At 62.1% G+C, this 57671-nt stretch carries 40 protein-coding genes and 1 pseudogene (2 of these 41 running past the window's edge); 18 read left to right on the plus strand and 23 right to left on the minus strand.

The window, feature by feature from the left end; all coding sequences use genetic code 11:
• Positions 1–258, minus strand: the 5' portion of a protein-coding gene (locus tag SC318_RS11350) for a DUF6388 family protein (protein WP_320430863.1). The gene continues 72 nt to the left of window position 1, outside the view; 258 of the gene's 330 nt are visible here — the first part of the coding sequence; its start codon is at positions 256–258; its stop codon lies beyond the left edge, outside the window.
• A 10-nt stretch (positions 259–268) separates the two neighbouring features.
• Complete coding sequence (locus SC318_RS11355) at positions 269–547, minus strand: hypothetical protein (RefSeq protein ID WP_320430864.1); 279 nt, start codon at positions 545–547, stop codon at positions 269–271.
• 316 nt (positions 548–863) lie between these two features.
• On the opposite strand from SC318_RS11355, the gene SC318_RS11360 reads away from it, so the two are divergent.
• Positions 864–2933: an EAL domain-containing protein gene (locus SC318_RS11360; RefSeq protein WP_320430865.1), complete on the plus strand. Its 2070-nt coding sequence runs from the start codon at positions 864–866 to the stop codon at positions 2931–2933.
• Between the two features lie 64 nt (positions 2934–2997).
• Here SC318_RS11360 and SC318_RS11365 read toward each other — a convergent pair whose 3' ends face one another.
• The 3 genes from SC318_RS11365 to SC318_RS11375 are packed head-to-tail and all read right to left on the minus strand — an operon-like array spanning position 2998 to position 6281.
• A complete protein-coding gene (locus SC318_RS11365) occupies positions 2998–3840 on the minus strand; it encodes a metal-dependent hydrolase (protein WP_320430866.1) in 843 nt (280 codons plus the stop codon).
• Positions 3841–3855: 15 nt separating this feature from the next.
• Complete coding sequence (locus tag SC318_RS11370) at positions 3856–4746, minus strand: SDR family NAD(P)-dependent oxidoreductase (protein ID WP_320430867.1); 891 nt, start codon at positions 4744–4746, stop codon at positions 3856–3858.
• The gene (locus SC318_RS11375) at positions 4743–6281 is read right to left on the minus strand and encodes a flavin-containing monooxygenase (RefSeq protein ID WP_320430868.1); all 1539 of its coding nucleotides are present in this window, start codon (positions 6279–6281) and stop codon (positions 4743–4745) included. Before SC318_RS11375 ends, SC318_RS11370 begins: the two co-directional genes overlap by 4 nt.
• A gap of 266 nt (positions 6282–6547) precedes the next feature.
• Between SC318_RS11375 and SC318_RS11380 the strand changes: the two genes are divergently transcribed.
• From SC318_RS11380 to SC318_RS11425, 10 genes are all read left to right on the plus strand, one after another.
• The gene (locus SC318_RS11380; RefSeq protein ID WP_320430869.1) at positions 6548–7546 is read left to right on the plus strand and encodes an alpha/beta fold hydrolase; all 999 of its coding nucleotides are present in this window, start codon (positions 6548–6550) and stop codon (positions 7544–7546) included.
• Positions 7547–7846: 300 nt separating this feature from the next.
• Positions 7847–9127, plus strand: a complete 1281-nt coding sequence (locus SC318_RS11385; protein WP_320430870.1) for an alkane 1-monooxygenase — start codon at positions 7847–7849, stop codon at positions 9125–9127.
• Positions 9128–9250: 123 nt separating this feature from the next.
• Positions 9251–9745, plus strand: a complete 495-nt coding sequence (gene praA / locus SC318_RS11390; RefSeq protein WP_320430871.1) for an alkane oxidation protein activator PraA — start codon at positions 9251–9253, stop codon at positions 9743–9745.
• A gap of 118 nt (positions 9746–9863) precedes the next feature.
• On the plus strand, positions 9864–10367 hold the full coding sequence (praB, locus tag SC318_RS11395; RefSeq protein WP_306494895.1) for an alkane oxidation protein activator PraB: 504 nt from the start codon (positions 9864–9866) through the stop codon (positions 10365–10367).
• A gap of 126 nt (positions 10368–10493) precedes the next feature.
• The gene (locus SC318_RS11400; RefSeq protein ID WP_320430872.1) at positions 10494–11903 is read left to right on the plus strand and encodes an outer membrane protein transport protein; all 1410 of its coding nucleotides are present in this window, start codon (positions 10494–10496) and stop codon (positions 11901–11903) included.
• 249 nt (positions 11904–12152) lie between these two features.
• Entirely contained in the window at positions 12153–14678 is a 2526-nt protein-coding gene (locus tag SC318_RS11405) for an acyl-CoA dehydrogenase (protein ID WP_320430873.1), read from the plus strand.
• A 137-nt stretch (positions 14679–14815) separates the two neighbouring features.
• A complete protein-coding gene (locus SC318_RS11410) occupies positions 14816–16159 on the plus strand; it encodes a 3-oxoacyl-ACP reductase (RefSeq protein WP_320430874.1) in 1344 nt (447 codons plus the stop codon).
• Positions 16160–17068 carry a MaoC family dehydratase gene (locus SC318_RS11415; RefSeq protein WP_320430875.1) on the plus strand — a complete coding sequence of 303 codons (909 nt, stop codon included), beginning with the start codon at positions 16160–16162 and terminating at the stop codon, positions 17066–17068.
• On the plus strand, positions 17061–18359 hold the full coding sequence (locus tag SC318_RS11420) for an acetyl-CoA C-acetyltransferase (protein ID WP_320430876.1): 1299 nt from the start codon (positions 17061–17063) through the stop codon (positions 18357–18359). The genes SC318_RS11415 and SC318_RS11420 overlap by 8 nt, the downstream gene beginning before the upstream one ends.
• 31 nt (positions 18360–18390) lie before the next feature.
• Positions 18391–20094: an AMP-binding protein gene (locus tag SC318_RS11425; protein WP_320430877.1), complete on the plus strand. Its 1704-nt coding sequence runs from the start codon at positions 18391–18393 to the stop codon at positions 20092–20094.
• Positions 20095–20209: 115 nt separating this feature from the next.
• Here the strand turns inward: SC318_RS11425 and SC318_RS11430 are convergent, their stop codons facing one another.
• Positions 20210–21325, minus strand: coding sequence for a Gfo/Idh/MocA family protein (locus tag SC318_RS11430; RefSeq protein WP_320430878.1), 1116 nt, complete (start codon positions 21323–21325; stop codon positions 20210–20212).
• A 375-nt stretch (positions 21326–21700) separates the two neighbouring features.
• Here SC318_RS11430 and SC318_RS11435 point away from each other — a divergent pair, with 375 nt between their 5' ends.
• Complete coding sequence (locus tag SC318_RS11435) at positions 21701–22741, plus strand: WD40/YVTN/BNR-like repeat-containing protein (RefSeq protein ID WP_320431218.1); 1041 nt, start codon at positions 21701–21703, stop codon at positions 22739–22741.
• Positions 22742–22756: 15 nt separating this feature from the next.
• Positions 22757–25132 carry an efflux RND transporter permease subunit gene (locus SC318_RS11440; protein WP_320430879.1) on the plus strand — a complete coding sequence of 792 codons (2376 nt, stop codon included), beginning with the start codon at positions 22757–22759 and terminating at the stop codon, positions 25130–25132.
• 46 nt (positions 25133–25178) lie between these two features.
• Here SC318_RS11440 and SC318_RS11445 read toward each other — a convergent pair whose 3' ends face one another.
• Positions 25179–30095: a dermonecrotic toxin domain-containing protein gene (locus SC318_RS11445; protein WP_320430880.1), complete on the minus strand. Its 4917-nt coding sequence runs from the start codon at positions 30093–30095 to the stop codon at positions 25179–25181.
• 139 nt (positions 30096–30234) lie between these two features.
• On the opposite strand from SC318_RS11445, the gene SC318_RS11450 reads away from it, so the two are divergent.
• The 3 genes from SC318_RS11450 (at position 30235) to SC318_RS11460 (ending at position 32026) form a co-directional block, all read left to right on the plus strand.
• A complete protein-coding gene (locus SC318_RS11450) occupies positions 30235–30528 on the plus strand; it encodes a DUF5629 family protein (protein WP_320430881.1) in 294 nt (97 codons plus the stop codon).
• A complete protein-coding gene (locus SC318_RS11455; protein WP_320430882.1) occupies positions 30515–31690 on the plus strand; it encodes a lactonase family protein in 1176 nt (391 codons plus the stop codon). Before SC318_RS11450 ends, SC318_RS11455 begins: the two co-directional genes overlap by 14 nt.
• Positions 31691–31846: 156 nt before the next feature.
• On the plus strand, positions 31847–32026 hold the full coding sequence (locus SC318_RS11460) for a hypothetical protein (protein WP_124386352.1): 180 nt from the start codon (positions 31847–31849) through the stop codon (positions 32024–32026).
• A gap of 128 nt (positions 32027–32154) precedes the next feature.
• Here the strand turns inward: SC318_RS11460 and SC318_RS11465 are convergent.
• The 12 genes and pseudogenes from SC318_RS11465 to SC318_RS11520 all read right to left on the minus strand — a co-directional run bounded on the left by SC318_RS11465 (position 32155) and on the right by SC318_RS11520 (position 47992).
• Positions 32155–32749: pseudogene (locus SC318_RS11465) on the minus strand (glutathione S-transferase).
• Positions 32746–36384, minus strand: a complete 3639-nt coding sequence (locus SC318_RS11470) for an AAA family ATPase (protein ID WP_320430883.1) — start codon at positions 36382–36384, stop codon at positions 32746–32748. Before SC318_RS11470 ends, SC318_RS11465 begins: the two are co-directional and overlap by 4 nt.
• Positions 36381–37622 (minus strand): exonuclease SbcCD subunit D C-terminal domain-containing protein, encoded by a 1242-nt coding sequence (locus SC318_RS11475; protein WP_320430884.1) that lies wholly within the window; start codon positions 37620–37622, stop codon positions 36381–36383. The genes SC318_RS11470 and SC318_RS11475 overlap by 4 nt, the downstream gene beginning before the upstream one ends.
• A 295-nt stretch (positions 37623–37917) precedes the next feature.
• Positions 37918–38157, minus strand: coding sequence for a DUF6124 family protein (locus tag SC318_RS11480; RefSeq protein WP_320430885.1), 240 nt, complete (start codon positions 38155–38157; stop codon positions 37918–37920).
• Positions 38158–38602: 445 nt separating this feature from the next.
• Positions 38603–40243 (minus strand): BatD family protein, encoded by a 1641-nt coding sequence (locus SC318_RS11485; protein ID WP_320430886.1) that lies wholly within the window; start codon positions 40241–40243, stop codon positions 38603–38605.
• Positions 40240–41979, minus strand: a complete 1740-nt coding sequence (locus SC318_RS11490; RefSeq protein ID WP_320430887.1) for a VWA domain-containing protein — start codon at positions 41977–41979, stop codon at positions 40240–40242. Before SC318_RS11490 ends, SC318_RS11485 begins: the two co-directional genes overlap by 4 nt.
• Positions 41976–43064, minus strand: coding sequence for a vWA domain-containing protein (locus tag SC318_RS11495; protein ID WP_320430888.1), 1089 nt, complete (start codon positions 43062–43064; stop codon positions 41976–41978). Before SC318_RS11495 ends, SC318_RS11490 begins: the two co-directional genes overlap by 4 nt.
• Entirely contained in the window at positions 43057–43551 is a 495-nt protein-coding gene (locus tag SC318_RS11500) for a DUF4381 domain-containing protein (protein WP_124386359.1), read from the minus strand. Before SC318_RS11500 ends, SC318_RS11495 begins: the two co-directional genes overlap by 8 nt.
• Positions 43548–44480: a DUF58 domain-containing protein gene (locus SC318_RS11505; RefSeq protein WP_124386360.1), complete on the minus strand. Its 933-nt coding sequence runs from the start codon at positions 44478–44480 to the stop codon at positions 43548–43550. Before SC318_RS11505 ends, SC318_RS11500 begins: the two co-directional genes overlap by 4 nt.
• A gap of 5 nt (positions 44481–44485) precedes the next feature.
• Positions 44486–45445: an AAA family ATPase gene (locus SC318_RS11510; RefSeq protein WP_020301524.1), complete on the minus strand. Its 960-nt coding sequence runs from the start codon at positions 45443–45445 to the stop codon at positions 44486–44488.
• Positions 45446–45737: 292 nt separating this feature from the next.
• A complete protein-coding gene (locus SC318_RS11515) occupies positions 45738–46088 on the minus strand; it encodes a hypothetical protein (protein WP_320430889.1) in 351 nt (116 codons plus the stop codon).
• 116 nt (positions 46089–46204) lie between these two features.
• Entirely contained in the window at positions 46205–47992 is a 1788-nt protein-coding gene (locus tag SC318_RS11520) for a dermonecrotic toxin domain-containing protein (RefSeq protein ID WP_320430890.1), read from the minus strand.
• A gap of 466 nt (positions 47993–48458) precedes the next feature.
• On the opposite strand from SC318_RS11520, the gene SC318_RS11525 reads away from it, so the two are divergent.
• Complete coding sequence (locus SC318_RS11525) at positions 48459–53327, plus strand: NAD-glutamate dehydrogenase (protein WP_320430891.1); 4869 nt, start codon at positions 48459–48461, stop codon at positions 53325–53327.
• A gap of 145 nt (positions 53328–53472) precedes the next feature.
• On the opposite strand, the gene SC318_RS11530 is transcribed toward SC318_RS11525, so the two are convergent.
• From SC318_RS11530 to SC318_RS11540, 3 genes are all read right to left on the minus strand, one after another.
• Positions 53473–54159, minus strand: a complete 687-nt coding sequence (locus tag SC318_RS11530; protein ID WP_320430892.1) for a GntR family transcriptional regulator — start codon at positions 54157–54159, stop codon at positions 53473–53475.
• A 17-nt stretch (positions 54160–54176) separates the two neighbouring features.
• Complete coding sequence (locus SC318_RS11535) at positions 54177–54878, minus strand: FadR/GntR family transcriptional regulator (protein ID WP_320430893.1); 702 nt, start codon at positions 54876–54878, stop codon at positions 54177–54179.
• Positions 54879–55039: 161 nt separating this feature from the next.
• Positions 55040–56350, minus strand: a complete 1311-nt coding sequence (locus SC318_RS11540) for a C4-dicarboxylate transporter DctA (RefSeq protein WP_306492789.1) — start codon at positions 56348–56350, stop codon at positions 55040–55042.
• Positions 56351–56581: 231 nt separating this feature from the next.
• On the opposite strand from SC318_RS11540, the gene SC318_RS11545 reads away from it, so the two are divergent.
• On the plus strand, positions 56582–57211 hold the full coding sequence (locus SC318_RS11545; RefSeq protein ID WP_320430894.1) for a DNA-3-methyladenine glycosylase I: 630 nt from the start codon (positions 56582–56584) through the stop codon (positions 57209–57211).
• Positions 57212–57234: 23 nt separating this feature from the next.
• On the opposite strand, the gene SC318_RS11550 is transcribed toward SC318_RS11545, so the two are convergent.
• Positions 57235–57671: the 3' portion of an acetyltransferase domain-containing protein gene (locus SC318_RS11550; RefSeq protein WP_320430895.1), read on the minus strand. The gene runs 718 nt beyond the window's last position; 437 of the gene's 1155 nt are visible here — the last part of the coding sequence; the start codon falls outside the window, past its right edge; its stop codon occupies positions 57235–57237.

Raw genomic sequence — 57671 nt, forward strand, 5'->3', positions numbered from 1 at the left:
CACCTCCAAGCGCTGGGCTTCAAAGGCTTCGCTGGACTCGGCAGTCAGCTTGAGGGTCAGCTCCCAAGCGAACAGGCCCAGGCGCTCGGCCTGTGCCTCGAAGGCTTCATACAGACGCTCGGTACGATACTGCGCCACCGTTTCACCCCTGGCTTGGGCTGCCAGCGGGTTGAGATTGTTCAGCTCGGCGGCCACGTCGGGGTTATCGCGCAGGAACCGGTCCAGTGCGCGTTGGTAAATATCGCCAGGTGCTGACAATGGCCGGCCCTCAGTGAGAGGGGTGGGAGTCGACGTCGGGCGCGTGACTGCCCACGTGGCGCCGAGCGCGCTTGCGCGATCTGCGCTGGATCCAGCGTTGCAGGGGCGCCAGTAAAAAGAACATCAGGTAGGCGACGAGCACCAGCGTCAGGTCGATCCAGGTCTCTGCGACAGGCCCCGTGTACAGCTCGATGACATTCTTGATGATAAATAGCAGCGCCACGCTGCACAGCCACAACAGGATGGTGACAAACAGGGGGCGCATGGTGCTGGACCGCTTATCGTGCATGGTAAGACTCTCTCTCTCCTTTGTGCCTGCTTGTCGAGGCAAGATTCCCTGAGTAGGCACTTGGTGTTCACCAGGTCGTAACATCCTTTAACACACGGGCCAACCGCGGATAATACCGACTCAGACCGGTTTAGGGGTTAGATCACGTCGGAAAGTTCGATTTTTTATATAAGAAATTATCCCGCACCCCGGATTTTCTCCGAATAATCCCGGGGACATGGCGAAAAGCTTTCGCTCCGAGTATCAGGGCGTGTAGCGTTGACGCGTATTCCGGCGCTGATCTCCAGCCCTCGTGAATACGGGCGGAGGGCGGCTCATGAGGCAAACGCTGTTCAAACTTTTCCTTACCCGGCGCCTGGCGACCCTGGCCAGTATCGAATCGTTGCGTGCGATTCGGGAGGGATTGTTGTGGATCCTGCCCTGCCTGCTGGTGTCTGCCGGTTTTCTGATCCTGTCCGAGTGCGCCAGAGTGCTGGGTTTCAGCCCGCAGGCGGTGAGCTTTCTGGCGGGCCTTCATGACCGCATCAGTTCGGTGATTCCGCTGCTGGTCGCTGCCTCCATTGGTTATATGCTGGCCATCCAGCACCGCCTGCCACAGTTGCCGGTCGCTTTTTTGTGCCTTGCCCATGTCGTGGTCGCCACGTATCTGTTGCGCGACTATCCCCGGGCTTCGGCCACCTTCCTGCTGTTTATCGCCATTGCATCGCCGCTGATCAACGTGCCCGCCATCGCCTGGCTGCACCGTTTGCGCTGGACACGTCTGGTCCATGAAGACCTGATCGGGCACAACCTCAAGGGCACGATCAACATGGTGGTTCCCGGCGCGATCACCGCGCTGGTGTTGGTGGTGGTGCTGTCGTTGCTGCTGCAGATTCCCTATGTGGCGCAACTGCAAGGGCCGCAGGTGCTCAATGTGCTGCAGACGCCTTATGGCAGCGGTTTGTTTGTGACCTTGATGAACTCGCTGTTGTGGTTTTTCGGGGTTCACGGCGTGTACGCCATGCAGCCGCTGTTCGATGTGCTGGATCAGGCCGTGGTGCTCAATGGTGCCGCGTTGGCGGCGGGTGAGCCGGTCCAGTACCTGCTTAACAGCGGCCTGTTGGGCAGCTTCGCGTTTATCGGTGGATCGGGCGGCGCGTTGTGCCTGCTTCTGGCGATCCTGCTGTTTTCCAGGAGCACGTCCATGCGGTTGCTGGCGATGGCCAGCTTGCCGCTCTCGTTATTCAACGTCAGCGAAGTGTTGCTGTTCGGTCTGCCGATCATCCTCAACCCGCGGTTGTTCATACCGTTTCTGTTGGTGCCGGCATTGAACGCAACCCTGGCGTTGGCGGCGGTGCAGCTGGGCTGGGTGTCGCCGGCAGTGGCCAGTGTGCCGTTCACCGCACCGGTGTTGCTCAATGCTTACCTCAGTACCCAGGGCGACTTGGCCGCCGTGGTGCTGCAAGTTGGGCTGATGGGCCTGGGAACGCTGGTGTATGCGCCGTATGTACGTGCGATTCATCGCCAGTCCAGCGAAGGCGGCACGGTGTACCTCAAGTCGCTGGACATGACCTTTCGCGGCCTTGAGGAGAAAGGCCGGTTGCTGGAGTTCGACCCGGTCCTGGCTTCGCACCGCACCCTCGCTCGGCAGGCCACGCAATTGAACCGGATCCAGCAGATCAGCGACTACGAGTTCTATCTCGAGTTTCAACCGCAGATCTCCACCCGCACAGGGCTGTGCACCGGCTGCGAAGCCTTGATGCGCGCCCGGGACAGCCAGGGCAGGGTGCATTCGCCCTGGGAGTTCCTGCAATGGTTGGCGCAGGCCCGGTTGATGCCGGATGTGGACGTGTGGGTGGCGTCCCAGGCGGTACGCCAATACCAGAAGTGGAAGAAGGCCGGGTTTGAATTGCCCATGACCATCAATGTCTCCAGCGTCACGCTCAAGGACGCGGCGTACGGTGATCGCCTGGTGGAAATTCTCGCCCAGGCCCAGGGCTGGGTGTCGGTGGAAATCACCGAAGACGCGCTGGTCAGCGATATTCAGGCCACCCGCCAGACCATCCAGAAACTGCAGGCCTTGGGGGCAAAGGTGTACATCGATGACTTCGGCACCGGGTTTTCGGCGTTGAGTTATCTGCACCAGTTTCCGGTCGACTTCATCAAGATCGATCGCAGCTTTGTGGTTGCCCAGCACGACCCCAAGGGCGCTCAGGTGCTGACCGGCATGCTGCGTTTCTGTGAGGCACTGAACCTGGGCGTGGTGGTGGAAGGGGTCGAGACTGCCGAGCAATTGGCGTTTTTGAACACGGGGGCTGAGCTGTTCATTCAGGGGTGGTATTTCAGCAGGGCGTTGCCGGGGGATGAGGTGCCGCAGTTTGTACGCAAGCGGGCGGCGCTGGCGTGATCTGGCAGTCCTGGGGCCGACCCGTTTGGCAGCCGGCCCCGTTCAAACGCAGCAAGCCGCCTTGCTAGATCGCCTCGTAGCTGCGATTGGTCCGCTCAATTTCCTCAACCAGTCCGTCTATGGCGTTCAACCGTGCCCGATTGTCATGTCCCCAGGGATGAAAGCTCGGTTTGAAATAGTCCAGCCACGGCCGCAGCATACGTGGAAAGACCCCCCTGGGCCGATACAGAAACTTGAGCATGCGCCAGAAGCCTTTGAGATACCCACCGGATTTGCGGTCAGCAATCAACAGGCGCACGTGGAAGTCGAACACCACCAGCCAGAACAGCAGCGTGGTAAACAGCATGGTGCCGGTGCGCAGCAGGTAGCGCTTGGGCCCAGGCTTGATCACGGTGTTCCACACATCGAAGGCCACCGCTTTATGTTCGGTTTCTTCAAGGGCGTGCCAGTACCACATCTGTCGATAGCCCTTGAGTGAGTCGCCAAAACGCGATGGATCGCTCAGCAGGATTTCCGCGAGCATCGCCGTGTAGTGCTCAAGGGCGATGGTCACCGCGAGGTTGAAGGAAGGCGGCAGGTGTTTCTTTTGCAGGTCCAGGAAGAACTTCAAGCGACGGTCGAGGCTGTGGGCCGGCAGGCCCGCCGTGTGCAGCAGGTTGTTGTAGGCCACGTGTTCGCGGCTGTGCATTGCCTCCTGGCCGATAAAACCCTGGATCTCCTTTTTCAGAGCCGGATCGTCGATGCGCGACCGGTAGTGGCGCACGCTGTCCATGAAGAACAGCTCGCCCTGGGGAAACAGCAGCGACAGGGCATTGAAAAAATGCGTGATGAACGGGCCTTGTTCGTGCCAGTTGGTAATGCGCTCGGCGGGCAGGGCGAAGCGGATGTCACGGCGAATCGGCAACATAGTGAGTGCTCCTGTTCAGAGGCGAGGCTCGTCGTTGGTTTCAAACACGGGCGTGCGCGGTTTGGGGGCCATGCGCTTGCTGGCAAACACCACCAGCGCTTGATAGGCCGCCGGCAGGCAACGGGCGAGCAGGTCGAGGAAATACGCATCGCGGCCGATCAGCACGCGGCGTTTGTTTTTGCGCACACTTTGCAGAATCACCTTGGCGGCCTGATCGGCATCGGTGATAAACAGCTTTTCGAAATCGGCGCGCGCTTGCTGTTCGCTGTGAATCAAAAAGCCGGTCATGTTCGCGTCGATACGGCTGCTGCGGCAGATATCGGTACGAATCCCGCCGGGATGCACGCAGGTGGCGCTGACGCCGCAGCGCTGCAAGTCCAGCTCCTGGCGCAGCGCTTCGGTAAAACCGCGTACCGCGAACTTGCTGGCGTTATAGCCACTCATCCCGGGCTGGGCGAACAGGCCGAACACACTGGAGGTGTTGATGATATGCCCTTCGCCGCTGGCCTTGAGGTAAGGCAGGAACGCCTTGGTGCCGTGCACCACCCCCCAGAAATTGATGCCGACAATCCACTCCAGGTCGGCATAGTCCACGCCTTCCACGGTGCTCGACAGCGCCACCCCGGCATTATTGAAGATCAGGTTGACCTGGCCATGCTCGGCTGCGCACCGCGCCGCCCAGTCGAGCATGGCTTGGCGGTCGGCGACATCCAGTACCTGGGTGGTAACGCTCACCGGCGACAGGGTCGACGTCCTGATCAGGTCTCGTGTGTGCTCCAGTCCCTGGCTGTTCTTGTCGGCCAGGGCCAGGTGGCAGCCTTCCCGTGCCAGGGCCAGGGCCAGTGCACGGCCCATGCCGGAGGCCGCTCCCGTAATCGCCGCGACGCGGCCGCTGAATGACTTCATGACAGACTGCCTTCCGGGGCGCAATGAGGGGTTTGCACTGTGCGCGGGATGGACGCAACCGGTGCCCGGCTGACGTCATAATCCTTGAGCGCAAACTGCCGGGTGACCTGCTTGAAACGCCACGTCGAGGCGGGCCACAGCGTGGTGTTCTTGCCGGTGCGCGGGTCGAGGTACCAGCTCTGGCAACCGCCAGTATTCCAGATGGTGCGCTTGAGCTTGTCCTGCAGTTGCGCGTTGTAGGCCTGCTCCACGGCGGGTTTGACGTCCACCACGGCGATGCGCTGGCGCTGCATCTGTTGCAACGCATCCAGGATGTAAGTGACCTGGGCCTCGATCATCAGGATCATCGAGTTGTGCCCCAGGCCGGTATTGGGTCCGACGATGAGGAACAGGTTGGGATAGCCCGGCACCGTCGTGCCCTTGTAGGCATGGGCGCCGTCGCGCCAGGTGTCCATCAGGTCGACGCCGTTGCGCCCGATGATGCAATCACGGGGCAGGGGATCGGCGGCCTGGAACCCGGTGCCGAAAATCAGGCAATCGGCGGGGTGCTTGATGCCGTCGCGGGTGATCACGCCATCGGCTTCGATGCGCAGCACGGCGTCGGTCACTACCTCGACATTGCTGCGCGACAGCGCGGGGTAGTAGTCGTTGGAGATCAGCACGCGCTTGCAGCCGATGGTGTAGTCCGGTGTGAGGATCTTGCGCAGGGAAGGGCGGGCCACCTGTTTGCGCAAATGACGCAGGGCGATTTTCTGCACCATTTTCATCAGGCGTGGGTGCAGGGCAAAGCCCACCACGCGGCCTTCCAACGTCCAATAAAAGGCGCCGCGCACCAGTTTTTGGGTAAACGGCAGATGCTTGAACAGCCAGCGCTCGACCCTTGAGATCGGCCGGTCGGGCTTGGGCATGATCCAGGGCGGGGTGCGCTGGAACAGGTCAAGATGCGCCACGTGCGGCGCGATCTGCGGAACGAACTGTATCGCACTGGCGCCGGTGCCGATCACTGCCACGCGCTTGCCCTTGAGACTGTAGTCATGGTCCCACTGCTGCGAGTGAAAACGCTTGCCCCTGAAACTCTCCAAACCGGGAATATCCGGCAGTGCCGGGCGCGACAGGCCGCCCATGCCCGACACCAGGACTCGCGCACTGACCTGTCGACCATCGCTGAACGTCAGTTGCCAGCGCTGCTGCTGTTCATCGAACACCGCCCGTTGCAGGCCTGTACCGAAACGCAGGTACGGCGCCAGCTCGAAACGCTGGGCGCAGTGCTCCAGGTAAGCGCGAATCTCCGCTTGCGGGGCAAATTGGCGCGTCCAGTCGGGGTTGGGGGCGAAGGAAAACGAGTAGACATGGGACTGCACGTCGCAGGCACAGCCAGGGTAGTGGTTGTCCCGCCACGTACCGCCAAGCGTATCGGCCTGCTCGGCAACGAAGAAATCGGTCAATCCTGCCTGCTTGAGTTTGATCGCCATGCACAGGCCGGCGAAGCCTGAGCCGATGATGGCGATGTCGATGGTGTCGCTGTGGGCGTTCATAGGCTGTCCTTGGTGGGCATCGGATGCGCTCCGGTTTTTGTTTTGCGTTTTAGATAGAACACCATTGCAAAGGAAAATTGAATTAATTATTTTAAAAAAGATTTTAAATAATCTACCTGAAAATTTCGCCTACGCTAGGACCTTGTTCGATCTGTGGGACTTGTCCGACAGACGACACTGAAGTTGAGTCCAGGGTGTGGACGAAGGCTGAGGCCATGATCAATCCCGATCAGGTCGTCAGCGGCAGGGAAGCAGAGGACCGAACTATGGCTGTCGAGTGGGTTGTCGCTGCGGGTGTGGTGGTAGCTGCGAGCGCTGTGTTGTGGGCGTTCAGCGCCTGGATGACAGGGCGCATTGAAGCGGCCGTTCCGATCAACGGGCGCTTGGTCGAAGTGAATGGCGAGCGCTTTCATTATGTAGAAGAAGGCCAGGGCCCGGCGCTGGTGATGATTCACGGGCTGATGGGCAGCAGCCGCAATCTGACCTACGCGTTATCCGCTCAGTTACGCGGGCAATTTCGCGTGATCAGCGTGGACCGCCCAGGGTCGGGCTATTCCAGTCGGCGCAGTGGCACGGCGGCAGACCTTCCCGCCCAGGCACGCCAGATGGCCGCCTTTATCAAGACCCTCGACCTGGACCAACCGCTGGTGCTCGGGCACTCCCTGGGCGGTGCGATTGCCCTGGCATTGGCCCTCGATCATCCCCACGCGGTGTCCGGCCTGATCCTGGTGGCGCCGCTGACCCATCCCCAGCGCATGTTGCCGTTGGTGTTCCTGGCATTGGCGGTGCGCCCCGCCTGGTTGCGACGCTGGATGTCGCGCACCGTGACGATGCCCGTCGGCCTGCTGACCCAGGGCTCGGTGGTCAAGGGCGTATTCGCCCCCGATGCCGCCCCGCCAGACTTCGCCACCCGTGGTGGTGGTTTGCTGGGTATGCGTCCCGACAATTTCTACGCAGCGTCCACTGAGATCAACCGGGTGAACGATCACTTGCCCGGCATGCTCAAGCGCTACCCGCAACTGACGCTGCCGATCGGCCTTATCTACGGCGCCAGGGACAACGTGCTCGACTTCCAGAAACACGGTCAGGGCTTGGCCAGCACGGTGCCAGGGCTGAAGCTGCAAGTGGTAGAGAACCGCGGGCACATGTTGCCGATTACCGCCCCGGAACGCGTGGCGGCGTTGGTTGAACAGGTTGCCAAACGGGTTCGACCTGCGCCAGGCGCCACCGTATTGCAGGCGCCGTTTGCCATGGCGAGCAAATAAACATGCCATCCGATCCGCGGTTCCAACCCGTCAACGCCTGCCCTAGACACCTGACCGCAGCACTTGAAAAGAGACTGTCCGGTCACGGGAAAAAGGCGTGGATAAACCTGTTGACGACCTAACGATTCCGCGCTATTTATTTAAAAAAATTATTTCAATTTCTATTTTGAAACAGTTTTTGAAATGCCTAAGAGCGAATAAAATAATGAAAAAAACGCCTTTTATCGCATGTATGACTTCTCGCAGTGTTCAGCGCTGCGTAACCCTCTCGGCCGCCTTCGTACGCGTTCGGAGGTTGCCATGAACGCCACCCTCGCTGCGCCAAATGTGTGGGCCGACGGCAAGCGTCACCTCTGGTGGCTCGGCATCATGCCCCTGGCGACCCCACTGCTCTCAGGTGCCCTGGCCATCGGCACCGGTATTCAGCAACTGTGGTGGGTCGGTGTACTGGTGATCTTCGGCTTGATCCCTCTGATCGACGGCCTGTTGGGTGAAGACATCAGCAACCCGCCTGAATCCGCCGTCAGCCACCTTGAATCCCAAAGCTACTACCGCTGGATCGTCTACACCGGCGTGCTGTTTGTGATCGCCTCGGTGGTGGTCACCGGTTGGCTCGCCGCCGGCGGCATCGACTGGATTATCGGCGGCGGGCTCATGCACGCGACCGCCTCGCTCGACCCGTCGAGTTGGGCGGCAAAAGCCGCTGCTTTCATCACCGCACGCACTGAGCTGCACGGTGAAGTCGGCGTGTTTACCTATCTGGGCATGGCGATGTCCACCGGCGCCGCTACCGGCATCGCCATCAATACTGCCCATGAACTGGGGCACAAACCCAAGCCGCTGGAAGTGTTCCTGGCCAAGGTCACCCTGGCACCGACGTTCTACGGGCACTTCTACACCGAACACAATCGGGGCCATCACGTACGCGTTGCCACACCGGAAGACCCCGCCAGTTCGCGCCTGGGTGAAAGCTTCTGGGCCTTCCTGCCGCGTTCGGTATGGTTCAGCGCACGCTCGGCCTGGAACCTGGAGCGCGAACGCCTGCGCAAACTCGGCCTGCCAGCCTGGCACTGGAAGAACGCCGTGCTCAGCGCCTGGATGTACAGCGTGCTGCTGTGGGGCGCGATGATTGCCTGGCTTGGCGTGGCCGTGATTCCGTTCCTGATCATCCAGGGCATCTACGGTTTCTCCTTGCTGGAAGTGGTGAACTATGTCGAGCATTACGGCCTCAAGCGCCAGAAGTTACCCAATGGTCGTTATGAGCGCTGTTCGCCGCGGCACTCCTGGAACAGTAATCGGATTGTCACCAACATCTTTTTATTTCAATTGCAGCGGCATTCCGATCACCATGCCAATCCAACCCGTAGTTATCAGTCGTTGCGCCACTTTGATGAGTCGCCGCAACTTCCCTATGGTTATGCAAGCATGATTGTCTGGGCCTATGTTCCGTACTTGTGGCGGCGGCGCATGGATCATCGAGTGTTAAATCATTATGCCGGTGATATCAGCCTGGCCAATCTGCAGCCGTCGCAGCGCTTGAAGTATCTGGAGAAGTACAGCGGCAGCGCCACACCGTTCTGATTTGAAATAAGACGCCCCATCGGCCATAGGTCGAGATGGACGCTTTCGCCCACTGTTTTCTGATTCAGACGCAAGAAAGTTGTTTAACCCGAACAAAAATAATTTCAAGGGAAGGGCGCACAGATGCAAGTAACTGCCAGGTTCACCACCCACATCGTATTGGCCGCGCTGGGCCTGATTGCCTATCAGCAGGCGCAGGCTGCGCGCATTGAGCCGGCCGGCAGCGCCTTCACCGCGCAGGGCCCCATCAGCTTTTCCAAGGGCAAGCTGATCAGCGCGGACTGCACCATCAAGGTGGCCGGCAAGGTGGCGGCCGATGGCGCATCGGTGAATGTCGACAAGGTTGAATTCGAGGGTGGGCTCAAATGCAGCCGAGTTGAAGCCATCAACTTGCCCTGGGTATTAGTTGCAAAAAACACCAAGAGCGGCTCGATGTCGAACATCAGCGTAGATGTGCATGCCTTTGGCCTGGGCGGCAAGTGTGGTCCTTCTACGGCAGAGGGGACTTGGGATAATGCCACCGGAAAGTTGGAAGCCGCGAATGTACCCATTGGTGATGACTGTCAGATAAAAACGGTGTCGATCAAGATGCCGCCCAGCTTCAAGGTCGTCGAATAAATCAATCGAATTGAAATGAATTTGGCTGGTGTGCGTCGTTCTGCAGTTTCACCGTAACTTCGTGCTCATGGCCATTACCCAGGCGAAATCATTCGCCATTCACTGTGAGGCAAAAATAATGAAAAGTTTGAAAACCCTCGTTTGTGCTACTTCGTTCGCCCTGTGCTTTGGTGCAGTTTCGGTGGCCAATGCAGCCACCATCGCGCCTGCCGGTACCGCATTCACCACCGCCGGTTCCATCACGGTAACGTCGCCCGCTTCGTTGAACCTGCCAGTCACTTGCAACATCGTCTTCACCGGTTCCGTAGCTGCCAATGGGGCGAGTGCCGCGATTACCGGTGCACAGGTCAGCGGTTCCAACGCGCTGTGTGGTGTCCCTCAGTTGCTGGGCCTGCCATGGACCTTGAATGTGGCCAGTGGCGGTCCTGACGCCTTCAACGGTACGGTTTCGGGTGTGAATTTCAAAATTCTCAACAACTGCTCGGCGTCGCCGGTGACCATCAACGTCGGCTTCAAAAACTCCACCAACACGCTGTCCGTACCCAGCGCACAAACGGTTGGTTCCTGCAAGATTACGGCTCTGACCGCTACACCAAGCCCGGCCTTTACCGTAACCCCGTAAGTGCAGTGAGTATTTGACGTGATGATCACACGTTGAAAGACGCCAGTGCCTCGCAAGAGGCACTGGCTGCGGGAAGCCAGGTCGGGACAACCGATCTCGGAGGATAAAAACAATAAGGAGTGGAGCATGAATAATAAGAAGCAACAGGCACGTACGTTATTGAGCCTGGCAATTCTCGGCGGTCTGATCACGGCAACCGGGTACGCACACGCCGGCGGTTTTTCCACGCCGACCTTCGGCGCTCCGGGATGGGGACGTGCCTTCGGTGGTGGCTCACTGTTCCAGAACGATCCTTCTTCGGCCTACAACAACCCGGCCGGCATGGCTTTCATCGACCGCACGATTTCGCAATTCACCGTCGATTACGCGCGTATCAATGTTAAATACAAGGGCACGGCCACGGACTATGCCGGCAACGCACCGGTGGCAGTCGACCCCACGGATCTGAGTTCCACGCCCCGCACGGGCGATGGCGGACAAGGCGGCTTTACCGCCTGGTTGCCAACCGGCTTCATGGTGATACCGATCAACGACCGTTTTGCGTTCGGGCTCAGCCAGGTGGTACCACTGGGTGCGCGCACCACCTGGGATGAGGACTGGATCGGGCGCGATTTTGCCGTCGACACACGCATTGAAACGGTAGGGGTCACAGGCTCCCTGTCGTTCAAGGTCAATGACCAGTTTTCGGTGGGTGCCGGTGCAATTGTCCAGCACACCAAAGGCTTCGTCAGTCAGAACCTCGACCTGTATTCTGCGGCGGCGTTGTCGCCTGAAATCGGCATTGCATTCCCGTCCGGCGTAGGCTCGTCACTGATGCGGGTCAAGGTGGACAACACCTCGGTCGGCTGGTTTGCCGGTGTGGTCTGGAAGCCGACCGAGTTCGATACCCTGGGCCTGAACTACCACGCCAAGATCAAAAACAAACTGGAAGGCAAGTACAGCATCTATGCCGACGAGGCCAACAAGTCGCTCATCGAAGGCGGCTTGCCAGCGCTTGCGTACCCCGGGCTGGACCTCAACGTCAACGGCGCCAAGGCCTCGACGCAACTGGACGTTCCCGCCAACGCGTCCATCGACTGGGTGCACCAGTTCAATGACCGCCTCACGCTGGGCGCCAGCGTCACCTGGACGCAATGGTCGTCGTTCAAGGCGCTGACCTTGAAGTCCGAGGGCACGCAGATTGTGTCGATTCCCTATAACTACAAGGACGCCTGGATGGTGTCGCTGGGTGGCGACTACAAATTTACCGACGACTTCACCTTCCGCGCGGGTGTGGCGACCGACCAGACGCCCACTCGCAACTCGACGCGTGACCCGCGTATCCCGGACGGTGATCGTATTTTTGCCTCCCTGGGGTTTGGCTACAACATCCGTGCCGTTCCTGGTCTGAGCATCGACGGTGCCTACTCGCGGCAATTCGTCGAGAAGGCCAAGCTCAGGACGCACAACCAGGATCGTCTGGGCGGCGCAACGCTTGATGGTAAAGCAGACGCCAAGGGTGAGGTTGTCAGCCTTTCAGCGACCTACGCATTTTGATCTGCCACAGGCGAAGTGCTTGAAACACGCCTGTGATCAACGGGTCGCATAGGCGACCCGTGTTGATGCAATCGGATTTGAGTGGAGAAGGCTGGCCTGTTCAGCCGATATTTTTTCGTCCAATCATTAAATAAAAATTTCAAAACAAAATTTGAATTTGTCTTTCCGAGTTTGTAGTGTGGCGCTACGCCGTCGCTCAATCGGAGCGACCCACGCGGGTGTCACGCCCTGAATCAAGTGAGGTATCCCATGGTTATCTGGTTATTGGTGGGTTTCGCCGCGGCGACGGCCCTGGCGTATCGACAAGCCGCTGCCACCTCGTGGCTGGTCGCCGGCCTGGCATGGTTGGCGGCTGGCTATCTGTTCAACGCAGTCGGCGCATTCGGCGCCGGCGTTGCGGCGGTGCTGGTGGTGCTACCGGCCTTGCTGCTGGCGATCAAACCCCTGCGCCGGGCGCTGTTGACCAGCAAGGCCCTGGGGCTGTTTCGGACGATCATGCCGGCAATGTCCGACACCGAACGGGCGGCCATCGAGTCCGGCACCGTGTGGTGGGACGCCGAGCTGTTCAGCGGCACGCCCAACTGGCAGCGCCTGCTGCAAGCCGCACCGGCCAGCCTGAGTGCCGAAGAGCAGGCGTTCCTCGACAACGAAGTCGAAACCCTGTGCGACATCGCCAATGACTGGGAAACCACCCAGGTATGGCAAGACATGTCCCCCGAGGGCTGGCAGTACACCAAGGACGCCGGCTTTCTCGGCATGATCATTCCCAAGCAATACGGCGGCAAGGGCTTCTCCCACTACGCCCACTCCCAGGTGGTGATGAAGCTGTCGACGCGTTGCTCGGCGGCGGCTATTTCGGTGATGGTGCCCAATTCCCTGGGCCCCGCCGAACTGTTGCTGCATTACGGCACCGATGCCCAGCGCAACTACTACCTCCCGCGTCTGGCCCGAGGTGAGGACATCCCGTGCTTTGCCTTGACCAGCCCCTACGCCGGCTCCGACGCCGGGGCCATCCCCGACGTAGGCGTTGTGTGCAAGGGCTTGCACGAAGGCGAGGAGGTGCTGGGCTTCAGCGTGACCTGGGACAAGCGCTACATCACCCTCGGTCCGATTGCCACGGTGCTGGGCCTGGCCTTCCGTGCCGAAGACCCGGACGGCTTGCTCGGCGTTGCAGGCTCACTGGGTATTACCTGCGCGCTGATTCCCACCTCACATCCGGGCGTGAACAGCGGCCGGCGTCATTGGCCGCTGAACGCGGTATTCCAGAACGGCCCCACCACCGGCAAGGATGTGTTCATCCCGCTGGAGTGGGTGATCGGCGGCCGCGAACAAGTCGGCAACGGCTGGCGCATGCTGATGGAATGCCTGGCGGCGGGGCGGGCGATTTCGCTGCCGTCGGCCAACGTCGGCCTGGGCAAAGTCGCGGTACGTGGCACCACCGCCTACGCCGCGATGCGTAAACAGTTCGGCCTGCCCATCGGCAAGTTCGAAGGCGTGCAGGCGCCACTGGCGCGCATGGCCGGGCACCTGTATGCCTGTGATGCGGTGCGCAAGGTGTCGGTGGCGTCCCTGGATGCCGGCGAGAAACCTTCGGTCATCTCCGCCATCGCCAAGTACCACGTCACCGAGCGCGCGCGCATGATCGTCAACGACGGCATGGACATTGTCGCGGGCAAGGGCATCTGCATGGGGCCCAACAACTTCCTGGCCCGTGCCTACCAGCAAAGCCCCATCGCCATCACGGTGGAAGGCGCGAACATCATGACCCGCTGCCTGATCATCTACGGCCAGGGCCTGATCCGCTGCCATCCCTATGTGTTCCGCGAAATGGAAGCGGCGCGCAACCCGGATCGGCGCAAGGCCCTGGAGGCGTTCGACAGCGCGATGTTCGGCCATGTGAGTTTCGTGCTGGCCAATACCGTGCGCGCGGCGGTGCATGCGCTGACCGGCGGTCGACTGCTGGCTGCCCCGGCCAAGACCGACCCGGCGCTGGCGTCCTACTACCGCCAGGCCAATCGTCTGTCGGTGGTGCTGGCGTTGGTCTCGGACGTGTCCATGGGCGTGCTGGGAGGCGCCCTCAAGCGCAAGGAAAGTATCACCGGGCGCCTGGGCGATGTGCTGTCGCAGTTGTACATCCTCTCCTGCGTGCTCAAGCGCTTTGAGGACGATGGCCGGCCCCAGGCCGATTTGCCGCTGGTGCATTGGGCGGCTCAGGATGCCTTGCTGCGTGCCCATGAGGCGCTGGCCGAGGTACTCGACAATTACCCCTCCAAAGCCGCTGCGGCAGTGCTGCGTACCTTGAGTTTTCCGTTTGGCATACCGCTGCGCAAACCGTCGGATCAGCTGTTGGCGCAAGTCGCCGAGGTGGTGCAGACCCCCGGCGAAACCCGCGACCGTCTGCTGGCCAATTCCTACATCCCCCGTCCGGAAATCGACAAGCTGGCGTATGGCGAACTGGGTTTTCGCTTGTTACCCCAGGTGGAGTTGATCGAGGCGCGGCTCAAGCCCGCCGTCAAGCAAGGCCTGCTCGCGCCGATGCCGATCTCGTCTGCGGCCTTTACCGGCTGGCGCGTCAAGGCGCGGGCGCTGGACCTGATCAGCGACGACGAAGACGCGTTGCTTGCACGCTATGTGGAATACGCCGACCACGGCATCCAGGTCGACGATTTCCCTCAGGACTTCGGGTTGCTGGAGGCCCTGCAGCAGCGCAAACAAGCGTTGGAACCGGTCACCAAGCGTCGTACCAGCCAAAGCGAAAACGCCTCGGTGAACTAAAGGGATACACGGGGCAGTGTGGGAGGGGGCTTGCCCCCGATAGCCGTGTGTCAGCCCAAGCAGATGTGCCTGATAGACCGCCATCGGGGGCAAGCCCCCTCCCACATTCGATTGGGTTTTCAACGCAGGAGGGTGATATGAGTGACCGCTACCTTACTTTCGTCAATTCCCCTTGGGGGCGCCGTGTGGCCCAGGCCGTCGGCTTGCCGCAACCCTTGGCACTGCAACGCCATCGCAGCGGCCAGCCAGGGCTGGTCAACCCGGTGATTCTCGCCGGGGCAGGGCGCCTGGCTGAGTCTGTACAGCGCCTTTTCAGCGCCACTGACACCGTCGCGGCCACCCCGGCAACCCTGCGGGCGCCGTCCACGGTCAAGGTACAGGGCGCGGTGTTCGATGCCACGAACGTGGCCGACCTGGCGCATCTGGACGAGCTCTATGCCTTCTTTCACAGCAACGCCAAACGCCTTGGCCAACACGCCCGCGTGGTGGTGCTCGGCACCGCGCCGGAACACTGCCAGGACCTGCCCCAAGTCGTTGCCCAGCGTGCGCTCGAAGGCCTGGTGCGCTCATTGGCCAAGGAGTTGCGCCGGGCGATCACCGTGCAGCTGATCTACGTGGCGCCCGGCGCCGAAGACGCGCTGGACAGCAGCCTGCGCTTCTTTCTGTCACGTCGTTCGGCCTATGTGTCGGGGCAAGTGATCCGCCTGGAGCCGCCTGTCGACAGCACTACCGCCATCCACTGGGACACGCCGCTGGCCGGCCGTCGCGCCCTGGTGACCGGCGCGTCCCGTGGTATTGGCCTGGCCATCGCCCAGGTGCTGGCGCGCGACGGTGCCCACGTGGTGTGCGTCGACGTGCCCCAAGCGCAGCAGGCGCTGCAACAGGCCGCCGACAGCGTGAACGGCTCGGCGTTGCCCCTGGACATCACCGCGCCGGATGCCGCCGCGTTACTGCAGGCGCATGTCAGCCAATACGGCGCCTTCGATGTGGTGGTGCACAACGCCGGCATTACCCGCGACAAGACCATCGCCAAGATGACCGACGCCGCCTGGCGCAGTGTGCTGGCGGTGAACCTTCAAGCACCGTTGCAGCTCAGCCAGGCGCTGCTGGACCACCAGGGCCTGAACCCCGGCGGGCGCATCGTGTGCGTCTCGTCGATTTCCGGGATCGCCGGCAACCTTGGGCAAAGCAACTACGCCACGTCCAAGGCCGGGGTGATCGGCCTGGTGCAAGGCCTGGCCCCGCGCGCGGCGGTGCGGCAAGTGACGGTGAATGCCGTGGCGCCGGGCTTTATCGAGACGCAGATGACCGCGAAAATCCCGCTGCTGATCCGTGAGGCCGGGCGGCGCATGAATTCCCTGTCCCAGGGCGGCCAACCGGTGGACGTGGCCGAGACCATCGCCTGGCTGGCGCATCCGGCGTCCGGTGGGGTCAATGGCCAGGTGGTGCGGGTGTGCGGGCAAAGCCTGCTGGGGGCCTGAATGGACTACGTGACGCAGATCATCGACCCGCCGCCTTCGCGCGCCCAACTGTTGCTCGCCGGTGCGCGCGGCGTGCGCAAGCCCAAGCCAGATGCCGCGCCGGTATTGCCCAGGGAGCGTCTGGTACGCCCGGCGGTGGAGGTGTCGGGCGGCGCAATCGCCGCCTATGGCCGTGCCTGTGGTTTTCGCCCCGAGCAGGGCGTGCCGCTGTCCTATCCCCATGTGCTGGCGTTCCCGTTGCACTTGATGCTGCTGATCCGGCCCAGCTTCCCGTACCCGGCCAGCGGCATGGTGCACCTGGCCAATCGTATTCGTCAGCACCAGCGCCTGCATGAAGGCCAGGCGCTGCGCCTGGAAGTGTTCTGCGAGCGCTGGGTCGCCCACCCCAAAGGGCAGGCGTTGAGCATCGCGACCCGTGCCTACGGCGCCGAGACCCTGGTGTGGGAAAGTGACAGCCTGTACCTGCGCCGTGGCGTGAAAGATCCGCTGGGAGAGCAGTGGGTCAATGCACTGCCGTTGCAGGAAGATGGCTTGCTGCGCACCCAGCGCTGGGTATTGCCCGCCGATCTGGGGCGCCGATTTGCCAAGGTCTCGGGGGATTTCAATCCGATCCATACCTCGGTGATGGGCGCGAAGCTCTTCGGCTTTCGCCGCGCCATCGCCCACGGCATGTGGACCCTGGGCCGCGCACTGGCGGCACAGCAGCCACCGGGCGGCCTGGACCGCGCCGAGGCCCACTGCGATTTCAAGGTGCCGATCTTCCTGCCCGGCCAGGTCGCCCTGTGGAGTCGCCCGGTGACGGGCCCGCTCCGTGAGTTCGAAGTGCGCAATGCCGCTGGCGACACACCGCATATGCGCGGGTTGTTGCTGTGGGATCAAACGCCTGGAATGAGAGCCTTACATGAGTGAATACAGCTTCAATCCGCCGCCGACTCGACGCGTGGCGATCATCGGCGGCAACCGCCTGCCGTTTGCGCGATCCAACACCGTCTATGCCCAGGACAGCAATCAGGACTTGCTGGTGGCCGCGCTGCAAGGCCTGGTGGATCGCTACAACCTGCACGGCCAGTGCCTGGGTGAATTCGTCGCTGGCGCGGTGATCAAGCATTCGCGCGATTTCAACCTGGCCCGTGAGTCACTGCTGTCCACCACATTGTCGGCGCAGACGCCGGCCTACGATGTGCAGCAAGCCTGCGGCACGGGCCTGGAAGCGGCGTTGCTGGTGGCCAATAAAATCGCCCTTGGCCAGATCGAGGTGGGCATTGCAGGCGGCGCGGACACCACCTCCGATGCGCCGATTGGCATCAACGAGTCCCTGCGCCACACCTTGCTCGCGGCCAATCGGGCCAAGGGCATGGGCGACACGCTGAAAAGCCTGCTGAAGGTGCGCCCGTCGATGTTCTTCAAGCCGCTGCTGCCGCGCAATGGCGAACCCCGCACCGGCCTGTCGATGGGTGAGCACTGCGAAGAAATGGCCAAGCGCTGGCAGATCAAGCGCCTGGCCCAGGATGAATTGACCCTGTGCAGTCATCAACGCCTCGACGCGGCGTACCAGCGCGGCTTTTTCGATGACCTGATCAGCCCTCATCGCGGCCTGGCCCGTGATAACAACCTGCGCCGCGATATCAGCCTGGAAAAACTCGCCAGCCTGGCGCCGGCATTCGACCGCCAGAGCGGCACCCTCACCGCCGGCAACTCAACGCCCCTGACCGACGGCGCGTCGGTGGTGCTGCTGGCCAGCGAAGCCTGGGCCGCTGCAAATGGCTGGCCCGTGCTGGCCTACCTGCGCACTGGCGAAACGGCGGCGGTGAATTTTGTCGACGGCACCGAAGGCCTGTTGATGGCCCCGGCCTACGCCGTACCGCGCATGCTCAAGCGCGAAGGCCTGGGGCTGGCAGACTTTGATTTTTTCGAGATTCACGAAGCCTTCGCCGCCCAGGTGCTGTGCACGCTCAAGGCCTGGGAAGACCCCGACTACTGCCGCGAGCGGCTTGGCCTGGATGCACCGCTGGGCGTCATTGACCGCACCAAGATGAACGTCAACGGTGGCTCGCTTGGCTGCGGTCATCCGTTTGCCGCCACGGGTGGGCGGCAACTGGCGGCATTGGCCAAGGCCATCCATGAGCGCGGCGGCGGACGCGGCTTGATCTCGATCTGTGCGGCGGGCGGGCTGGGTATTACCGCCATCGTCGAAAAGTAGCCCAACCCACAACAACAATAAGGACACTGCCATGAACGCCATCAGCCTGGAACACACCGAACGTATCTGGTTGAACGCCTACCTGCCCGGCGTGCCGGCGGACATCGATGCGGCTATCGAGGAATATCCCTCATTGCGCGAAGTGTTCCTGGAACATCTGGAAAAATTCAGTGAGCGGGTGGCGTATGTCAGCATTGGCACGCCCATGACCTACGCCGACTGGCACCTGCAGGGCAACGCCGTTGCCGCCTGGCTGCAGGGCCAGGGGGTGAAGAAGGGCGACCGCGTCGCGCTGATGATGCCTAATTGCTTGCAGTACCCCATCTGCCTGTTGGGCACCATTCTGGCCGGCGCGGTGGTGGTCAATGTCAACCCGCTGTACACCTCCCATGAGCTCAAGCACCTGCTCAAGGACAGCGGCGCCGAGACCGTGGTGATCTTCGAAAACTTCGCCCACACCCTGGAAAAAGTCATCGCCGGCAGCAGCGTCAAGCGCGTGGTGGTGGCGGCCATCGGCGACTTGCTCGGCACCTTCAAGGGCGCGGCGATGAACTTCATCCTGCGCAGCGTGCAGAAGCAGGTGCCGGCCTTCAGGCTGCCCGGCGCGGTACGCTTCAACCAGGTGCTCAAGCAGGGGCGGGCGCTCACTTATCTGCCCGTCAGCCTGAACCGCGATGAACTGGCTTTCCTTCAATACACCGGCGGCACCACCGGCGATGCCAAGGGCGTGATGCTCAGCCATCGCAATATCATTGCCAACCTGTTGCAAGCCAAGGCCTGGGTCGGTGACCAACTGGACCAGGACCAGCAGGAGACCAACGTCACCTTGCTGCCGCTGTACCACATCTTTTCCCTCACGGTGAACTGCCTGATGTTCATGTGCCTGGGCGGGCGCAATATCCTGATCGCCAACCCACGGGACGTGAAGCGGGTGCAGATGATCCTGCGCAAGGAGCGCTTCAACGGCATTGCCGGGGTCAACACGCTGTTCAACGGTTTGCTGGAGAACAAGGAGTTCTGCGCGCGGGACTTTTCCGACCTGCGCATGGTGATCGCCGGCGGCATGGCCACGCACACGGCGGTGGCCAAGCGCTGGAAGGAAGTCACCGGGTTGCCGATCATCGAGGGCTACGGGCTGACCGAGTGTTCACCGGTGGTGAGCATCAGCCCCATCGACATCAGCCGCATGCGCGAAATGGAATTCACCGGCAGCATCGGCGTGCCATTGCCGTCGACCTGGGTGCGCTTTGTGCGTGAAGACGGCGAGTTGGCCGAGGTCGGCGAGCAGGGCGAACTGCAGGTGCGCGGCCCGCAAGTGATGCAGGGGTACTGGAAACGCCCCAGGGAAACCGCCGAGGTGCTGGATGCTGAGGGCTGGTTGTCCACCGGTGACATCGGGGTGATGGATGAGCGCGGCTACATCCGGCTGGTGGACCGCAAGAAGGACATGATCCTGGTCTCGGGCTTCAACGTGTACCCGAACGAAATCGAGGACGTGGTGGCGATGCACCCCGGTGTGGCGGAAGTGGCGGCGATTGGCGTGGAAGATGGCGTGACCGGCGAGAAGGTCAAGATCATCGTGGTGCGCAAGGACCCGAGCCTGACCCAGGCGCAGATCCTCGCCCATTGCCGGGAGTATCTGACCGGCTACAAGGTGCCGCGCTACGTGGAATTTCGCACCACCGAACTGCCCAAAACCACGGTAGGCAAAGTGCTGCGCCGCGCCTTGCGCTAACGTGAGGCCACTGGTGCTCTAAGTGTGGGAGGGGGCTTGCCCCCGATAGCGGTACACCAGTCACCACATCCAGTGAATGACCCACCGCCATCGGGGGCAAGCCCCCTCCCACAGTTCAGACGGTGTTCACATTGACCCAGCGATCTTGCTGAGCGGCGTGGCGAATCGCCGTCGCCAGCCGCTCCACCGCCCACGCCGCCTCGAAATCAGTGCCGTGGGCTCCTTGCCCCGCCAGCGCCATGATCAATTCCTGAACCTCCAGCGTCTTCAACTCGTTGTACCCAAGCTGATGGCCCGCCGCCGGGCTGAACGCGGCGTAACCGGGCAGGGCTGGGCCGGCAAGCAGGCGCTGGAAGCCGTCCTGGCCGACGCGGCACAGGCGCAGTTCGTTCAGGCGCTCCTGATCGAACGCCAGCGTGCCCAGGGTGCCGCTGATTTCAAAACTCAGGTGGTTCTTGTAGCCATGCTTGAGCCAACTGCTGCTCACCGTGCCGCGCGCGCCGTTGGCAAAACGCAAGAGGGCATGGACCTGATCATCCACGGCGATGGCCTTCAGCTCGTGGCTGCCTTTGAGGGCCGGCCGTTGCCCGTGGACGGTCTGGGTGTCGGCGCACACGCTGACCACATCGCCCACCAGGTAGTGGGCCATCGACAGCAAATGACTGCCCAGGTCGGCCAGCGCGCCGCCAGCGTGTTCCACCTCGCAGCGCCACGACCAGGGCGAGGTCGGGTCGGCCATGAAGTCTTCGCTGAACTCGCCCTGGAAACTGATGATCTGGCCAAGCTCGCCGCTGGCGATCATCTGACGCGCCAGCACGATCATCGGGTTGTGCTGGTAGTTGTAGCCTACCCGCGTCACCACCCCGGCCGCGCTGGCGGCGCGACGCATGGCATCGGCCTGTTCCAGGCTGACGGCCAGCGGCTTCTCGCAATACACCGCCTTGCCCGCCGCGATCGCTGCCATGGCCATGGGGTAGTGCAGATGATTAGGCGTGGTGATGGCCACGACATCGACCTTGGGATCGTCGATCAATGCCTGCCAGTCCGCATGGGCCTGGGCAAAGCCCCAAGCGCTGGCGCAACGTTGCGCCCGCTCGGTGTCGGCATCGGCCAGCGCAGCCAGCTTGAGCGTGACGGGCAGTTCGAACACCGCCCTGGCATTGTTGAACGCCAGCGCGTGGGCGCGCCCCATGAAGCCTGTGCCGATCAAGCCGATTCCGAGTTCACGCATCGCCGTGGTCCTTTGGATTATTATTGTCAGGAGGCGTATTAATGGAATAAATATTCCCAAAACTCAATAGATGGAATAAAAATTCACCTTTCTCGCGACGACCCGATCGTTCCCACACTCCGCGTGGTAACGCCGCATGAGACGCTCCGCGTCCTGTAGCACCATCATTTCCACTGATGCAGCTATATTCAGCGAGTGGCCAAACGCCGCCAGTTAACAAAAGATAACGTAGCGCCGATTGTCAGACGATTCCAAAGCCCGATAGGATGGCCCGAGCTTGCTTGCGGCGCTCTAGATTGCAGGTTTCAGAGCCCCGCGCAAAGCACCGCGACCTAACAATAATAAATGGGAGAAAGGTCTATGAGTGAGCCTGTCATGGGTTGGGTTGTTTGCCGCCCACGCGCCGCACGCACGCTTGCGTTGCTGGCCACAGCGCTCTCGCTGTTTGGAGCCGTTGCGTTACCCGGCGTCGTCCAGGCCGCCAGCGATACCCCCGCCGCGGCGGTGTTTGCGATTGAATCCCCCAAGGCCGCCAAAGGCCTGATGATTGACGTGGTCCACGCCGGCCAGCGCCTGGTGGCGGTGGGTGATCGCGGCCACATCCTCTATTCCGATGACCAGGGCAGCACCTGGACCCAAGCCAAAGTGCCCACCCGGCAACTGCTCACGGCGGTGTTTTTCGTCGATGCCAAGCACGGCTGGGCGGTCGGCCATGATGCGCAGATCCTTGCCAGCAGCGACGGCGGCGCCAACTGGACCCAGCAATACCAGGACCTCAAGCGCGAAGCGCCGTTGCTCGACCTGTGGTTCAACGACGCCAATCACGGCCTGGCCGTGGGCGCCTACGGTGCGCTGGTCGAGACCAACGACGGCGGCAAGACCTGGGAAGACGTCAGCGAGCGCCTCGACAACGAAGACCAGTTCCACCTCAATGCCATCGCCTCCATCAAGGACGCCGGCCTGTTTATCGTCGGCGAGCAGGGCAGCATGTTCCGCTCCAGCGATGACGGCCAGACCTGGGAAAAGCTCGAAGGCCCCTACGAGGGCTCGCTGTTTGGCGTGATCGGCACCGCTCAACCGCACACCCTGTTGGCCTACGGCCTGCGCGGCAACCTTTACCGCTCCACCGACTTCGGCAGCACTTGGGAGCAGGTTGAGTTGAATGCGGCCCGTGGCGCCCTCGAATTCGGCCTGTCGGGCGCCACCTTGTTGGACGACGGTTCCATCGTGGTGGTGGGCAATGGCGGCAGCGTGGTAGTCAGCCACGACGACGGCCAGAGCTTCAGCGTATTCAACCGCCCGGACCGCATTTCGCTGTCGGCGGTGACGGCGGCGGGTAACGGTAATTTGATTCTGGCCGGACAGGGTGGTGTTCGCGTCGCAATGCCCACTGGCGCAGAACCGATAAAACAATAAGAAGGCGGGGCAAGCATGAGCAGTCATCACAACGATAAAGCGACCTTCCTTGAGCGCCTGATCTTCAACAACCGCCCGGCAGTGATCGTTATCTGCCTGCTGGTGAGCATTTTCCTGTTCTGGCAGGCGACCTTGATTCGCCCGTCCACCAGCTTTGAAAAAATGATCCCCCTCAAGCACCCCTTCATCGAAAAGATGATGGAGCACCGCAACGACCTGGCCAACCTGGGCAACACGGTGCGTATTTCGGTAGAAGCCAGGGACGGTGACATCTTTACCCAGGCGTACATGGAGACCCTGAGGCAGATCAACGACGAGGTGTTCTACATCTCCGGCGTCGACCGCTCGGGCCTCAAGTCGCTGTGGAGCCCCAGCGTGCGCTGGACCGAAGTGACCGAGGAAGGCTTTGCCGGCGGGGAAGTGATCCCGCAGAGCTACAACGGCTCGCCGCAAAGCCTCGACCAGTTGCGAAACAACGTGCTCAAGTCCGGCCAGGTCGGCCGCCTGGTGTCCAACGATTTCAAGTCGAGCATCGTCGATATCCCGCTGCTGGAGTCCTATCCGGACCCGCAGGACCAGGGCAAGTTGCTGGCCCTGGACTACCGCAAGTTCTCCCATGAACTGGAAGAGAAGATCCGCGACAAGTTCGAAGCGCAGAACCCCAACGTCAAGATTCACATCGTCGGCTTCGCCAAAAAGGTGGGTGACCTGATCGATGGCCTGGTGATGGTGGTGATGTTCTTCGGCATCGCCTTCGTCATCACCCTGATCCTGCTGCTGTGGTTCACCAACTGCCTGCGCAGCACCATCGCGGTGCTGAGCACCACGCTGGTGGCGGTGGTCTGGCAGCTCGGCCTGATGCACTTCTTCGGCTTCGGGCTCGATCCGTATTCGATGCTGGTGCCGTTTCTGATCTTCGCCATCGGTATCTCCCACGGGGTCCAGAAGATCAACGGCATCGCCCTGCAGTCCAGCGAGGCGGACAACGCCCTGACCGCCGCGCGGCGCACCTTCCGCCAACTGTTCCTGCCGGGCATGATCGCGATCCTCGCCGACGCGGTCGGCTTTATCACCTTGCTGATCATCGACATCGGCGTGATCCGCGAACTGGCCATCGGTGCGTCCATCGGCGTGGCGGTGATCGTGTTCACCAACCTGATCCTGCTGCCGGTGGCGATTTCCTATGTGGGCATCAGCCCGCGGGCCATCGCCAAAAGCAAGAAAGACGCGAACCGCGAACACCCGTTCTGGCGCCTGCTGTCGAACTTCGCCAGCCCGAAAGTCGCGCCGATTTCCATCGCGCTGGCGCTGGTCGCCTTTGGCGGCGGCCTCTGGTACAGCCAGAACCTCAAGATCGGCGACCTGGACCAGGGCGCGCCGGAACTGCGCCCGGATTCGCGCTACAACAAGGACAACAACTTCATCATCAGCAACTACTCCACCAGCTCCGACGTGCTGGTGGTGATGGTCAAGACGAAAGCCGAAGGCTGCTCGCGCTATGAAGCCATGGCGCCGATCGACCAGTTGATGTGGAAAATGCAGAACACCGAGGGCGTGCAGTCGGCGATCTCGCTGGTGACCGTGTCCAAGCAGATGATCAAGGGCATGAACGAGGGCAACCTGAAATGGGAAACCCTGTCGCGCAACCCTGACGTGCTGAACAACTCCATCGCCCGCGCCGATGGCCTGTACAACAACAACTGCTCCCTGGCCCCGGTGCTGGTGTTCCTCAACGATCACAAGGCTGAGACCCTCGACCGCGCGGTGCATGCGGTGCAGGACTTCGCCAAGGAGAACAACAAGGAAGGCCTGGAATTCATCCTCGCCGCCGGTAACGCCGGGATCGAGGCGGCCACCAACGAGGTGATCAAGGAATCGGAGCTGATCATCCTGATCCTGGTGTACCTGTGCGTGGCCACCATGTGCATGATCACCTTCCGCTCCTGGGCGGCCACCCTGTGCATCGTGCTGCCGTTGGTGCTGACCTCGGTGCTGGGCAACGCGCTGATGGCGTTCATGGGCATCGGCGTCAAGGTTGCGACCCTGCCGGTGGTGGCGTTGGGCGTGGGCATCGGCGTGGACTACGGCATCTACATCTACAGCCGCCTGGAAAGCTTCCTGCGTGCGGGCTTGCCGTTGCAGGAAGCCTATTACCAGACGCTGAAGTCCACCGGCAAAGCCGTGCTGTTCACCGGCCTGTGCCTGGCCATCGGCGTGTGCACCTGGATCTTCTCGGCCATCAAGTTCCAGGCCGACATGGGCCTGATGCTCACCTTCATGCTGCTGTGGAACATGTTCGGTGCGCTATGGCTGCTGCCGGCGCTGGCGCGGTTTTTGATCAAGCCCGAGAAGCTGGCCGGGCAGAAAGGCAACTCGCTGTTCGCCCATTGACCCGCCGGCAGGCGCGATACCTCTTCGCGCCTGCCGGTGTGCCGTCTCAGGGGTTGGCAGGTTGCGGGGCGATCTCGAGAAACAGCTGATCCAGCGGCGGCTTGATCAGCACGTACACGATCTGCTTGACCGGTTCCTCGCTTGACGACGCGCCGCTCAATTGTTCCTGCACGTGCTGCTTGAGCAAATCCTTCTGCGTGAATTTGCGCTGCTCGCGCAGCTTGAGGTGCGCCCGGCTGTAGTTGGCCGGCGCGGTGGTGGCCGACGGGTAGTGGAAGTGCGCGTACCACAGCACCTGCGGCGGCCGGGTAGCTTTGTCGTATACCGCGTATTCGGTGAAGAAGTCGCCGCTGAGGGTAGGGCGCTCCGGGTCCGCCGCGCTGGTCAGGTTGATGTCGATCTGCTGGTGATCCCAGAGGTACGTCACGCTTTGCGGCGTCGGCCACTGCTGCTTGTACGCGGCGCTGCAGTCGCGCTCGGCCTGGCGCGCCAGTTCTCTGGCCTGGGCGCGATACTCAGCGATCAGCCCCTGGGCGTTCGGGCTGTTGCCATGATCACGCTGCAGGCGGTCGGCGAGATCAATGAACTTGCGCGCATGGCCGGTGAGCAAGGTGTCCCAATCAGCCGGGTCGACCTGTTGCCGAGTGAGAGGCGAGTCGAGCTGGCGCTTCTGGGCGTTGATCTGCTGTTCTATGCCCGTTCGCTGGCTGATCAACTCCTGACCCCGCGTGCGTAGCTCCACCACTGTCTGAAGCGGCGGCGCGGCTGGCGGTTCGGCCTCGGCCTTTGGCGCCGAATCGACCCACTCGCCATCGAGCTGCTGGAACGAGGCGACGGCTTCTCCGGTGAGCGGATCGCTGATGGTCATCTGTTCGTGGCTGACCGGCCCGGCAGGCGCACGCACGTCACCGATCAGGTAGCCCCGCCGACGGGATTTGAACACTCGCCGTGTGGACGCCTTGGGACGCAGGGTTTTCGATACCGGCAGCGCAACGTCCAATTGTTCCTGTTTGCTGACCACTGTTTCCAGCTCGCTTTCGGCCAGGGCCTGGGCGTTTGCGAGCGCCTTCAGCAGGCGTTCCGCAGCTGGGTACAGGTGCTTGGAATTCAGCGTTTTCAAGGCCTGGAGGGCGTTTGCATAGCTGCGGTACTTGTCGATGATGGATTCGTAAACATTACGTTGGTCCTCAAGGGCGTAGTCGTTGCTGCTGCGCACCTCTATGTGCGTGTACACGGTTTGCGTCAGACCAAGGCCCCGCAGGCGGTCGTAATACAGCTTTTCATGGGGAGACAGGATGACGTTCGATACATCCACGCTCGCGCGCGCCAGCGGCACCAGGGCATTGAGTTTCAGGTTCGCCGAAAAGAACAGCCGCACGTCGGTGATTCTCTGCAGCCAGGCCAGTCGTTTGGCGGCGCCGCCGAGAGAGAACTGCGCCAGTTCTTCAAACGTGGTTTCCATCCTGGCGGTGGCATTCGCCATGCGCTGCCAGGTGTCCGCCGACTCGTCCGACTTGGCGATGTACTCATCGTAGGTGGTCCGATCATCGAGCAAGATATCCAGGAACATGCGCTGGACCAGATCGCTCATGGCCTGGCCGGTGCGGGAGGTCTGCAGGCCTTGTAACCATTCACGTTCATATTCATAGACGGCAAAGGCGTCATCCACCGACTGCTCGAGGATTTTTTCCATGTCCCTGATATCGGCGCCGGCGAGGGTGACCTTTTTCAGTTCCTGTGCCAGGGGCAAGAGCGACTGACGCGTCTCGATCAACGGCGTCACACGCTCCGTGAGAATGTCCAGTAACCTGCGGTAGAGGGCGCTGCGGGTGGCGTAGTCCTTGATTTCCCTCTGATGACTGGCCTCCAGCGCGGGTCGCTGCGCGGGGGTGGCCCGTTGCACTGCGTCCCAGGCCAGTACCAGCGCGTCGCGCTGGGCCCTGAGGGTGTCGCGCATTTTATGCATCTGAGTGAAAGACTGCCTGACAGGGGGTTCCAGGGTCCCGACCAGTTCAGCGTTGATCTGCCCGATACGGGTGAGCAGCTGGGTTTTTTGTTCAAGCTTCTGCTCGCGCAGTTCGGCCATGCGCTTGGGGCCCGAGCCGAGCAGGCGCAGGCCGCGATCCAGGCGCCAGTGGCCGCTGCCGTCGGTCCTGATCGGGATGCCGGGGTGGTCGATCTTTTCGGGGTGAACGATGAATACCTCGCCAAAACCCGGCACGACATTGACACGGAACAGCAGGCTGCCCACCGAGGCATGCAACTTGCCGTCGATCTGGTACAGGCCTTTGTAAAGGCCGGTGTCGATGGGCGCCGGTACCGGGTCCGGCCAGCGCACGTTGTAGGCCAGCAATTTTTCCAGCATGCGCGCTACCGCGCTGTCGCCGGCAACGCTGAGGTCAAAGTCCAGCAAGGTGCGACCGCCTCCCGGGGGTTCGCTGGGCAGGCCCACCGCGCCTCGTCGGATCTGCGTGGCCGGTGTGCTCGAGGGTGCATCCAACGGACGCCGAAAGGGCAGCCTGGCCAGGGCCTGTTCGGTACCAGATTCCTCGCGCGGCGCAATCACGGCCGGCTCATCGGGCGCACGCTGATGCAGCAACAGCATGGCGATGTTCATCAGCACATCCACCCAGGCCAGTTCCCGGGTGGTGGGGTCTGTGCTTTCCAGGGCAGGCAGGTCCTGTTTCAGGCTTTGCATCACCTGAACCAGCCAACCCACCACCGCAAGCGGCCCGCGCACGGCCATCAGCAGCGTGTTGAAACCCAGTTGCATGCCTTCCACGATCAGCTCCCAGCGGCTCTCGGTATTGGAGGTGGATTCTCCCTCGGCCTGGTCCAGCAGTTGATGCGCTTCGCACTCGAACAGGTATTCCAGCAGCGTGCCGGTGTTCAATGCAAGCAGCACCTGCGCAGCACTTTCGTCGTCGGCGCCGGCCAATGCTGCCGGTGCCGGCACCCTGGGCAGCAGGTCGAATTCCGAACCGATGCCGACCCGAACATAATGGGGTTCGAGGAACCCGCCATTGCTGTAGATCGCGCTGGCGTGCTCCGGCAACCAGGCCAGCACGCTGGCCTGCAGCTCGCCGGTCTGGACAATCGCGGCGAGCAGGTCGGCACGGCTGCTGAACTCGCGCAACGCCTGGGCACAGGCGGGGCGGTACAAAACATGAGGCCCGGCCTGCGGGTCCCGGGCCTCGATGATGAACATGTTTTGCACCACATCGGCGTTCGCACCGGGTTTGCGCAGGAATCCCAGGGGGCGCATGACGATTTCCGTTTCGCCGACCCAGCGACCAGCGCGCTGCTCATTGAGCACCGCCGCCACATAACGCGCACCGCGTGCGGTCAGCCCGTTAAGCCCCTGAAGTTTGTATTGCAGCGCCTGCATCTTGAGTTGCAACGGGCGTTGCTGCTTGAACAGGCGCTGGCGTTTTTGCGCCGCCGTAATGTTGTCGATCAGTTCCTGGCGGATGTAGTTGGGGTAGTTCAGGCCGATGTTCAGCCGCTGGACCAGTTGGAAAATGTACTCCGGCGTCAACCAGGCTTCCAGCGCTCGACCTTTGCGGTGGCTCAGGGTCATGGAGCCCTTGGGGCGTCCGGATAAGTTTTTCAGGGCCAGTTCCACCAGGCTCATCATCACCGGCTCCAGGTAGCCGCTGCCCAGGCTGCCGACCGGCACGTGGAACGTCAGTTGCAGATCGTCGGCATCGTAGCTGTCGGCGAGTGCCGTTTGCGTGCAGGTACGCTCGCCATGCAAGGCTTGGTTGCGGTCCAGGCACAGCTGGTTGTTCAGGTGAGAGGTGGTATAGGCACCGATGCTGTCCAGTTCAGCCAGTTGCGGATCGCCCAGGGCTTCGCGCTTGATGATGGCCTGTTCGAGTACGTATTGATGGTAAGTAAACTGATCGGCGGGCGAAGCGCGTTGCAGCCAGCCGGGCAACGCAGCCTTGAGTGAGGACTGCGGCTGTGCGCGGGCTCCGGGCAGGGCGGTCAGCAGGCGCGCCGGATCGGTGGCGGCGGCGAAAAGTCGCTCCAGTTCCTCAACGCTGCCATTGGCGGGCAGGCTGATAGCGGCCAGGTCGTCCAGTTGCTGGTTAAGCACAAGGGCCGCTTGCACCTCGAAAATATTGCCGTCCGGCTCGTATTGACTCCAGGTAATCCGGTCGGCAACAAACTGCCTGGCCATGCGCTCGCCCCAGGCTTCGCCAAAGTCATCCAGGCTGTCGAAGGGCTCGATTTGACCGGACAGGCCACACAGCAACACCTGCGTGCCGCTGACCAGCAAGAGGTCGGCCGACTGCACGCTCAGGCGCTTTTTGCCCTGTTTCAGGCGGGTTTCCAGGGTATAGGCGTGCACGGCTTTATCGGGCCATGGTTGGCGTACGCGGTCTTCCCGGTCGGGGCAGCGGGCCAGAGCGCTGAGCACGTTGAGGGGCTCGGCGTCGTTGCCCAACTGGTCCACGGCCATGCGGCGCAGCCGAGCCTGGAGCATGTCCGCCAGCCATTTCCAGCGGCTGTCGCTGGCGCCGCCGGCCTGGCCCCAGTACGCCGTCACGGCGTCCTGAAAACCAATGAACAGAACCTGGGCCAACTCACGGATCACTGCCTCAATGACGCTCAGATCATAATTTTTTGGGCCGTCGGTTTGATACGTGAGCCGGGTGCCGGTGGCGTCGCTCAGGTAGCCGTCCAGACCGCCACGCGTCGACATATCCGGGTAGCTGTCAGTGGCCAGATACTCCAGGGCCACGGTCAACAGCGGGAGCAAGGCCCGTCCGCCGCCGTCACGCGGCTGCGCCAGGCGCAGGTCGGCGGGCGGCTGGGTCAGCAGCGGGAATTTTTCCTTGAGCAGCTCCGACAGCATGTGCGCGGCGACGTCGCGCAGGGTCGGGCGTGTGGCGAACTGTGCGGCAACCGCCTGTTGCAGCAGGTCGGCTGGGGTGTCGCGGGTTGAATCAGGCATTGGCGTTCCTTTACGTGGGTGGGAAGTCATCACCAAAGGTAGTGTCGGCCTGCTGCGCGAGGTGGTAGCCGGTTAGGGCTTTAGGTGCGAGGCGCAAACTGGCCTATGATGGGCGTTTTGAACCTGATGAAAGATGGTTATGACCGATAGCTTGCTCAGCGCCCTGCAAACCTGTGACATGGTGGAAATCGACGGGCTGTACACTTTTGACTTCCAACTGAACGCGCAAACGTTGCGCATTACTTGCCTGGACGGGCGGGCGCCCAAGCACTGGGTGTTCAGCCTGGCGCAACTGCAGGCGGCAACGCGCGATGACGCCACAGGGTCCTGGACACTGAGCAGCGATGCCGGCGAGCACCGGTTGCTCTGCATGCACGGTTCTACCGGTGACAATGACAATAACGACGAGGACCAAACGGATGAACATGCGTAAATTCTGGCCCCTGCTGATGGCGGGCAGCGTCGGCGCGATGTCGGTGCAAGCCGCGCCCGCCGCCACCTATGAACTGCTGGTGGGCAGCTACACCGCCGGCACCAGCGAAGGCATCTACCGGTTGCAGTTCAACAGCAGCACCGGGCAGTTCCAGGGCCAGCCGGCGCTGGCGGCGAAGGCGCAAAACCCGTCGTGGCTGACGGTCTCCAGGGACCAGAAGCACTTGTTCGTGGTCAACGAAAATGGCCCCGGCCAGAAGGACCCGGTCGGCCGCGTCAGCAGCTACAGCATTGACGCCGGCACCCATCAGCTGACCTTGATCAACCAGGTCCAGAGCCTGGGCAACGAGCCGACCCATTCGAGCCTGGCCGGTGATGGGCGTTACCTGTTCGTGGCCAACTATTCGGTGCTGCAGGATCCGGGCGGTAGCCTGGCGATTCTGCCGGTCGATGCCCAGGGCAAACTGTCGGCACCGGTGCAGATGAGCGGGCACCCGGCCAGCGGCGTCAACCCGGAGCGCCAGGCGTCCAACCATGTGCATTCGGTGGTGTCGTCACCCGATGGCAAGTATGTGTTCGTCCAGGACCTGGGGGCCGACAAGGTGTTCGCCTACCGCTACGACCCCAAGGCCAACCATGAGCTGCCGTTGACTCCAGCCGACCCGGCCGCTGTGCAACTGCCGCCCGGCAGCGGCCCGCGTCACCTGCTGTTCAGTGCCGACGGCAAGCACGCCTGGCTCACCACCGAAATGAGCGCGCAAGTGGCGGTGTTCGATTACCACGACGGCAAGCTGAGCCAGACCCAGCTGGTGGACTTCGCCGCCGGCCAGCCGGTGTCCGACAAGGCTGGAGCGGCCTTGCACGCCTCAAGCGACGGCAAGTTCCTGTACGTCAGCAACCGTGGCACCACCAATCAGATGCTGGTGTTCAGCATCGACCCGGCCACCGCGCACCTGAAGGAACTGCAGCGGCGCTCTGTTGAAGGCGATCACCCGCGCGAGTTCAGCCTGGACCCGAGCGGCAAGTTCCTGCTGGTGGCCAATCAGAAAAGCAACGAAATCGTGGTGATCGAACGCGACCCCAAGACCGGTCTGCTGGGTAAAACCGTGCAGAAACAGCCGATCGATGCGCCCAGCGACCTTAAGTTTCTGGTGCGTCAATAAGCCACAGGCCCCGCTGAGCGGGGCCTGAGCCGTTGTATTAATTGTATTGATAGCGGCTAATGTTTCAAAGCATTTCAAAGGTTCAACCCTCGGGCGTAAGTTGGGTTCCAAGGCCTCCACCGGCCATCCAACCAAACGAACACGAGGGTTACCATCATGAACTTCAATCTCTTCTCGATCATCGCCGCTTCCGCTGTTTCCGCGACCGTTGCACTGCCTGCCGCCGCCAGCGTGGAAGTCACCGGTAAAAAATCCAGCACCAGCGCCTACACCCAGAAATACTTGCAGCAAAGCGCCAATTTCTACGCCGCACTGGATCACAAAATTCAGCACTGAGCAGCAGGCTACAGAGGCCCTATGTGAGAGGGGGCTTGTTGCCGATAGCGGTATATCAGTCACACCTGCAGTGCCTGACAAACTGCTATCGGGAGCAAGCCCCCTCCCACATGGGACCGAGTCGCGATTCAGGGTTTTGCCATTACCGCTGTAAACAATGGAGACTCCAGAAACCGCTGCAGCCACGCCTGTAGCCGTGGATAGGGGGGTGCCCGCAAACCACTCGCGATCGACATGGGCAAACTGGCGCACGAACGGCGCGACGGCCGCATCCGCCAGGCTCATGTGCGCGGCGAGCAAGTAGTCACGGTCCGCGAGCAACGCCTCCAGCCTCTGCAAGAACTGCTCGCCCTCGGCCCGATAATGCGCCATCGGGTGTTGCGGGTAGCGCTCGGCGTACTTGTATCGATTCAAGTGATGTTTGAACCCCTGATCATTCTCGGCAATCAACGCCAGTACGGCGGGGTCGCCTTGCAGCAGCCAATCGTCGGGATCGTTTTGCGCCAACGCCCACTGCATGATGTCCAGGCTCTCCTCAATCACCCGACCCTCCACGCTCAACACCGGTACCGTACCCTTGGGCGACAGTGCCAGCATTTCGGCCGGCTTGGCCTTGAGGCTCACCTCGACGATGTCTACCGCTATGCCTGCATAGCGCAACGCCAACCTTGCGCGCATCGCGTAGGGACAGCGCCGGAACGAATACAGCAGTACCTGGCTCATTTGACCTCCAGGGTGCTCAAGCCGTTGCCCTGGCGTTTGACCTGGATCTGCACCGGGATGCGCTCGTGCATTTCCTGCACGTGGGAAATCACCGCCACCTTGCGGCCCTGGGCCTGCAGGCCGTCGAGGGCGTCCATCGCCAGTTGCAGCGACTCGGGGTCCAGGCTGCCGAACCCTTCGTCGATAAACAGCGACTCGATCTTCAGTGTGCTCGACGCCATCGACGCCAGGCCCAGGGCCAGCGCCAGCGAAACCAGGAACGTCTCGCCACCGGACAGCGAATGCACCGAGCGCAGTTCATCGCCCATTTCCGTGTCCATCACCAGCAACCCGAGCATGCTGCCGCCGCGCTTGAGGCGATAGCGGCGCACCAGTTGGCGCAGTTGCACATTGGCGTGGTGCACCAGCAGGTCCAGGTTGTAGGCCTGGGCAATTTTGCGGAAGGCGTCGCCGGTGGCCGAACCGATCAGCGCACTCAGGCGCGCCCAGCGCTGCCATTCGTCATAGGCCCTGGCGATCTGCTCGGCGAGGGCGTGGTTGGCGTCCTGGCGACGCTGGTCTTCGGCCTGGCGCGCGCGCAGTTCGGCGCAGTGTTTCTCGCTGTCGGCCAGCTGTTGATTGAGGGCGGCCAGGGCGGCGTCCAACTGCTCGGCGTCGAGGTTGCCATTGTGTAAGGCCTGGTGCCCGGCGAGGCGTTCCTCGCGCTCGCGCAACAGGACGCTGGCTTGTTCCACGGCCTTTTCGCTGTGTTGCAGCTGTTGGCGCAGTTGGTTGACCTGTGCCTCATCAAAGGCCAGCAGGTGGCTCAGGCCGTCGTCGTCCAGTTCCGGGTGCTGGGCGCGCCATTCGCCCAGGCGCACGTCGAGGCTTTGCTGTTCGGCGGCCAATGCCTGTTGGTGCTCCTGCTGGGCTTTGAGGTCGGCGGCCAGCTGGATCAGGGCGTTGCGCAATGCCTGCAACTGCTGGTTGGCGTCGGCTTCGCTTTGGCGTGCCTGTACCACTGCCTGGTCCAGTTGCAGTTGCCACTGTTCGGCACTGGCGTGGTCGCCCAGCAGGGTACTGAGCGTTTGCTGGGCGGCCTGTTGCTGCTGGGTCAGATCGGTTACTTGCTGCACCGCAGCAGCCAGTTGTTGCTGGCGATGCTGCTGATGGGTCTGTTCTTTCTCGATGGCCTGCTGGCGCTCGTGCTGCTCAGCCAATTCATCGCGCTGATGGCCCACGTGCTCAAGGCGCTGGGAGACCTGCTGGTCCAGTTGCATGAAAGTCGCCGCCGGTTCACTGCGTAAACCCTCCAGCGTTTCGGCCGGCAACAGGCCGGCAAAGGCGTTGAGTTCGGCGTCGAGGCGTTCGCGGTCGCTGGCCAGTTCGCGCTGCTGGTCCACCAGCTGCTGACGGGCTTGCTGGCTCGCGTCCTGCGCAGCTTGCAACTGTTGCTGCAAACGTCCGGCGTTTTGCTGCAGGTTGAGCAGGGCGCCCTGGCGTTGTTCATCCTGGGTGATGCTTTGCGTGAGCTGATCGAGCTGCTGAGCCAACCAGGCGCTGCGTTTGGCGCCCTCCTGGTTGAACAGCGCGGCGCCCAGCGGATGCGCGTGCAGGCTGGGCGTGAGGCCCTGTTGTTGCGTCGCCAGTTGCTCCTGTTGTTGCAGAAACTCCTTTTGCTGGGCGATCAACCCACCCACTTCGCCACGCAGCTCGGTGAGCCTTTCCTTGAGGCTGTCCACGGCTTTCTGCGCCGTGGCTTCTTCGTTCTCGTCATGCCGGCCGAGGCTCTGCAACAACGCTTCAGGCTGGTGGTAGGGGTGCTCATGGCTGCCGCACACCGGGCACGGCTGGTCATCCTGCAACTGCTCGCGCAGCTCCTCGACGCTGGCACTGCGGGCCAGGCGCTGGCGTTCCAGCAGTTGCTTGGTCACCGTCAGGGTTTGCTCGGCCACGGCCAGTTCGGCCTTGGTGTGCAGGCCGGTCTGGTTCAATTGTTCGCGTTGCTGCTGCGCGTGGGCCAGTTTCTGCGTGAGGTTGGCCGCCTGTTGATCCAACTGCTGCTGGCTGTCCCATAGCCGGGTGAGGTCTTCGAAGGCGCGTTGCTGCTTGCGATTGTCTTGCAACAGGCTGGCGAGCAGTTGGATCTGCTCGGCGACGGCCTGCGGTTCGGCGCCGGCTTCCTGATACAGCAGGTTCAGCGCGTCACGTTGCTGGGCGAACTGCTCGGTGGCGCTGGTGGCACGCGCCTCGAGCTGCGCCAGCTCGGCCTGGCCTTTGTTCAGGCGATTGCCGATCAGCACCAACTGTTGCAGGCGGTCGCGGTAGGCGCTCCAGGCATCGCTTAACGGGGCGAGGGCGGCGCTGCGTTCAAGCTCGGTGGCCAGCCGTTGCAGGCGCTCGGCGACTTCGGCCTGCTTGGCTTGCAGGCCCGTGAGCAAGGCTTGGCCTTCACTGCAGGCGCTGTCGTGCTGCTGCTTGTCCTCGGTGCGCTTGGCCAATTCCTTGGTCAAGTGGGCGAGGGTGGTCTGTGCTTCGAAGGCCTGGCGCAACAAGGGCGCGGCGTTCGCCTGGTCGTGCTGGGCTTGGGCGAGTGCCGACTGGGCGCTGGCCTGCTGCTGTTGCGCCTGTTCCTGGTGGCTGTGCAGCGCGGTTTGCTGGTCAAGGTGCTGTCGAATCTGCTCGGCAAGTGGGGCCAGCAATGCGTCGAGTTCCGCGCGGCGCACGAAGTGATGGCGCTGCGGGGCGAGCTGGTCCAGGCGCGTCAAATCCTGGCGTTGCTGGCCTTGGCTGTCCCAGTGTTGTTGGGCTTGCTGCAACTGCTCGGCGGCGCTTTGCTGGCGCTCCTGCCACTCGCCCAGCTCCTTGAGCCAGGTGTGTTGCAGCTCCAGTTGCTTGAGCTGGGCCTGTTGGGTCTTGAGCTGGTGTTGCGCCTGGGCCAGTTGCTGGTCGAGTTCGGCGCGGGCTTCGGGCGCCAGGGGCACCACGCCGGTGGCCTGGTCCTGCAACTGCTTGTGGGCGTCTCTGGCGTCCTTGGCCTTGTCGAAGGCGCGGCGCCCAAGCTGGGTGTAGAGCGCGGTGTCGGTGAGCTTTTCCAGCAGTTCGCTGCGCTCGTTGTCGTTGGCCTTGAGAAAGGCGCTGAACTCGCTCTGCGCCAGCAGCACGGCCCGGGTGAACTGCTCGAAGTTCAGGCCCAGGGCCAGTTCCAGCTGGGTCTTGTATTCGGTTTTCTGGCTGGCCAGCAGTTGCTCGCTGTCCAGGTCGATCAGGCTCTGGCGGCTGGCCTGCAACTTGCCGCTGGCCTTGTCGCGGGCGCGGTTGGCTTCCCAGCGCGCGCGGTAACGGCGGCCGCTGACGCCGACGAAATCCACCTCGGCATAGCCGCCGCCGGTACCGCGACGCAGCAGGGTACGCGCATCGCCAATGGAAATATCGCTGTCGGCGTCCGGCATCTTCGCCTGGCCGGTATCGCCCAGGCGTGGCACCGCGCCAAACAGAGCCAGGCACAAGGCATCGAGCAGGGTGCTTTTACCGGCGCCCGTGGGCCCGGTGATGGCAAACAGACCGGCGCTGGCCAGCGGCTCGGCGGTGAAGTCAATCTCGAACGGCCCGGCCAGGGAGGCGAGGTTTTTCAGGCGGATGGCGAGGATCTTCATGGCTGTTCGCCCTCCTGTTGCACTTCCTGGAGCAGCACGGCGAAGTCCTTCAGGGTCTGTTCATCCACTTCGCTGCCGTAGCTGTCCTGCCAGGCGCGGCTGAACAGCTCCTGGGGCGTGAGCTGGTCGAGTTCGACCAGGCGGTCTTCGTCGCCGTCTTCGCGCGGGCCATTGCCTGCGTATTCGGCAGCGATGCGCACCAGGCGCACGGCCTTGCCGTGCAGGGCGGTTTCGATCTGCTGGCGCAGGTCTGGCTGGGGTTCGTCGAGCAGCACCCGCACTTCCAGCCAGGGGTGACGCTGGGTTTCAGCGAGCAGGTCGACATCGGGCAATTCGGCCAGGGCCTTGAGAATATCCGCCAGCGGCGCCGCCTCCAGGCGTTGCAGGTTGACCGAGCGCGGAATCAGCAGCGGTTCTACGCTGACCAGCCTTTCGCCCTGAAACATCACGTCGAGAATTTGGTGCTTGTAGCCGATTTCGGAAAACGACAGCGGAATTGGCGAGCCGCTGTAGCGAATGCGTTCTTCGCCGTTCACCTTTTGCGGCTTGTGCAAATGGCCCAGGGCAACATAGCCGACACTTCGATCGAACAGGGTGGCCGGCAGCGCCTCGGCGTTGCCGATGATCAGGCTGCGCTCGGAATCTTGCGACACCGAACCCCCGGCCATGTGTGCATGGCTGATGGCAATCAGCGCCTGGCCTTTGTTGCGCTTGGCGTTGGCGGCGGCAATCAGCCATTCATGCACCTGGCCGATACCGCGCAGGTAATCGTCACCCAGGTGTGCGCCGGTGACTTCCGCCGGGCGCAGGAAGGGCAGCGCCAGGCACCAGGCGGCGATCTTGCCTTTGGCGTTCGGCAACGGGATCAACAGGCGTTCGGCATCCAATTGGCCATCATCCAGCCACAGCACGCGGCCCAACGCATGGGTGCGCAGACGGCGCATCAGCGGGGCGGGCAGTTCGATGCGCGAGCCGGAGTCATGATTGCCGGCAATCATCACAATCGTCAGGTTCGGGTTTTGTTCATGGGCGCCGATGATGAAGTCATACAGCCGCTCCTGGGCCTTGAGCGGCGGGTTGACTGTATCGAATATATCGCCGGCGATCAGCAGCGCATCCGGGCGCTCGGCTTTTAACTGGCCGAGCAGCCATTCGAGGAAACAGGCATGTTCGAAGTCGCGTTCCTGGCCGTGCAGGTTTTGCCCAAGGTGCCAGTCGGAGGTATGAAACAGACGCAAGGCGAACTCCGTGGAGAAGATGAAAAGGAGGGGAGTTTACCTGTTATGCGAACACGCTGCTCCAGGTGACGCAGGTCAACTGTGGGAGGGGGCAAGCCCTAATGCCAGTCAGTTAAGGCGAACCCGTACCTGTGGCGAGGGAGCTTGCTCCCGCTGGGCCGCGAAGCGGCCCCAAACAATGGGCCTGCTGCGCAGTCCAGCGGGAGCAAGCTCCCTCGCCACAGGTTACTTCTCGCTTGTGCTGCTTCTTAACTGACTGGCATTAGGGCGAGCCCCCTCCCACAGGGGTTGTGCGTTATGCCTGGGGCTGCAGGCACTCCAAGGCCCGGTCCGCCAGGGTGCGGGCCATGTCGATCAGGTGGGCGGTGGAACAGGCCATGTCGCGTTGGGCGCCGTTGAGGTTTTCGGCGGTTTGCGTTGCGGTGGTGGCAGCGCAGCGTAATAGCGAGGCAATGCTGGCGATGGCGTCTTCGAAGCTCAGGTCTTCGTGGGCGATAAAAACGGGAAAGGGGGGATCGGGGACGAGTTTGTTCATGCGTGAAGCTCCTGCTTGGGTTGGGAGCCACTCTTTTGCCGATCTCACACGTCAAAAGGTGGCAGCTATGTGCGGGGTGAGATACCGGAAAGCAGGATCCGGCCAGACCAAAGCCTGCCCGCACATAGCCGCCATAGACGGTCGTAGCGCATGGCGCCTGCTAATACACGGGATCTCACACCCGATCGCTGATATGCAGCGACGAAGCGAAGGCTATCCAGCGAAATGAGCAGGCGCAAGGCCGAAGGATTGTCTAGGAAACGTCCTGCAAATTAAAGGGATAGGGATTGCTGGCCTTTAACAATGCATGTCCAGCAGGCGATGCAGGTCAACTGTGGGAGGGGGCTTGCTCCCGATAGCGGTGTGTCAGTGATAGGTGTGTTGACTGACACACCGCTATCGGGAGCAAGCCCCCTCCCACAATTGGTTCGCGTGGTGTTCGGGGTTATTTGGGGTACAGCGGCGGCAAGCTGGTGGTGTCGGTGGCCGGGTCTTGTTGGCGCTCGGCCACGGGGATGGCCTTGATCGCCCGCCACAGGTCTTCACCCAGCCAGTACTGGCCGCTCTCGCTGTACAACGCGCCGTTCAAGCCGTCCAGTGCATCCGACAATGGCACGAACCGCGCGGCCATGTCGGCCAGGGTTTCCGGTTGCTGGCGGGCCCAGGCATCCAGGGCCTGGCGGGTGGCCTGGGGGTCGTTGGCCTGGGTCGCGCGCTTGAGGTCGTCGAGCAAGGTGCGTGGGCTCGGGCCGGTTTGCGCGGCGCGTTGCACGGCGGGTTGGCGGCGGGCGCGCCACCACAGGCCGAAGCCCAGCAAGGTGGTGCAGGCCAGCAGCAGGGTGCTGAGCTGCCACAGCCACAGGCGCTCCTCATCCGGCGCGGTGATGACGGTCGGCGTGGCGGGCGTGTCCACCACCAGGCTCGGGTTGACCGCAACCTGCAGGGTGCGAGCGGGCAGGGTGGTGCGTTCAAGGTGATCTTCATGGGTGTTCCACCACACCACTTCGACGGCGGGCAGTTCCAGCGCGCCGGCACGAGTTGGCACCAGGGCCTCACGGTCTTCACGGCTGCCGATCAGGCCGCGCTCGCTGGTCTGGTTGCCCAGTACCGGCTGATCCGGGTAGCGCCGCAGGCCGTTAACCTCGGTACTGGGCAGCGCCGGCAGTTGCGCACTGGACAGGCCCTCGACCTTGACCGTGAGGCTGCGCGTCAACGAGTCACCGACCTGTACATGCTCGGGCGTGGGGTTCCAGGTTTCATCCAGGCTCAGGCTGCGCGCCGGCAGCCACGGCGTGTCAGCGGGGTAGAACTCGGGCTTGGGCTTGACCGTCAACGCCAGGGGCGCCGAGCTTGCGTGGATCAGCTTGCCCGGTTTGGTGCCCTGCAGCGTGTTCTCCTGAGGCGGTCGTGATTCCACCAGAGTGGCGCTGAAGGTCTGCGCTGCAATCGTCAACGTGCCGCTGTGCTGCGGATAGATTGCATAGCGGGTTTCGATCACGCCATGGCGGATGCTGTTGATGACTTTTTCATAGGTGCGCGACTCGCCCAGTTGCTCCACCCGTGCATCCGGGAGCTGCAGTGGCGTGAGGCTGCTGTCGTCGTACAGCGACACCGAGTGGTACACGCGTACCGTCAACAGGGCCTGGGCCTGCACGTAGACGCTGGTCTGGTCGAGGTTGGCTTCGACAAACACCGGTGCCAGTTCGGCGCTGGTGTTCTGGCTGGCGGTCTCCAGCACCTGCAAGGTGATCGGCTGGGTCTTGAGTTCGCCCACTTGCAGCGGCGGGATCACCACGGTGCCGTTTTCCCTGGGCAGCAGGGTGATGATCCAGCGTGTGGTGGCGTGGTTATCGCCGCCCAGGGTGGTGAGCTGGTTGATCTGGCGCGTGCCGCTGACTTCGAACTGCGCGTCCAGCGGCGACAGGTCGGGCTTGCCGAACTGGGTCACGTCGCTGGATTCCACCGTCAGTTCCACCGTTTCCCCGGAATTGAGGCGGCTGCGGTCGACGCTGGCCACCAGGTTCGCCGCCTGGGCGTGGCCTGCCGACAAGGCGAGCAAGAGCAGAAGGGTGGTGCGGCGGCTCATCGAGTCTTGTCCTGTTGTTGTTGCTGTTCGTACCAGAATTTACGTCGCAGCAGTTCACCGGGGTTGTCCGGGATCTGCTGCAGCCATTGCTCCAGCGCCTGGCGCTGCTCGCCTTGGAGGCCGGCATCGGCCGGACGTAGCGGCGGTGTGGTGGTTTGCTCGTCGCCCAGTTCGCTGCCGGGTACTTCGTTACTGGCGGTTGGCGGCGTGACCGCGCCGTCGGTGGTGCCGTTTCCGGCTTCGCCCTGGCCCTGGGTGGACTGCTCGCCACCCTTGGCCTCTTGCCCATCCGCACCCGGTTGCGCAGTTTGGCCGGGTTGAGTGGTTTCGTCATCCTGGTTTTTTTCGGGTTCGTCGGGCTGCGATTGCGCTTGTTCCTCAAGCAGACTTTCCACCAATGCCTTGTTTTTCAGGGCTGGCTGCAGGTCGGGTTGGGCTTCGAGGGCCTGTTCGTAGGCATCGATCGCCGCTTCCAGTGCACCGGACCTGGCCAGGGCATTCCCCCGATTGTAGTGGGCGTAGGCGTCGTCACCTTCGGCAAAGCGCTTGATCGCCTCGGCATAGTTGCCGGCCTGGTAGAGGGCCACGCCTTGCCATTGCCGGTCCTGAAAGCGTTCGGCGGCCTCGGCGGGGCGCTTTTTCTTGAGCAGGTATTGGCCTTGCTGGTCGGGGCGCAGCCACAGGTCCTGGAATTCGAAGGCGTAGCTGGGCTGCGGTGCGGCCATCAACAGCAGCGGCAGGCAAAACAGCCAACCGCGGCGCCCGGCGCAAGCGGCCAACAGCAGCAGCGGCAGGAGCAGCCAGTAGCCCTGATCGGCCCAGGTGTCCAGGCGCAGCAGTTGGCCGTCGTCGCGCAGGGCTTGCGGCGGATCGAGTACGCCCAGTTGCCGCAGGTCTTTCTCGTCCAGGCGCGCGGCTCGGTAGCGGCCGCCCATTTCGCTGGCGAAGGCCTTCAAAGTCGGGCTGTCGAGGCGTGGGATCAGGATCGCGCCCTGTTCGTCCTTGAGAAATTCGCCGCTTTCCTGGGTCACTGGCGTGCCTTCACGGCTGCCGATGCCGAGGATCGACAAGCTCGGCGCCTGGTTACCTTGCAGCAGCAGGCGAATACCCTGGCGCTCCTGCTTGGACAGCGACGAGCCGATCAGCAGCAGACGCCCCTGGCCGAGGCCTGCGTGCTTGAGCAGGGCCAGGGCTTTTTCCACCGCCAGGTCGGCGCGGTGGCCCGGCTCGGGCATGATCGAGGGCCGTAGCGCTTCGAGCAGGTTACGGCTGGTGGCCAGGTCATCTGACAGCGGCACCAGGGTGTGGGCGCTGCCGGCATACACGACGATGGCCGTTTGCGCATCGGTGCGCGCTTGCAGCAAGTCATACAGCTTGCGCCGCGCCTGTTCGAGGCGGTTGGGCGGGCTGTCGGTGGCGAGCATCTCCGGCGTGAGTTCCAGCAGCACCACCAGCGGGTCGGACGGCTTCTGGCTGAGTTGTTCAACCCGTTGCCAACTGGGCCCCAGCAGCGCGAGCAACGCCAGCAGCCAGGCGATGCCCAGCACCACCCAGGGGGATTTGCTCTCGCGACCGCTGCCGCCACTGAGCAAGGTGGCATGGAACGCCGGCGGCAGGATGACCTGCCAGCGCCCGGCGCGTTTCTGCCGGTGCCACAGTTGCCACAGCAACCAGCCGAGCAGCGGCAGCAGCAACAGCCACCAGGGGCGCAACCAATGTGGCCACAAGGCGATCATCGACGCCTCCGCAAGCGCAGGCGCTTGAGGCGCTGGCGCCATTCAGGGCTCTGGGGCAGGAACATGCCCTTGCTCGACAGTTTGTTGTACAGCCGCTGCAAGGCGTTGTTCGGCCAGCGCTCCTGCACCACCAGCAAGAGGCTGAGGATCAGCGCCAGGGCCAGAGGGCCGCTGTACAACGCGTGGGCCGGACGGGCCTGAGTGGGCTGCTGTTCGACCGGCTCCAGCGTGTCGAGGGTTGCCTTGATCTGCTCCAGCTCCTTGCCATCGCGGGCGCGGAAATACTGGCCACCCGTCGCCTCGGCGATTGCCCTGAGCGCCGGTTCGTCGAGGTCCAGGCTGGGGTTCACGCCGAGAATGCCCAGCGAACCGGTCTGCTCGGGATCGGCGCCGATGCCGATCGGGTAGATTTTCACGCCTTCTTCGGCGGCCAGGCGCGCCGCGGTGAGTGGGTCGATTTGCCCGGCGTTATTGGCGCCGTCGGTCACCAGGATCAGCACGCGGCTCTGCGCCGGGCGCTGGCGCAGGCGTTTCAAGGCCAGGCCGATGGCGTCGCCGATTGCGGTGTTCTTGCCGGCAATGCCGATGCGCGCTTCGTCCAGCCAGGTGCGCACGGTACGCCGGTCGAAGGTCAGTGGCGCCTGCAGGTAGGCTTGGCTGCCAAACAGGATCAGGCCCACGCGGTCGCCTTCACGGCTTTGAAGAAAATCCCCGAGCAGGTGCTTGACCAGGGCCAGGCGACTGACGTCCTCGTCCTGCCAGTGCATGTCGGGAAAATCCATGGAGCCGGACACATCCACCGCCACCAGCAAGTCGCGGCCACTGGCGGCAATCGGCAACGGCTCGCCCAGCCACTCGGGGCGCGCGGCGGCGGTCAACAGCAGCAGCCACAGGACCACGAACGGTGCCTGCTGGCGCCAGCCCGGCAGGTTCACTCGGGCGCGGCGCCGGGCCAGGCTTTCGAGGTCGTTGAGGTAGCTGACCTTCAAGGCGGGTTCGCCACTGTCGGCCACTGGCAGGACGAGGCGCATCAGCCACGGCAAAGGCAACAGGGCAAAGATCCACGGCCAGGCGAACTCAAACATGTTTGCGGATCCAGGTGTCGACGGCTTGGGTCAGGCCGGCGATGGCCTTGTCGTCGAGTTTGCATTCAGGCTTGTAGGCGCCTTCCACCAGCACCATCCAGCGCGTGAGGCCGGCGGCAGGGCAGCGGTTGTCAAGAAACGCCAGCCATTTGCGGCCGTTGAGGGTGTGGCTCTGGCTGTAGGGGTAGTCGTTGCGGCACAGGCGCTTGAGCAAGCCATTGAGCTGTTGCAACCAGGCGCCGGCGGGCGCGCCGTCATAGGGTTTGGGCATCAGCGCCAGCTCGGCCAGGGCCGCGATGCGCAGCGGGTCCAGCGGTTGTTCGACACGGGCCACCGGGCGTCGCGTGGGCAGGAAGCGGCGCAGCCACCACAGGCCCCAGCCAAGCAGCGGGATCACCAGCAACAGCAGCCACCAGCCCGGCGCGGGCGGCCAGAAGCCGATGGGCGGTGGCGCGATCAGCGGTTGCAGTTGGTCGAGGCTGCTCATTGTTTTTTGACCGGGCGTTGCGGGTTGAGGTATTCGCGCAGTTGCTCGACCATTTCGCTCTGGGTGCTCAGTGGCATCAACAATACGCGCAGTTTTTGCGCGAGCAGTTCCCAGCGGGCGATGCGTGCTTCGGCCTGGGCCTTGTAGGCCTGGCGCAATTCGTAATTGAGCGTGTCCAGTTCCAGTTGCGCACCCCGTTGCGCAAAGCGCAGCAACCCGGCGGCGGGCAGGGCGTGGTCCAGCGGATCGGAGATGGGCAGCAGCAACAGGTCGCAATGGCGCGACAGCAGACTCAACTGTTGCTCGGCACCTTCAGTCAGCGCCCGTTCATCGCAGATCACAATCCCCAGGCTGCCGGGGCGCAGCACTTCGCGACCACGGCGCAGGGCCATGCCCAAGGCGTCGGCTTCCGGGCGGCTCTCGGTGTTCAGGCTCTGGTTGACCCGCACCAGGCGGTTCAGCAGTTGCAGCAGGCTTTGCTTGCTGCGTCGGGGTTTGATTTCGTAGTGCTCGCTGTCGCCGAACACCAGGCCGCCCACGCGGTCGTTATGCCCCAGCGCGGCCCAGCCGATCAGGCTGGCGGCTTGGGCGGCCAGCACCGATTTGAACATCTGCCCCGAGCCGAAAAACAGCCGGCAGCTTTGCTCGACCATGATGAAAATCGGCCGCTCGCGCTCTTCGTGGAACAGCTTGGTGTGCGGCTCCTGGGTGCGCGCCGTGACGCGCCAGTCGATGGTGCGCACGTCGTCCCCGGCCTGGTACACGCGCACCTGGTCGAAGTCCACGCCGCGCCCGCGCAGTTTGGAATGGTGCAGGCCGATCAGCGGGCTGCGCTGGCCGGGGGTGGAAAACAACTGCACTTCGCGCACGCGATGGCGCATCTCGATCAACTCGCTGAGCGTGACGTGGATACCCGCGCTCGCGTTCATCGGCTTCAAGCGACGGCAACAACGTCAAGAATGCGCTGCACCACGCGGTCTTGGTCAACGCCTGCGGCTTCGGCTTCGAACGACAGAATGATGCGGTGGCGCAACACGTCGAACAGCACCGCCTGGATATCCTCGGGGCTGACGAAGTCGCGCCCGGCCAGCCAGGCATGGGCGCGGGCGCAACGGTCCAGGGCGATGGAACCGCGCGGGCTGGCGCCATAGGCAATCCACTCGGCCATTTCCGGGTCGAACTTGGCCGGTGTGCGCGTGGCCATCACCAGCTGCACCAGGTATTCCTCCACCGCATCGGCCATGTACAGGCCGAGGATTTCCTTGCGTGCGGCAAATATTGCCTGCTGGCTGACGCGGCGCTCGGGCTTGGTTTCGCCATTGAGGGCTTCGCCACGTGCCTGTTGCAGGATACGCCGCTCGACGGCGGCATCCGGGAAACCGATCTTGACGTGCATCAGAAAACGGTCGAGCTGGGCTTCCGGCAGCGGGTAGGTGCCTTCCTGTTCGATGGGGTTCTGCGTGGCCATCACCAGAAACAGCGGCGACAGCTCATAGGTGCTGCGGCCCACGCTGACCTGGCGCTCGGCCATGGCCTCGAGCAGGGCCGACTGGACCTTGGCCGGTGCGCGGTTGATTTCGTCGGCCAGCACCAGGTTGTGAAAGATCGGCCCTTGCTGAAACACGAAACTGCCGGTTTCCGGACGATAGATCTCGGTGCCGGTGATGTCGGCGGGCAACAGGTCGGGGGTGAACTGGATACGATGGAACTGCGCTTCGATACCTTCAGCCAGCTCTTTGATCGCCTTGGTCTTGGCCAGGCCCGGCGCGCCTTCCACCAGCATATGGCCGTCGGCTAGCAGGGCGATCAGCAGGCGATCGATGAGTTTTTCCTGGCCGAGAATCTGCGTAGAAAGAAAGGTTCGCAGCGCAAGCAGCGCTTCACGATGTTCCATCGATGACGGTTCCTGGAAAGATGAGCCCGGGTGTCAGGGAGAAACACCGGCCTGGGGCGCTTACTTTAATGCATCGTGGGGTGTGGCGACTAACGGCGTGACGGGTATTTTTGGCAAAACTTGTAGGATTTTTGTGTAGGAGGCGCGCTTTCTACTATGACGCCGTCAAGGTGAATGAGCACCACTGTGGGAGGGGGCTTGCCCCCGATGACGGTGGGTCAGTCAATATTTCTGGCGACTGGCACACCGCTATCGGGGGCAAGCCCCCTCCCACATTGGATTTGTGGTGGTCTTAAATTCGGGTGTAGGTGCCGGTGCCTTTGAGGATGTTCTGCAAGGTTTGCTCCACTTCGGCCATATCCGAGGCGGCGGTGGCATGAGTGATCTGCAGTTGATCCTTGCCCCCCAGGGCATCGGTGTCGCCGGCCGCCAGTTCGATCAATAAGGTGGTGTCGCCCAACGTCACTTTCAGCCCATCCAGGGTCGAAGGCTCGTAGTCCCACGTCAGCTCCACCTCGTCTTCATCCGGGTAACGGGTGAGCATGAACATTTCGCCGTTCTTGCCGTGACAGCAAAGCATGGCCATGTTGTCTTCTTCGTCGTCGCAGGGCGTGGCCATCAGGGCATCGGTGTTCAACTTCATAACAAAACCTTTGGTAAGACGGGCGGGTGTGGCCGCAATCTCGCCATTATGACTTTTTTTACAGTCGGTTGCGCTCCTGCAGCCATGCAGGGCGCCACCTATTGATAAACGCAGGGTTAAGTGGGCGGATTAATCTGCGGAATGATCTTGGGCAGAATCGCCCGCTCTATAGGCGGCTTTACCAGGGGGCCAAACACTTGTGAACCCGCTTGTTTGCTCGCTATCTGCACCGCATTGAAAGCGCCAAAAGTAATGCGGTCAACTGCACCCGGCCGTCCCTTTCGGTAATCATCAATACCCAAACCGATTTCTGTTGCGGCGATGCCCAGATCAAACAGCAAGACTGCGATACCAATCTGCGGCACGGCGAGCGCTACCGGGGCAAGTATCACCAAGGACTTGCTGGCACTCTTTAATCCGGCGAGCACGTTCTTTTTCTTCCAGTCGTCATTGCTGACATAGGTCGAATCAGTGTTGTTATAGGTATATTGCTCCACACGGGCCTGCATGCTTTTGAACGGGTCTGCTTCGATGGGTTTTCCGCCGAAAGGCCTATCCTCCAACCAGTCAATGTGATGTTTTGCATAGAGCCCGGTTTTTTCAAGGTGCACATCAATCCCGGCTTCCCATACGCTGTCTGCGCGGTCGTCCAGCTTGAAATATTCAGCGAACTGTTTGCGTTTTGTTTCGTCCGTCATTTGTTCTGTCAACCACTTGCGCATCAGGGTAGGGTTGTCGAACTCATGGATGGGAGATGAATTGCCTGTCATGTAGAGCAGGGTTTTTTGGGTGGTTTTATCGATGGCATAAAAAATGCCCGACGCCACCCGCCCTTCAAACGTAAGTTCTTTTAGCTCCAGATCGGGATCTTGGGTATAGCCCGCTTGAAAGTCCCTGGCCGTCAATGAGTCAAGTGGCTTTTGCGCACTGATGCCAGCCAGCCGCATCGCCAGGTCACGGCCCTCTGGGCTTAGGGTATTTTCCTCGAATTGTTTATGCGCGGCAGTCACAAAAGACATCTTGGACAACGTGCTGTACTTGTCTCGGTATTCGTTCCAGAAGTTATCTAGCTCAGCTTTATGTGTTTTGCTGAAACTGGTATCCCATACGTAGGCACGGAATGATTTTGGCGTGATGGGGGCTTGGTTGGACGCGTCGTAGTGTTCCTCGGCAGGAGGGTCGAAGTAAATCCCTTCGTACTGTTGGGTTTGCAGTGCAGTTGGACTTTTTTGGTAGCCATGGCGGCCAGAGCTGCGGTGATACCCGATCGTCAGGTTATCCACGATTTCAATGGGGGGTGGAGGTTCTTGATGTGGATTGAAAGAGACCTTGGGCAGGTTGTCGTGGCCAGGGGTGTCTTGAATATTTTTGATCGCAGCATCCGTCAAGGATATTTTGCTGATAATTCGGCCGGGGTAGGGCGGTGTGTGACCCCTCACGTTGTAGGCGAATGTCATCAGGTACGTTTTATCCGGGTCGATATCCAGCCCATGATGTTCTTTATAGTGAGCTTTTATCTGATTCCGGGTGCTCTCTCTCATTTCGGGTGAAGCAACGTAGTTCATCGTTGAATAATCTTTTATTCCGGCGTCGAGCTGAACTGATCGGTCATGCGCCAAAAAGACTTTAAGGTGTGCCGGGATATGGGCATCTTTCCACGCGTCGGATTTACCAAAGCTGGACGCTTTCCACTTTTGGTATTGGGCCGCCCAAAAAGCGTTGTCGAGCCCGTCAGGCGTTGCAGAGGGTGCAACGCCGGATGAGCCAGCGTTTGATTCGGGGCGGGCGGGGTCATTAATCGCTGGAGCCTTCGGCGGGTCGATAGGAGCAGTGGGGCCGTCGACCGGCACAGACGCCGACACACTCATGTGCCCATAAGAGGTATACGCAGTTACGTTGTTCATACTAAAAGCTCACATCAACTAATGAGTGGGCCGTCCTTGGGTGTTGTTCAATCAATGCGATGTGCATCGACTAACGACTGATTGGTTAAACCCGGCGATTTGAATTCATTTTAAGATTCTATGAACTCGGTTGATAAAACCTATTCGCGCGCTTGCCGAGGCTGGGAAAGCGAGCTTCTTCAGGTTTGCCTGTGCTTGACCGAATATGTCGCCGTACGGAAAGCAACCGTCTTCCTACACTCGTTAAGCTGCCCAGTGGATGCGCCACAGTCAGGCCGTTGACCTGCCCGTCGTTCCGTCACCTGCCAACCGGTGCATCCGATGTGACCTGATCGCCTTGCGCAGCTTCACCCACCTGTCACCTCGATTCGTTATAAGGTTAGCGACGAACAGAGCTGACGGTCTCCCCGCAAGGGGATAACACGCGACGCTTCCATCAATAACAAGCCCAAGCGGAGTACCACAGATGGCGTTCTTCACCGCAGCCAGCAAGGCCGACTTCCAGCATCAACTGCAAGCGGCACTGGCGCAGCACATCAGTGAACAGGCACTGCCACAAGTGGCGCTGTTCGCTGAGCAATTCTTCGGCATTATTTCCCTGGACGAACTGACCCAGCGTCGCCTTTCCGACCTGGCCGGTTGCACCCTGTCTGCCTGGCGCCTGCTTGAGCGCTTTGATCACACCCAACCGCAAGTGCGGGTCTACAACCCCGATTACGAACGTCATGGCTGGCAATCGACCCACACCGCGGTCGAAGTGCTGCACCATGACCTGCCATTTCTGGTGGACTCGGTACGTACCGAGCTGAACCGCCGTGGCTACAGCATCCATACCCTGCAGACCACCGTGCTCAGCGTGCGTCGCGGCAGCAAGGGCGAGCTGCTGGAAATCCTGCCCAAGGGCACCCAGGGCGAAGGCATCCTGCAAGAATCGCTGATGTACCTGGAGATCGACCGCTGCGCCAACGCCGCCGAACTGAATGTGCTGAGCAAAGAGCTTGAGCAGGTGCTGGGCGAAGTGCGCGTGGCCGTGGCTGATTTCGAACCGATGAAAGCCAAGGTCCAGGACCTGCTGGCCGGTATCGACGCCAGCGCGTTCGCGATCGACGGCGAAGAAAAAGCCGAGATCAAGAACTTCCTCGAATGGCTGGTGGGCAACCACTTCACCTTCCTGGGCTATGAAGAGTTCGTGGTACGTGACGAGGCGGACGGCGGTCATATCGAATATGACGCCAGCTCCTTCCTCGGCCTGACCAAGCTGCTGCGCGCCGGCCTCACCGCCGAAGACCTGCGCATCGAAGACTACGCCGTCGCCTACCTGCGCGAACCGACCGTGCTGTCGTTCGCCAAGGCGGCACACCCGAGCCGCGTGCACCGTCCGGCGTATCCGGACTACGTGTCGATCCGTGAGATCAGCGCCGACGGCAAGGTCCTCAAGGAACACCGTTTCATGGGCCTCTACACCTCCTCGGTGTACGGCGAAAGCGTGCGGGTGATTCCTTACATCCGCCGCAAGGTCGCGGAAATCGAGCGTCGTTCTGGCTTCCAGGCCAAGGCGCACCTGGGCAAGGAACTGGCCCAGGTGGTTGAAGTACTGCCACGTGACGACCTGTTCCAGACCCCGGTGGATGAGCTGTTCAGCACCGTGATGTCGATCGTGCAGATCCAGGAACGCAACAAGATCCGCGTATTCCTGCGCAAAGACCCGTATGGCCGGTTCTGCTACTGCCTGGCCTACGTGCCGCGTGACATCTATTCCACCGAAGTGCGCCAGAAGATCCAGCAAGTGCTGATGGATCGCCTGAAGGCCTCGGACTGCGAATTCTGGACGTTCTTCTCCGAATCCGTGCTGGCCCGTGTCCAGCTGATTCTGCGGGTTGACCCGAAGAACCGCCTGGACATCGACCCGCTGCAACTGGAAAAGGAAGTGGTGCAGGCCTGCCGCAGCTGGCAGGACGACTACGCCAGCCTGGTGGTGGAAAGCTTCGGCGAAGCGCAAGGCACCAACGTGCTGGCCGATTTCCCGAAAGGCTTCCCGGCCGGCTACCGCGAGCGTTTCGCCGCGCATTCGGCCGTGGTCGACATGCAGCACCTCAACAGCCTGACCGAAGCCAACCCGCTGGTGATGAGCTTCTATCAGCCGCTGGGCCAGGTCTCCGGCCAGCGTGAGCTGCATTGCAAGCTCTACCACGCCGACACCCCGCTGGCGCTGTCCGACGTGCTGCCGATCCTGGAAAACCTCGGCCTGCGCGTGCTGGGCGAGTTCCCGTACCGCCTGCGCCACGCCAATGGCCGCGAGTTCTGGATCCATGATTTCGCGTTCATCGCCGCCGAAGGCGTGAACCTGGATATCCAGCAGCTCAACGACACCCTGCAGGACGCGTTCGTGCATATCGTTCACGGCGATGCCGAAAACGATGCGTTCAACCGTCTGGTACTCACCGCCGGCCTGCCATGGCGCGACGTCGCGCTGCTGCGCGCTTACGCCCGTTACCTCAAGCAGATCCGCCTGGGCTTCGACCTCGGCTACATCGCCAGCACCCTGAACAACCACACCGATATCGCCCGCGAATTGACCCGGTTGTTCAAGACCCGCTTCTACCTGGCGCGCAAGCTCACCGCCGACGACCTGGAAGACAAGCAGCAGCGTCTGGAACAAGCGATCCTCAGCGCCCTGGACGACGTTCAGGTGCTCAACGAAGACCGCATCCTGCGTCGCTACCTGGACCTGATCAAGGCGACCCTGCGCACCAACTTCTACCAGACTGACGCCAACGGCCAGAACAAGTCGTACTTCAGCTTCAAGTTCGACCCGCGCGCCATCCCCGAACTGCCCAAGCCGGTGCCGAAGTTTGAAATCTTCGTCTACTCGCCACGGGTTGAAGGTGTGCACCTGCGCTTTGGCAACGTCGCTCGCGGCGGCCTGCGCTGGTCGGACCGTGAAGAAGACTTCCGTACCGAAGTGCTCGGCCTGGTAAAAGCCCAGCAAGTGAAGAACTCGGTGATCGTGCCCGTGGGCGCCAAGGGCGGCTTCCTGCCCCGTCGCCTGCCATTGGGCGGCAGCCGTGACGAGATCGCGGCCGAGGGCATCGCCTGCTACCGCATCTTCATTTCCGGCCTGTTGGACATTACCGACAACCTCAAAGACGGCGTCCTGGTGCCGCCGGTCAACGTTGTGCGCCATGACGACGATGACCCGTACCTGGTGGTGGCGGCGGACAAGGGCACTGCGACCTTCTCCGACATCGCCAACGGTATCGCCATCGATTACGGCTTCTGGCTGGGCGACGCGTTCGCCTCCGGCGGTTCGGCCGGTTACGACCACAAGAAAATGGGCATCACCGCCAAGGGCGCGTGGGTGGGTGTGCAGCGTCACTTCCGTGAGCGCGGCATCAACGTGCAGGAAGACAGCATCACCGTGGTCGGCGTCGGCGATATGGCCGGTGACGTGTTCGGTAACGGCTTGCTCATGTCCGACAAGCTGCAACTGGTCGCGGCCTTCAACCACCTGCACATCTTCATCGACCCGAACCCGAACCCGGCAACCAGCTTCGTCGAGCGCCAGCGCATGTTCGAACTGCCGCGTTCGGCCTGGACCGACTACGACACCAGCATCATGTCCGAAGGCGGCGGTATCTTCTCGCGCAGCGCGAAGAGCATTGCCATCTCGCCACAGATGAAAGAACGCTTCGACATCCAGGCCGACAAGCTGACCCCGACCGAACTGCTCAACGCCTTGCTCAAGGCGCCGGTGGACCTGTTGTGGAACGGCGGTATCGGTACCTACGTCAAGGCCAGCACCGAAAGCCACGCCGATGTAGGCGACAAGGCCAACGACGCGCTGCGTGTCAACGGCAACGAGCTGCGCTGCAAGGTGGTGGGCGAGGGCGGTAACCTGGGCATGACCCAACTGGGTCGTGTGGAATTCGGCCTCAATGGCGGCGGTTCCAACACCGACTTCATCGACAACGCCGGTGGCGTGGACTGCTCCGACCACGAAGTGAACATCAAGATCCTGCTCAACGAAGTGGTGCAGGCCGGTGACATGACCGACAAGCAACGCAACCAGTTGCTGGCGAGCATGACCGACGAAGTCGGCAACCTGGTGTTGGGCAACAACTACAAGCAGACCCAGGCCCTGTCCCTGGCTGCGCGCAAGGCTTACGAGCGTGCTGCCGAGTACAAGCGCCTGATGAGCGACCTGGAAGGCCGTGGCAAGCTGGACCGCGCCATCGAGTACCTGCCGACCGAGGAGCAGCTCACCGAGCGCGCCGCGAATGGCAAGGGCCTGACGCGTCCAGAGCTGTCGGTGTTGATTTCCTACAGCAAGATCGACCTCAAGGAAGCGCTGCTCAAGTCCCAGGTACCGGATGACGAGTACCTGACCCGTGACATGGAGACCGCGTTCCCGCCGAGCCTGGTGGCCAAGTTCTCCGAAGCCATGCGTCGCCATCGTCTGAAGCGCGAAATCGTCAGCACCCAGATCGCCAACGACCTGGTCAACCACATGGGCATCACCTTCGTTCAACGACTCAAAGAGTCGACCGGCATGAGCCCGGCGAACGTTGCGGGCGCCTACGTGATCGTTCGCGACATCTTCCACCTCCCGCACTGGTTCCGTCAGATCGAAGCCCTGGACCACCAGGTTTCAGCCGACGTGCAACTGGAGCTGATGGATGAACTGATGCGCCTGGGCCGTCGCGCCACGCGCTGGTTCCTGCGCAGCCGTCGCAACGAGCAGGACGCCGGGCGTGACACGGCGCACTTCGGTCCGCACCTGGCGGCGCTGGGTCTCAAGCTCGACGAACTGCTGGAAGGCCCGACCCGTGAAGGCTGGCAAAACCGTTACCAGGCCTACACCCAGGCCGGCGTACCGGAGTTGTTGGCGCGCATGGTTGCAGGTACTACGCACCTGTACACCCTGCTGCCGATCATCGAAGCCGCCGACGTGACCGGGCATGACGCCGCTGAGGTGGCCAAGGCCTACTTCGCCGTCGGCAGCGCCCTGGACCTGCCGTGGTACCTGCAGCAGATCAGCGACCTGCCGGTGGCCAACAACTGGCAGGCCCAGGCCCGCGAAGCCTTCCGCGACGACGTGGACTGGCAGCAACGGGCGATCACCATTTCGGTATTGCAGATGGCCGACGCGCCACAAGACATGGAAGCCCGCGTGGCCCTGTGGCTTGAGCAGCACCAGGACATGGCTGATCGCTGGCGCGCCATGATGGTGGAAATTCGTGCTGCGGTTGGCACGGACTACGCCATGTATGCGGTGGCCAACCGGGAGTTGCTGGACTTGGCGTTGAGCGGTCAGTCGGTGTTGCAACCGGCTTGATGCCCTGGTGAAACACCTGTGGGAGGGGGCTTGCTCCCGATAGCGGTGAGTCAGTCATGGAGGTGGTGACTGACACTCTGCTATCGGGGGCAAGTCGAATCGTCGCACCGCCCCTCCCACATTTGGCTCTTCATTTATTTGAAGGTCAGCGGTGTTTGAGCAATTTGCTTTCCAGGTGATCCAGGTGCTGGGTCATCAAGCCCACCGCCGTACTCGTATCCCGCTGCTCAATCGCATCCACAATCGCCACATGCTCCTGCCACGCGCAATACGTGCAGGCTTTCGCTTCATATTGGGCAATCACCAGTGACGTCAGCGGCACCAGGCTGTTGAGGAACTGTGCCAGCGGGCCATTTCCGGCGATGGCGGCCAACAGCAGGTGAAACTCCCCCGACAAACGAATCGCCGGCCCGCGCTGGTCGCGCTCGATGCACTCGCGTTCGTGGCTGATCAGTTCACGCAGCTGACGCACCTGTGTGCCGGTCGCCTGGGTGCACGCCAGTTGCACCACGGTTATTTCGGTCATGCGCCGCGCTTCGAGAATCTGCCGGGTCTGCTGGGCATCCGGCGCCGCCACCTGTGCGCGTTGGTTGGGGCGCAGGATCACCACGTGCTGGTGGGACAGTTTGGCCAGCACGCGGCGAATCACACTGCGGCTTACGCCAAAGGTTTCACCCAGGCTCTCTTCGGTAAAGCGACTGGCCGGGGCGATGCGCTGTTCGAGGATCGCATCGAACAGGCGAGGGTAGATGTCATCGACCGAAGGCTTCTTGCCCGCCACCAGGCGCAGAGCGGGGAGGATGGGGTTGCGTTGCAGCGCGGGAGCGTTCATGGCCGTTCTCCAAAATATCAACTGCCCAGATGGTCGTCCGGGATGTTCAAGCGAATGCCCATGCGCAGGCCTTCCTGCAGGATGTGCCGACGCATCTCGGCACTGGCCAGGGCGCTGTTCTTGTTACGGATGGCCCGTACCACCGCCTCGTTCTCCCGCAGGCGCTCGGCCAGGTGCTCGGGGGAATTGCGCAGCACCTGGGCGCTTTGCTTGAGCGCGTTGCTGGTTTGTTGCACCACGTTCTGGAAGATCGGGTTGGAAGTCAGGGCGAAGAGTTCTTCGTGAAAGTCGATATAGGCGTTCATGCCGGCTTCGGCATCCTCGGCCTCGAGGGCTTCGCGCATGTCCATCAGGGTCAGGCGCAGTTGACCGATCTCCTTGCTGCTGATGGACTGGGCGACCAGGCCGACAATGAAGGGTTCGAGGGTGTAGCGCAGTTGCAGGATGTCTTCCAGGCTGGCATCCGCCACGGCGTCGCTCGACTGCGGCTCGCTGATGCTGGTTTCCAGCACCACCACGCCTTTGCCAGGCATGGAACGCACCAGGCCCAGGGTCTCCAGCACAATCACCGCTTCGCGCAGGCTCGGCCGGCTGATGCCCAGCTGTTCGGCCAGTTCACGCTGGCCGGGCAGCATTTCGCCACGCCGCCACTGGCCACGCGCCAGGGCGGCGCGCAGTTTTTCTACCACTGAATTGACGACGGTCGAGGTGCTGATCACGTCTCATGCACTCCTTAAAATTGCGAACACGCTAGTCAAGCTGTTGAAGATCAAAGTGTGGGAGGGGGCTTGCTCCCGATAGCGGTGGTGCAGTTATCGAAGTACTGCCTGACACACCGCTATCGGGAGCAAGCCCCCTCCCACATTGATCTATGCCATTTTCAGAACTCCTGATGCGCCGGCACCACCGGCTTCTTGGCCTGGAAGGCATAGCCTTGCTGGCCGTCCAGCACCTTGTTGGCGCGCTGGATATCGATGTCTTTTTCCCAACGGGCAATGGCCACGGTGGCGACGCAGTTGCCGATCAGGTTGGTCAAGGCTCGACCAATGCCCATGAACCAGTCCACCGCCAGTACCAGCACCAGGCCGACCACCGGAATCGCCGGGATCGCCGTGAGCGTTGCCGCCAGAATCACCAGCGCCGAGCCCGGAATACCGTGGGCGCCTTTGGAGGTGATCAACGATACCAGCAGGATGGTCAGCAAGTCGGTCATCGACAGCGGGGTACCGGTCGCATTGGCGATAAAGACAATGGCCAGGGTCAGGTAGATGGAGAAACCATCGAGGTTGAACGAGTAGCCGGTGGGGATCACCAGGCCGACGGTGGAACTGCCGATGCCCAGATGCTCGAGCTTGCGCATGATCTGCGGCAGCACGGCGTCGGAGGACGCCGTGCCCATCACGATCAGCAACTCCTCACGCAGGTATTTGAGCAGCGGCAGCATGCGCAGGCCGGACAGGCGCATCACCAGGCCCAGAATCAGCCCGACGAAGGCAAAGCAGGTCAGGTAGAACAGGCCCACCAGGCTGCCCAGGTGTTGCAGGGAGTCCAGGCCGTAGGTGCTGGTGGTGAACGCGATGGCGCCGAACACGCCGATCGGCGCCAGGCGCACGATCATGCCCATGATGCGAAAGATCACATGGCTCAGTTCGTTGATCAGCCGCGAGATGCCCGAAGCCGCTTCACCCACCAGGTTCAGCGCGCTGCCGAACAGTACGGAGAACAACAGCACCTGCAGCACGTTGTTGTCGGCAAAGGCACCGATCACCGAGTTGGGGATCAGCTCCATCAGAAACTGGCTGGTACCGCGGATGTGCTGGCCCTTGTCGGCCAGTTCATTCAGTCCGGCGGAGGAGAGCTGTTCCAGGTGGATGTTGGCGCCGCTGCCGATGCCGGTGCTGAAGGCCATGATCAGGCCAAGCACCAGGGCGACGGTGGTCAGTACTTCAAAGTAGATCACTGACTTGAGGCCAATGCGCCCGACTTTCTTCAAGTCGCCGGCGCCGGAAATGCCGCTGACCACCACGCAGAACACGATCAGGCCGATCAGCATTTTGATCAGCTTGATAAAGCCGTCACCCAGGGGTTTGAGTTGCGAGGAGAATTCGGGAAGGGCCAGGCCGCAAATGACGCCTAGCATCAGGCCAATCACGACTTGCAGGAAAATCGAACGCGAGCACCATCTGAGCATGGGAAGGATCTCTATTCGGTGCCCTGGTGGTTCCAGGGCTTAATTGTTGTGGTCTTACCGGTAAGTCCAGTGCCGGGCCAGTCTACGCTCGGTTTTTTTCAAACTACAAGCAAATATTCGGTGGTTGATGGGCCCCGGTCTGACCAGTGGGTCGGCAAGTGCGATGCTTGAGCGGTTGGCGGGGCAGAATTTTTTTTGCGTATCATCCGAGCTCGGTACGCGAGGTGACAGATGGATCCAACAGGACTGACCACGGACGACGCCGGGCGCACCCATTGCGCCTGGCGCAACGCCGCGCCGCAATATCCCCATTACCACGACCATGAATGGGGCGTGCCCGTGGCAGACGACATCCAGTTGTACGAGAAGATCTGTCTGGAAGGTTTTCAGGCGGGGATGGCGTGGATCACCATTTTGCGCAAACGCGAGCAGTTTCGGCAGGCATTCGACAGTTTTGATTTTCGCAAAGTGGCGCAGTATGGCGAGGCGGATATCGACCGCTTGATGAGCGACCCCGGTATCGTGCGCAACCGGGCGAAGATTGTTTCCACTATCAACAACGCACGCCGGGCCTGCGAGCTGGTGAGCGAGACCGGTTCGCTGGCGCATTGGCTGTGGTCGTTCGAGCCCGGCTCAGAGGAGCGCCCGGCGGTGGTGGACATGGCCTACTGGACGGCCAACCCGACGTCGGCGGCGTCGGTGCGGTTATCCAGGGCCCTGAAGAAACGTGGCTGGACCTTTGTCGGCCCGACCACGATGTATGCGCTGATGCAGGCGATGGGGATGGTCAATGATCACCTGCAGGGTTGCGTCTGCCGTGAGCGCATCGACGCGCTGCGCGACCAATTCCAACGACCCTGAGTCATTGAGCCCACGCCGATGCGTCAGAGGTATTTGAGCCAGGAGATATCCCTGCGCCGCGCCTTCAGCCCGGCAAACCAGCGTACCGGCAGGTACAGCGCCAGGGGCAGCGCCATCGCGGCCAGCCACACGGCGCCAATGCTGTCGAAGCCGAAGTAATTGCCATGATCAAGCCCGAACACGGCGACAGCCGCGACATACAGGATTTTCAGTACATACAGGTGTAACAGGTAAAAGAACATCGGCGCCGCGCCAAATACCGCGAGCACGCTGATCCAGCGTTTATGCCCGGCGCGTTCGAACGCCAGCAGCAACAACAGGCCAATGCCCAATGTCAGCGCCAGGAACAACAGCGAAGGCGGGTATTTGGTGATGTTGAAGAAGCTCATGCCTGTCTGCACACTGCTTTCATAGGCGTGCCAGGGTTTTTCGCCATACCCGTTGGCCACCCGCAACAATA

It is taken from the genome of Pseudomonas sp. MUP55 (assembly GCF_034043515.1).
Lineage (GTDB): Bacteria > Pseudomonadota > Gammaproteobacteria > Pseudomonadales > Pseudomonadaceae > Aquipseudomonas.

What these genes read in the sequence shown, in the direction of transcription:
- SC318_RS11360 (WP_320430865.1), top strand. Translation starts at nt 864, where the DNA reads ATGAGGCAAACGCTGTTCAAACTTTTCCTTACCCGGCGCCTGGCGACC.
- SC318_RS11495 (WP_320430888.1), bottom strand. Translation starts at nt 43,064, where the DNA reads ATGTTTGAGTTCGCCTGGCCGTGGATCTTTGCCCTGTTGCCTTTGCCG.
- SC318_RS11490 (WP_320430887.1), bottom strand. Translation starts at nt 41,979, where the DNA reads ATGATCGCCTTGTGGCCACATTGGTTGCGCCCCTGGTGGCTGTTGCTG.
- SC318_RS11455 (WP_320430882.1), top strand. Translation starts at nt 30,515, where the DNA reads ATGAACATGCGTAAATTCTGGCCCCTGCTGATGGCGGGCAGCGTCGGC.
- SC318_RS11525 (WP_320430891.1), top strand. Translation starts at nt 48,459, where the DNA reads ATGGCGTTCTTCACCGCAGCCAGCAAGGCCGACTTCCAGCATCAACTG.
- SC318_RS11375 (WP_320430868.1), bottom strand. Translation starts at nt 6,281, where the DNA reads ATGAACGCCCACAGCGACACCATCGACATCGCCATCATCGGCTCAGGC.
- SC318_RS11405 (WP_320430873.1), top strand. Translation starts at nt 12,153, where the DNA reads ATGGTTATCTGGTTATTGGTGGGTTTCGCCGCGGCGACGGCCCTGGCG.
- SC318_RS11470 (WP_320430883.1), bottom strand. Translation starts at nt 36,384, where the DNA reads ATGAAGATCCTCGCCATCCGCCTGAAAAACCTCGCCTCCCTGGCCGGG.
- SC318_RS11385 (WP_320430870.1), top strand. Translation starts at nt 7,847, where the DNA reads ATGAACGCCACCCTCGCTGCGCCAAATGTGTGGGCCGACGGCAAGCGT.
- SC318_RS11365 (WP_320430866.1), bottom strand. Translation starts at nt 3,840, where the DNA reads ATGTTGCCGATTCGCCGTGACATCCGCTTCGCCCTGCCCGCCGAGCGC.
- praB (WP_306494895.1), top strand. Translation starts at nt 9,864, where the DNA reads ATGAAAAGTTTGAAAACCCTCGTTTGTGCTACTTCGTTCGCCCTGTGC.
- SC318_RS11460 (WP_124386352.1), top strand. Translation starts at nt 31,847, where the DNA reads ATGAACTTCAATCTCTTCTCGATCATCGCCGCTTCCGCTGTTTCCGCG.
- SC318_RS11425 (WP_320430877.1), top strand. Translation starts at nt 18,391, where the DNA reads ATGAACGCCATCAGCCTGGAACACACCGAACGTATCTGGTTGAACGCC.
- SC318_RS11545 (WP_320430894.1), top strand. Translation starts at nt 56,582, where the DNA reads ATGGATCCAACAGGACTGACCACGGACGACGCCGGGCGCACCCATTGC.
- SC318_RS11410 (WP_320430874.1), top strand. Translation starts at nt 14,816, where the DNA reads ATGAGTGACCGCTACCTTACTTTCGTCAATTCCCCTTGGGGGCGCCGT.
- SC318_RS11505 (WP_124386360.1), bottom strand. Translation starts at nt 44,480, where the DNA reads ATGAACGCGAGCGCGGGTATCCACGTCACGCTCAGCGAGTTGATCGAG.
- SC318_RS11485 (WP_320430886.1), bottom strand. Translation starts at nt 40,243, where the DNA reads ATGAGCCGCCGCACCACCCTTCTGCTCTTGCTCGCCTTGTCGGCAGGC.
- SC318_RS11435 (WP_320431218.1), top strand. Translation starts at nt 21,701, where the DNA reads ATGGGTTGGGTTGTTTGCCGCCCACGCGCCGCACGCACGCTTGCGTTG.
- SC318_RS11430 (WP_320430878.1), bottom strand. Translation starts at nt 21,325, where the DNA reads ATGCGTGAACTCGGAATCGGCTTGATCGGCACAGGCTTCATGGGGCGC.
- SC318_RS11510 (WP_020301524.1), bottom strand. Translation starts at nt 45,445, where the DNA reads ATGGAACATCGTGAAGCGCTGCTTGCGCTGCGAACCTTTCTTTCTACG.
- SC318_RS11515 (WP_320430889.1), bottom strand. Translation starts at nt 46,088, where the DNA reads ATGAAGTTGAACACCGATGCCCTGATGGCCACGCCCTGCGACGACGAA.
- SC318_RS11480 (WP_320430885.1), bottom strand. Translation starts at nt 38,157, where the DNA reads ATGAACAAACTCGTCCCCGATCCCCCCTTTCCCGTTTTTATCGCCCAC.
- SC318_RS11500 (WP_124386359.1), bottom strand. Translation starts at nt 43,551, where the DNA reads ATGAGCAGCCTCGACCAACTGCAACCGCTGATCGCGCCACCGCCCATC.
- SC318_RS11355 (WP_320430864.1), bottom strand. Translation starts at nt 547, where the DNA reads ATGCACGATAAGCGGTCCAGCACCATGCGCCCCCTGTTTGTCACCATC.
- SC318_RS11450 (WP_320430881.1), top strand. Translation starts at nt 30,235, where the DNA reads ATGACCGATAGCTTGCTCAGCGCCCTGCAAACCTGTGACATGGTGGAA.
- SC318_RS11540 (WP_306492789.1), bottom strand. Translation starts at nt 56,350, where the DNA reads ATGCTCAGATGGTGCTCGCGTTCGATTTTCCTGCAAGTCGTGATTGGC.
- SC318_RS11520 (WP_320430890.1), bottom strand. Translation starts at nt 47,992, where the DNA reads ATGAACAACGTAACTGCGTATACCTCTTATGGGCACATGAGTGTGTCG.
- SC318_RS11440 (WP_320430879.1), top strand. Translation starts at nt 22,757, where the DNA reads ATGAGCAGTCATCACAACGATAAAGCGACCTTCCTTGAGCGCCTGATC.
- SC318_RS11400 (WP_320430872.1), top strand. Translation starts at nt 10,494, where the DNA reads ATGAATAATAAGAAGCAACAGGCACGTACGTTATTGAGCCTGGCAATT.
- SC318_RS11415 (WP_320430875.1), top strand. Translation starts at nt 16,160, where the DNA reads ATGGACTACGTGACGCAGATCATCGACCCGCCGCCTTCGCGCGCCCAA.
- SC318_RS11380 (WP_320430869.1), top strand. Translation starts at nt 6,548, where the DNA reads ATGGCTGTCGAGTGGGTTGTCGCTGCGGGTGTGGTGGTAGCTGCGAGC.
- SC318_RS11370 (WP_320430867.1), bottom strand. Translation starts at nt 4,746, where the DNA reads ATGAAGTCATTCAGCGGCCGCGTCGCGGCGATTACGGGAGCGGCCTCC.
- SC318_RS11530 (WP_320430892.1), bottom strand. Translation starts at nt 54,159, where the DNA reads ATGAACGCTCCCGCGCTGCAACGCAACCCCATCCTCCCCGCTCTGCGC.
- SC318_RS11445 (WP_320430880.1), bottom strand. Translation starts at nt 30,095, where the DNA reads ATGCCTGATTCAACCCGCGACACCCCAGCCGACCTGCTGCAACAGGCG.
- praA (WP_320430871.1), top strand. Translation starts at nt 9,251, where the DNA reads ATGCAAGTAACTGCCAGGTTCACCACCCACATCGTATTGGCCGCGCTG.
- SC318_RS11420 (WP_320430876.1), top strand. Translation starts at nt 17,061, where the DNA reads ATGAGTGAATACAGCTTCAATCCGCCGCCGACTCGACGCGTGGCGATC.